Source organism: Bradyrhizobium sp. WSM2793, assembly GCF_000379585.1.
Taxonomy (GTDB): domain Bacteria; phylum Pseudomonadota; class Alphaproteobacteria; order Rhizobiales; family Xanthobacteraceae; genus Bradyrhizobium.
Map to the genome: position 1 here is coordinate 57,672 of NZ_KB902792.1, position 52,885 is coordinate 110,556.

Sequence of the window (52,885 nt, forward strand, 5' to 3'; positions counted from 1 at the left end):
CAGCTCACGACAGCCACCAAGATCGCCATCGACAATGGCGCGACCGTTACCCAGACCGAGGATTATGAACTGGCGATGCGGGTTTTGCGCGGCGGCGAGGGTGCCGACCTGCTCTTGGTCGACGTCGGGCTCGACATCCGCGACCTCGCAATGCGGCTGGAAGCCGAGCACATTTACGTGCCGATCGTCGCCTGCGGCATCACCAACGACGCCCGCGCCGCGGCCGCGGCGATCCGTGCCGGCGCCAAGGAATATATCCCGCTGCCGCCGGAACCGGAACTGATCGCAGCGATTTTCGTAACGGTGGCCGACGAGGCCCGCGACTTTGTCTACCGGGACGACGAGATGGCGCGGCGGATCATGCTCGCCCAGCAGATCGCCGCCTCCAGTGATGCGAGTGAAACTATCCTATCCTAATGCTTCCGGGCCTTCATGCGATGGAAGGCACCGGTGACGCCATGACCATGGTCGGTTTACCGCACCGTTGGTACCCGGGGGATAGCGCCGGTCGCAATGTGTTTCACATCGTTCCGTCCGCGGGCGGAGCTTGACCGGATGCGTGCGTCCAAACAGCGCCGATGCCTATGGACACGGCTTTTTCCGTCGCAAGCGGCTATGGCTCGCTCGATATCGTCGGCAATCGGGGAATCCCGGAACCGACGCCAATCGCCAATTGGCGAAGAGCGTCCTAGTCAGCGCTGAACTACGCCAACCTCGTCGTTGGTCGGTGGCGGCTACGCCCTCATCTGGTTGCGCTGAGCCGCATCTATGCTGCGCCTCGCGTCCTGCGAGGCCCCGCGCTCGGCTACAGCGTCGCGCATCGCGTCTTCGGGTTCGTGCGGTGATCGGCAGCCTTATCGCACCATGGAGGGCAATCGGCGGAAGGCCTTGAGCGGCAGATCGGCGAGCGCCATCTGGCCGCAAGCCGCTCGACCGGACCGTAAGAGGCGATGCCGGCGAGCTGATCGCCCGACCGCTCGGGCGTCGCCTTGGCCATCAGATCCCTGAGGTCAGCAAAGCCGAAGACCGTCCCTCCGATGGTTGTCCTGTAGGGCATGATCGGTGGTTATCCCCGGATCAAGGCGAGCGCTTCGGCATGAAGCCGCGGCGTTGCGGTTGCCAAGATGCGCCCTTCCGAGTGAATCGAGAGCGGGCATCCCTCCCAATCGGTGATGCAGCCGCCGGCGCCCTGCACGATTGGCACCAGCGCCATGTAGTCATATGGCTGAAGCCCCGTTTCGAGAACGATGTCGCAGTGTCCCGACGCAAGCAGGCCATAGATGTAGCAATCGCCGCCGAAACGGCGCATCCCCGCAGCTCGCGACAGCCGCTCGAATGGCTCCATCTCGCCTTTGCGGAACATGTCAGGCGATGTGGTGTAGAAGCGCGCGTCGGCGACGCTCTCGCATGCGCTGGTCCGTGCCAATCCATCGCCGAACCGCGCTACGCCGGGCTTCGCTATCCACCGCTCGCCCGTAAAGGGGACGTCGATCAGGCCGCAGAACGGTTGCTGCTGATAGGTCAACGCGATCAGCGTGCCGAACAAGGGAAAGCCGCTGATGAAGCTCTTGGTGCCGTCGATCGGGTCGACGATCCAGGTGAAAGCGCCACCTGGCTTGTTTCCGATCTCCTCGCCGATGATGCCATGCTCCGGAAAGCGCGCTTCGATCCTTTCCCTGAGACGCAGCTCGACGGCTCGATCGGCAATCGTCACCGGGCTGGCATCGGATTTGGCGGCGACGTCCAGCGGAGTGCGGAAATAAGACAGCACGATGGGCCTGACCGAACCTGCGAGTTCAGCGGCGAATGACAGATAGACGTCGGCATCGTCTGCCGTGACGGCATGCTGGGCCATTTCGAGCGTTCGGCGCGCTGCTCGAGGGCCGTTTCGGGATTGCCGAGCACTTTCGGTGAAGGTGCCGATGGTAGCCATTGTCTCGTTCCCATTGTTCTCTCGGGCCGCGCCGATCACGTCCAAGATGGCGGTCGTGAGACCGGAGACGGTCGCGTCAATGCGGGATTCGCGCGTCGCGCGGCTTCCTCAATACTTCCAGTCCCGCTCATCAACGGTTACGAAGAGATCGTCCGCTGGGAAGAAGCAAAAGAACACCGCTTAGCACGAGATCTCTTCATTTCGCGCCTGCGGTTGCGGTCCAGCCACGGCGTCCCAGTCCGGAACGCGCCAATATTGGCTCAAGCAATCCGCTTAGGCGGCTCCATGCTCCCGCCCCAAACGTCCTGCGTCTGCCACCAGGATTTCAAGAGTCGCTTCGCGACAGCGGTAGGATCATCGTCGTTGCCAAGGGCGGCCTGATACGCAACGCCACTATCTTTGAACTTGTTAAGCAGTACGTATCCATCCTCGACCTTGTATTGTCCTTCCGCTATCTCGCCGGTATCGCCCTTCGCGCCCGACGGGGACCGAACGATAACACTAAGGCTGCGATAGTCATGCGGCATTTGGACACCCTAGATATGTGATTTATCGATTAACGCGTTGCCGATCAACGTCGCGCGCGAGGTGGCATACGTGTTCGTCAAACGCTACGACATTGCCCCTCCACCTGATCGAGCATGACAGGTGAAGGAAACTGCCCAGGCATCTTTCGGGCAGCGCCTGACTAACCCCGTCCCCTGACCAAAAGCTGACGGCCGCGATCAATTGCTCGAATTCGGGAACTTGCGGGGCGCGATGCACCCCAGTCAACTTAGAACAGCGATGCTACAAGCCTCAAACTTGTCAGAGTTTTCCAGCCGCGCAGGCAGCCTTCGTCTTTGTCAAGGTCTTCACCAATCGTGGCGCCTTGATGAACCTTGCCGCCATCAGGCCACGTCAGTAACTGCCGGTTCAAGGCTCAAGGGCTGACCGTCAAAAACAAAGGCAACTTCGTCATCTTCGATTCGCTTTGACGATCTCAGCGTCGGAGGTTGATTGGGTAGTCGGCCCCTTCCACTTCATTCGGCCGTGAATACGCCAACCCAATTACATTCTTGAAGCGCACTATATCGGCGCTGCATCGAACTGGCGCCGAACATGAGGCTTGCCTTGTGGCCGCCAACCAGTGCTCCTTCCCCCCACCGTGCAGAAAGACAGCGGATGACAATCGCTTTGAGCTGATTATCGCCGTGATTGCAATGCTAAGGTGCGCTTGGTATTTGCCCAGGACCGATATGGTCAGTGTATTCGCAATACTGTCATGTTAGGCATTTTCCTCGGAGTCGCCGCTGGCAATGCGACTTTGGATTTGTGAATAGCTATGTTTCGCTCGCATGCAAACGCTTACCACATCATTCGATACTGGCCCTTGGTTCGAGCGAGCTTTGATCAAATGTGCTCATCGCGAGATGGTCCGCCCTCACAACGCGGACTGGAGCGCCGGAGACTGCTAGTCTGGCAATCGCGTTCCACCCAACGGCCAAGGCGAAGGAATGAAAGTCAATCATATCGTGCTTAGGAACCGGTCTAGACCATGGAGCAAGGAAGAGGACAAGCGCCTGCTCGAACTTACGTCAAACAACGAAATACCGAAGCGCATTTCTATCCTACTCGAGAGAAGCGAACTCGCTGTCGTTCAGCGGATGAGAAAATTGCGCGTCTGGCGTCCAAACTCCGGACCTCCTGAGAAGCCAGACAAGCGATAAGCGAAGGCGCCGGGCGCGATCACCACCGTGCCGGAGGAGGCGCCGACCCCGGAGCACATCGCCGTAAAGCCGGGACAGAAACTCCGCTTCCGGCCCCGCCCACGTACCAGAGCCCCGCCTATGACCGATAAGCCAGAGAGAGAAATAACGCACGAACGGGCCGCGCTGCGCGGCGATGAACGCGCCAAGGCCTGCCCGTTCTGCGGCGAGATGCCCGAGGTCGAGCTAGGCCTGACGGCAAGGATCGCCTGCATCGAGGTCGATTGCCTTAATCCTATCGTTCATTCGGCGACGCTCGCAGACGCGCTGGCCTTCTGGAACGAGCGCCGGGCGTTAAGCTTGACCGGCGAGCACGGCTCGAGGAGAGCGACTTCCTCGAGAGCTAAGATTGGCAGATGGCTCTCGATTGTCGCGGGCCGTAATCTCCGCCACGCAGAGACCGGGGATGATCATCCCATGACCAAAACCTTCGTTGAATTTATTGGCGGCCCCGCACATGGAGCCAGGATGACGCGTCCGCGCGTTGCGACGGTAAACGTTCCTACTCCGAGTCTCGGCAGGTTCGCCTACACGATCCGACGTTGCCGCGACGATGACGGCAATCTCGTCGAAATCCTGGCGCCTGCCGGTCGCGAAGTCGATCCCGCCTTTCTTGCCAAGCGAGGACTCCGGAATTGATGGCGGAGGGGCCAAGATCTCCGATATGCTGGTCGCCAGGGACTTTATGGAGAATGTAGCGATGACGAAGGAACCTGACGACGTCCGCGTGTCGAGGAGATCGAAATCGACGAGGCGGCTGCGATCATAGTTGGGCAGATCGATGACGAGATCACCGTCGCTATTGCGAGCGTTGTCGGCGTTCATTTCCGGGTAACGGCGGATCAGGCGCTCAAACTCTTTCGCGCCTTGGCTGTGGCCGCGGAGAATGTGGCTAAATTCCTGGCATCCATCGAGACGTACCGGCGGAGAGGACATCAAGAGATGCAGGCGGATTTTTCCAGCCGGAGTCGAGCGATTCGCCCGTTGGACAACGGCACAAAGAGAGGCTTGGGCGCGAGAGGCGAAGCTCCAGCAGAACGGCCTGTTCACTCGCGTGTCAATCAAATCGCGCACCAGCGACAGCACTTCCGATCCTGAGTCTTCGGTGTCGGTGATTTGTTCGATAACAGCGTCGGTCACATTGAGGAGCGCGCGTCGAGCCGCTTCCCTGTCCTCGTTTCGCTGTCTGAAGTACGCGTCTATCAGGGGCCCAAGTCACCGTACTCCTTCAGGCCACGAAAGGCAGCGCTTGCGGCTTTTAATTCTATTCGCGCGGCGTCATCTACACATGCATGCGAGAGCTTCAAACACACGTTTTTCGATGCGCTCGTCTTCGACCTCGTGATTCTTTTGGCGGACCACCCAACGATCCGCTCGCGCTCGGGGAAGCATGGATCGAGTAAGCGCCAATTGCAGCCGTCATCAGAAGGAGCAATCCGAAATCGACCATCAGCCCACCGGGGATTTTGATGTTTGCAAGCACTTGCTGTCGCTTTCTAAAGATCTCAATTTGGCGAGCTTGAGGTCTTTCTCAATCAGATTGAGGCCGGTTCCAGCTTAGCCCTGGCTGAAGCGTCGCTATCTTTTTGTATGGTCGCTCGTATCTGGCGATGGTTCCGCTCCAGCGTGGCGATGGCGTGATCAATCGTGAATTTGGCATTCGCTTGAACGGTTTCAAGCCGTTGATCTGCACGTCGACCGGGATCGCGTGCCATCGGTAACGGCACTATCAGCGTGTCACACCTACGGCATCCAAAGTTCCGCGCGTGCAACTATGCGAATGGATCCCCGATATGAATCGAAACGCTTAACGAGTGACCCACATTGCCCTGTATTGAAGTCTAAATCGGTGGCACAGACAGTCGCACCAGCCCTCCGGCGCCATTCACATGATCACGACAGGACTGAGATGAAACTGTCGAAGAGCTCAAGCTAAATGATCTCGAAGTATCTCCGACGTTCAAAGTCGGTGACCCGATGTTGAACGGCTTCCCATTCCCAACGGCGGGAGCAAGAAAAGGCTTCAACAAACCTTTCTCCGAAAACATCATTGGCCGCTCGAGACTGTGCAAACCGAGATGTTGCCTCTGATAGGCTTTGAGGCAATCTCGCAGACGGAGGGCACATCTCCACGCCTGCATCACCGACGATCGAAGCCGGTAGTGCCACATCTGTTTCGACGCCCAGTATTCCGGAACCAATGGCACATGCGAGCGCGAGATATGGGTTCACGTCTGCGCCAGCCAGCCTATACTCCAGGCGATGGGCAGACGGATCTCCCGGAATGGCCCGAACCGCGCAGGAGCGGTTGTCAACTCCCCAGCTTGGACAGATTGGTGCCCAGCAGCCAGGGACCAATCTCTTGTAGCTATTGAAGTTCGGCGCAGCGAGCACACAGAACTCATTCATGTATTCTAGTTGTCCGGCGATGAATTGCCTCATAAGCTTCGAAACGTTACCGAACGCATCGCTGTCGTAAAACGCATTCTGACCATCCGAGGACATCGAGATGTGAATATGGCCGGACTGGCCGGGCCATTTCTCGGAAACCTTGGCCATGAATGTAGCCATCATGCCTCGCGTTTGCGCCCACGCTTTTATCATCGACTTGAATATGGTTGCTCGATCGGCAGCTTCCAGCGCATCACAATGACGAAGTGACGCTTCGACCACGCCAGGCCCCGTTTCAAAGTGCAGTCCGCTGAGAGGTATTCTCGCCTTCTCACAAAGCGCCAAGATCTCATCGAACAGCTCATGTTGCGCGACAGAGCGCGCAATCGAGTAGCCGAACGGGCCCCGTGTTACAGGAGACCATTCGCCGAACGGCTTGTCTTCAATTGTGTCGGCATTCTCCTTGAACAGCATAAATTCAAACTCGAACCCGGCAGTGCAGCCATAGCCGTGGTCGGCAGCCCTTCTCAGCACCTTACGCAGAATACCGCGCGGGCAGATGTTCTCATGTGCGCCCGTGAACTCGGCGAGGTAGAGATATTGATCGCCGACATAAGACACCGAACGGCCGGTGCCTGACAGGATACGCAGATCAGCATCTCCGAATGCTGATAGTGGCTTTTGCGTGAAACTGGCCGGAATGATCTGATCCGAACAATCCCACGCCAGCACCGCTTCAGAGAACTTGATAACTTTATCTCCATCCGAGAGATCTTCACCTAAGACGTGTTTGCCTCGCAGCACGCCATCGAAGTCGCTTACGCCGATCATCGCCGCGCGGGCTGGATTCGCCTTTGTCAACCTGACATCAGTTGGCATTAGTCGCGATCCTGCGTCACTAAACCGAACACCTGGTCCATCCGCATTGCTCGCAACTTGCAATAGTCATTCTCAAGCTGATTCAAGTCGCTATTCACGAGATAAACGATGCCTGGTGTCGACGCCAAGTCGATCGTCGGAACCAGCTCTTGACCAATCGGAACGAATGCAATGGCATCCGCGAAGCTCGGGAGCTTGCGGATTATTTCGAGTCCCGGGTAACCGGCAACGACACCGCCGATATCGGAGATCAGCGAGACGCATAGTGCGTGAGCCTGCCGCTTGTAGGGCCCGCGCAGCCTCATGTACTCACCAAAGCCCTTGGGATCTGCGTAGCGCCAGGCCGTCAGCGTCAGATGGTTGTGCCCCAACGCCATGGTTCGTGCTTTTGCCGACATGGTCCCTTGAAGCCTCGCTCCGAAGTCCACCAGAACCGGCCCCCGATGATCGACAATGATCTCAGCATGAGCCGGTCCGTCGACGATCTGAAGCGCCTGCAGCGCACGCACCAAGTAGTCTGACAGCTCCTGAACGATTGGTTCGCTGCCCCCCAACAATCTCTCAAGTGAGCAGACCGATGATGCCCCCTCAATAGGAACGGTGTCATAGGTCCATGCCTCCGTAACGAAGGCTTCCCCGTCGATCGAGACGGCATTTACGGTGTATTGCTGGCCGTTTATTTTTTCCTGCCCAAGGGCAAAACGATTCAGCGCTCCGACACGGTTCGTCTTCCCGACAATTGCGCTTAGAGCCCGCTGAATATCAGCATCTGTCGAGCAAAAGAATACATCCTCGGTACCCGTACTGTTCAGAGGCTTGATCACGATCTGATCGAACTTCGCGTCACGCTTCCAGCTTGCGAACTCTACAGCACTGTCGGACACGACTTGTCTGATCGATCGCACGCCTGCAGAGGTCAGCGCGCAAGACAACCGCGCTTTGTCACGCCGAGCAGCCGATAGCGCGGTTCCATTTGAAGGTAAGCCCAGCCGCTCCGACAAAGAATCGGCGAGCTCAACTCCGGTCTCGCAGCCCGCGATAACGAACTCCAATTCCCTGCCATGGAGAGCCTGAAGATGATATTCAACGATCTCGTCATACCCCATGCACTCGCTGGGGCGAATGACTTCATCATACAGATCCGCATTGAAATGCGATTGGAATATGGGTGGAATCTGTGCAGCCGACATCACATGCACCGTTCCAATTCCATAACGCTTGAATTCTTCCGGTAGGTATCGGCCGGTAGAGTATGCGTCTACGATTACACAATTCCGTTTTTTCATGCGGATCTCCGATACTGCAAGTAGATGTTGCTGACAGCGACAGCCGTAATGAGAACATTTCCAACGAACGTATGTGACGAAGGCACGATGCGAGAATCGAAGTACTGAAACAGGAAGGTGATGATAGGGGCGGTGGACAGGACCATGTTGACAGTGAAGGGCTCTACGCGGCGAATGCCCTGCTGGATCAAGAGCAAAGGAACAAGGATCGTCGACAGCCCAATTGTTGCGATCGCAAACCAATGCTGCGAGATTTCGGGCACGATAGATGAATGGTCGACCAGTCCCAGCAGCAAGAGAATCGTTCCATAAAAGCGATGCGCAAGCACTTGGCGGCCAGAAAACCCACGGTCGAACAGCAGTTTGACAAGTATATTTGTAAGGGCCAGCGATAGGCCGGCCACGATCGCCAAGACGATGCCAAAGGACGATCGAGCCCCCCACTCCACGCCCGCGTTGCCGCTGGCCGAGATCCAAATCATGTAACTCCCGATCATCGCGATCGTAACGCTCACGACGATATCGGATGCTGGAGGGGTACCCTGGCGCCTGATCAGTGCGTTTAACCACACTGTTGCTGTGGGGCCCAACGCCACCATGAAGGCGACGACGATCGCAGGTTCAGCGTATTTCAGTCCGATAAATAGGCCGATCCAGCTGATCGCTGTCACAACATTGAGCGCGACGAAGACCAGGAGCGACCATTTCGCCACCCTTGCCTCGCCTCCCTCGTGGCGAGCCAGGAGATTGAACGTCAGACAAACCACAGCGAAGGACAGCAGGAGCGCGACGAACACATCTGCTTGCTGAAAATACGATGCCGCGTAAACCTCGCCTGCCGCGCTCACGACGACATAAAGCGCCACAAAGAACACTCCTAGAGCGAAGCTATTCGTCAATCGCTGCCCGCGCGGCCGCGCACGGCCCGCGGAGGACCAGGCGCGTGCATCGGCTCCGAGGGGCTCTCCTTTCGACCTGCACGGACCATGTTTGGTTTGAAATGTCACAATCCGCCTCTAGTGCTTCTTAGCTCTGCAGTACCCAACACACGCCTCACCAAATGTTTTGAACAGTTGCTTGCTGAGGAGATCGGTTGAGACGTGCCATTCGGGGTGCCATTGCACGCCGATTTGCAGTGTCGGCGCGCCAATGACCGAAGCCGCCTCGACCAGGCCGTCAGGCGCCCACGCCTCCCGCCTCAGCGCCGGGGCAAGCGCCTCGATGCCTTGATTGTGCAGCGAGTTGACTTGCGCTTCAATCGTCCGCGCGATTGGGAAGAGCGCGCCATCGGAACATATCCTGACGCTGTGCGCGGCGTCATACTGACGGTCTCTTGGACGATCTGGCTTCTCGGCATGCATCGCGCCACTTTCCGGCCTCCACTCCGCAAGCGATGGGCGGAGTGTACCGCCGAAATAGACGTTGAGTTCCTGAAGCCCACGGCAAATGCCGAGAATAGGCATTCCGAGCGCGATGGCGCTCTCTATGGTTACGGCAGAGAGCCTGTCGCGCGGACGATCAAGGATCCCAACCTCAACGTCCTGCCGATCAACCTCCGTCAAGGACGACGGCGCTCTCAGGACGGAGGGGTCGATGTTCGATTCATCACCAGTCAACACCAGGCCGTCGAGCCGGCCTATGATCGCCGGGGCGACCTCCTCCCTCGCATCTTCCGCGTCGACCGTCGGCAATATCACGCACGCCACTCCCGCATGACGATGGAGTGCCTGCACGTACTTGCGCCGCAACCAGTCGCGATGCACACCATCCACCAATAGACGGTTCGAAGTGACGCCGACCACGGCTCGGGCGCGCTCTGGCCGTAGCAACGTCACGCCACCTGCCCTCGCGTGCGAACTTCGGCAACGGACTGCTCGTACAACCGTCGATTTCGCTCTTTCAACTGAGTTATGACGCTAGGTTGACCTTGGGGTCCCTTGACAAAGAGCCCGCCCCAGGTCTCGGCAACCTTCGCGTAGTTCGGATCCTGCATTCGGATTTTCTGAGCTTTGCGCAACAGCCAAAACGGGATACCCGGCGAAAGGTGATGCTCGAGGTGGTACTCATCCAGATTCTGTCCGAGGATGGCCCGCTCAAGGAAACTTCCTTTCCGATTCCTGGTGAGATAGACGTTCTGCGTCTCGGTTTCGCACATAGGTGAGTGCTCGGCGAGCTCGATAAACCAGCCGAGGACCTGAAACGTGGTGAGATAGGGCACGATCCAAAATAGGACGACGATATGGAGCAGCCCAAGAGCATATGACCCGGCCAGGATGCTGATCCAGAAGAGATAGAAGCCATACTTGTCGATAAGTATGCCTGAGCGGCTCTGATCCTCGGCGTCTGTGATCGAAAACCGATTGGTCCAAAGATACCTCAGATACGCCACTGTCGCGCCGCCGAAGATCGGCTTCCAGATCATGTTGAAAGCGTACCGCTCCGGAGGCTGCACGTCGTAAACGCCGCTGGCCAGGAAGAACTTGAGGTCGGGATCCTTGTCCGGGTCCCCAAGATAGGGATGATGCAAATAGACGTGCGAAATCCGGTAGGCCCAGTGGCGCTGGAACAAGGGATAGGAAGCGAACAGAATGCCGAGGACGTAGTTCCAGGTCGTGTTCTTCGCGAGCGTGCGGTGAGCCGCATCATGGGCGATGGTTGTCAATCCGCGCTGATAGGCACCAATCAGAAGAACGGCCAGCGGGTAGAGCCACCATGAGACCGACACGGTCGCGAGCGTGCACGCTGCGATGACAGCGTAATCTTTGGCAATATAGGCCGCTCCCGTGATGTTGTCCGGCCTCAGCTCGGAGAGCTGCTTATTGACCTCCCGGCTGAATTGAACGGCCTCATAGCGTGATGACCTCAGTTTCCAAGCGTCTGCCTGATTCATGAGAACCTCTTCCTGATCGCCTTGCTGGTTGTCAGATTGCGGAAAGCGCCTTGTCCAGATCGCGTACGATGTCGCCGACATCTTCGATGCCGACGCAAAGTCGGATCGAGCCGCCATATATGCCGGCGGCTTCGCGCTTTTCCCGCGGGACGGTGGTGTGAGTCGTCGAGACAGGATGAGTCACGAGCGTTCGGGCATCGCCTACATTCGAAACGTGATACATCAAGTCGACGTTCTGGATGAACTTGCGCCCGGCCTGCTCGTCCTCCACTTCGAACATGACCATCGCCCCGTGTCCGTATGCGGTATTGAGTGTCTGTTCGACGGTTTCCCGATCGGCGCCTTCAAAGAGCCCCGGGTAGAAGACACGGCGCACTTTAGGGTGCTCCTTGAGAACGTCGGCCACGATCCTGGCATTCGCGCAGTGCTGCTTCATGCGAAGGGGCAGCGTTTCAAGCCCTTGGATCAGTTGAAAGCTCGCAAACGGGGCGATGGCCGCGCCTGTATCGCGCAACCAGGTCATGCGAGCCTTGAGCAAAAACTCGCTCTTTCCAAGATCGTCGACATCGCGCACCGCGTTATGCCAGACAATTCCGCCATGCGCATCGTCGGGACGGTTGAACAAGGGAAAGCGAGAGGCTTTCCGGTAGCTAAACTCGCCGTTGTCAACGATCAGTCCGCCAAGCGTCGTGCCATGGCCGCATATATATTTCGTTGCGGAGTACGTCGTAATCGCAGCGCCGAGATCTGACGGCCGGCATACCAGTGGCGTCGTCGTATTGTCCACGACCAAAGGCACACCGTACTTTCGGCCGATCTCCGCCAGCTGCTTGACGGGGAGTGGAATCAGACAGGGATTCGAAATCACCTCTCCGAACAGGCATATCGTGCGATCATCAATGGCACGTTCGAACGTCTCGGGCCTTCGAGGATCTGCCGTCCTCACGCTGATCCCAAGACGCTTTAATGTGTTGTGGAGCAGGTTCCAGGTATTGCCATATAGATAGGGAGAGGCGACGACATTGTCCCCCACTTCGCCACTTGACAGGTTGACGATAGCCAGGAACGTCGCCGCTTGACCTGACGCAACGGCGAGCGAGTCGCTGCCCATATCGACGGCGGCGTAGCGCTTTTCCAGCGCGCGGGTCGTCGGATTGATTATCCTCGTGTAGGTGAACCCATCGGCCTTGACGTTGTAGACGTCAGCAATGTGGTTTAGATCGCCATCGAGTTCATAAGCCGTATTCTGGTAAATCGGCACTGCGACGGCTTTCGTCACCGGGTCGCGTCGATAGCCCGCATGCAGAACAGCAGTCTCCGCGGAAAACGGTAGCTGCGGGTCCCCGGCCGCTCGACCCGGCATCTTTACGCGAGCCCCGCATGCCTCATGGCTCGACATCGGCCTTGCTGACCGAGCCTGACCGGACCGGAAATATGTACGAAAAGCGCACCCCAACTGCTCGATCCAGCTGGATTGGATTTCCCCAATGCAACCGACGCGAAAACTCCGCGTCGGAAGATGCAGCTTCGAGTAGACGTAAAGGTTGTGGGCCGCCAAGTGGCGATACAGCCCATCGAATCCTGCCTGGTCCACGATTCCAGACGGCGCACTGAACGCGACGCAGACCGGCGACTGCAAGTCCGGGGACAGCAGCGGAGACACCACTCCTTCGAGTTCTTTGACGAGATCGTCCCTGACCTTCTCGTACCTGCAGCGCCTGGCATCGATGCCCTCCTCGTGCAGAATCTTCAAGGCCTTTGTCGTTGCCTGAACGATGTGGGTGGGAGGGGTCGATCGCCACTCACCCGTGCGCTCGAGCGAGAGCCATTGATCTCTCACGTCGAGCACAAACGACCTCGGTTCTTGAACCGCATTCTCCAGCAGCTCGCGAGACGCGATGACAAACGCCACTCCGGGCGGCCCTTCTATGCACTTGTTGCTCGAGGTGACCAGGACGTCAGGTCCACGCTGGCTCAGATCGATATTAAGGGCGCCGAAAGAACTCATCCCATCGATGATGGTCTTTATGCCACGTCGCCTCGCCTCCTCCACGATCGCGTCCAGCGGATTGACGATTCCGGTTGTCGTCTCACAATGCACGAAACATAGGTGCGTAACGCCAGGATTTCGGCTCAGATGCTCGCCAATTTCTTGAGGATCCAAAGGATCGGTCGCTCGCTTGACAAGCCTCAGTGCTTCGACGCCCCACAGCCGCAAAATTTGTAAAATGCGCTCGCCATAGATGCCGTTTATGCAAACGAGCGGCCTGTGGGCTCGGGACACAAATGAAGAGAGAGCAGCTTCCATTGCAAAGGAGCCGCCTCCCTGAATAGGCACCACCGAATAGTCGTCAGCATTTCCCAGCAAATTGAGCATCAGCCGCCTCATGCAGGCGGTCACTTCCTTGAACTCGCAATCGCGCGATGCGAGATCAAGCTGCATGTGGCTCCTGACCGCCAGCGATAACGACAATGGACCAGGCGTCAGCAAAGAGCGCTGTCTTGTCAAGACCATTCCTCCTCAAGTTGTATTCGTCAATGGATCTGGAGTACGCCCAACCTACCAGGGAGCCCCTGTGGTGAGCGTCGACTTCCTGGGTTCAACAGCTTCGAGTCAAACGCCATGGATCGCCGGCGCGTTTCGGGTCGCTGTCCGAAAACCCTGTCGGAGGGCAACCTCCATATCTCATCCCAGATGCAGAACGAACTTTCACAAAGCTCCTCACTAATACCATTCAGACCTCCCAGAAATTGGCTTTGCCACCGCGCTCTCGAACGCAATTGGCGCCGACGCGCGATCTCATCCAGCCATCACGCATGCGCAGGCTTGAGCGCGGTCGCCTTCTTGCGTCACGAAGCGTCAGGTCGGCCGACCGACTTACGTGTGAACCTGCGCCATTCAGGCAAACCTGACGTTAGGAAAACGATTCAGTCGGATCATCGCGCCCGGATGCAGATCAAGGCATGGCACACTTGATGATCATCGGTGGCAGCGGGAGTCTTATGCGTGGGTTTGACACTTGATGCATTCGCACTCCGTCGCGCGTTGAGGGTTTGGGACGCTGATGACTGTCCTTGTCCATATTGAGATCGTACAACTTGACGTTAGGGGCGTTTCAACCCTCTCGCGCGATTTTCTCGCGTGAACTTTTCATGACCTACTCCCATCTGGCGGCGACAAGCCGACGTAGGCAGCAGAATGCGGAGATTCACAGCGAGATAGAATCATTTGCGAGTTCGACATCAGGACTGTCGGCATTCCGCCTGCGAGCGCGCTACCTGCAGGTAAGTGATGGCCCAATCTTCCCGTTCACGTACGATTGCTCGCCAGCCCCAGATGGAGGTACCGAGCTTCTGCCCCAGCCTGCGAGATCCTCCTGGATGCTTGTGCCTGGAAACTGCACGCCCTCGTCGCACATGACTTCCGGTATCACGTCGTTGCGCTTGAATGGAGCGGCCTTGGCAGGCTGTGGTCGAGTCCGGCTTGAAGGCAATTGAGCGACCTTGGATCGCTGGCCGTTTAGCAACGATCAGTTCGACACTTTTCGGCGAGTCGTCGTGAAGCAGAACACGTCGTTCTGCTTTGCTAGGAATACGTCGAGCCGACTCCAGATGAGTGGCACGTGTTCCTCTCTGAAAGCGATCGCTAGGCTGGCAGCATCTCTCGGTTCTGCGCGCCGCTTCGCGGCGAGAACGTCTCACGGATCAATCATCGCCGTGGTGAGCGTGCCGTGGTTGACAGTTGGTCCAAAGCCTGCGCCCCAAGGCGAGCCGGAGGTCTATCACGCCCCGGCACTCAATGAGCGCAAGTACCTCGGCCGTGAGGCGCTCTGGTTCGACGGATCGCATCTCCGAGCCGTTCTGCTCGCGTCGGCTCCTCTGCAGCGCCTGTTCGTTCATGGGAGCTCGCGTTCGACGCGGTGTACCGCGCGGTCGAACGGTTGACGGTTGAGCAGAGCAGATCATCAAGAGATTGTCCTTCGCTTGCAATGGATGAGCTCCCTTGCCTTTTCGGCCGCCCATCGCCGCCTTCATGGCGATCAAGGACGGCAGGCGGAATGGAGCAGAACCCGAAGCGCGGCGGAGGTCCGTAGCGCAGCGCAGGATGGCTAAGGTTCGCGGCTGCTTTGTCTCGCAATGCGAAGGCGCGCCGCGTCGGCAGCCGTGTCCGCCGACGAGCGGCGGGCCAAAAGGAAGCAGGCTTTCCGAAAGCTGGCACGGCCGCGATACAGGAGCGAGTCGTGACCGACTGCTAAGTTCGGATTGGTCAATATACCGGGCAGCAAGCGCCCGCTCGCTGGATGCGGCCAGGCCCGGAAAACCGAGGCCCCACCCTCATACTGCGCGAAAGATCGAAGCCGGCCGAGACGCTGCCTGGCTCGGCTTTATGGGAGCTCGGCGTGTCGCTGGCCGCACGCGTAGCAAGAAGCGCTAAGCGAAATTTAACCTACTGGGAGTCGGACTTCCTCTCTGGCCTTTGTCATCGCGTCGTAGATTCTGATCTGGAGCATGGGACGGCGCTTCTTGAGCTCCTCCGCTCCTGCCCATGCTCCATCTCTGCTCGCGTACTCGGTCTTGAATTGACCATCCACTTCGAGCACGTAACCGGAAGCGGGCAGTCGAGGAGCGGGTGATACCATTTTGTTCCTTTAGAGCGAAAAGTCCGATCGCAGGCCCGCCTGAGCCGAATCGCCTTGGCCGGGCCAGCAGGATATTGTGCGAATCGATGGTGCGATGCGAGGGACATCTAACCATCAACAATTGAGCGCGCCATCAAGACATCCACTACCGCTTCCGCTGAATGCTCTAGGGTCTGTTCCATAGTCCTGAGATGAATCTCCGGTGTTGTTGGTGCTTCGTAGCACGAATCAATCCCGGTGAAGTCCTTGATCTTGCCGGATTTCACCTTTGAATACAGGCCTTTTGGGTCTCGCCGCGCGCATTCCTCGATCGGCGTATCGACAAAGACTTCTATGAACTCTTCCTTGCCAACCAGGCCGCGCACCCTGTCCCGTTCGGCCCTAGAGGGCGAGATGAACGAGCAGATCACGATCAAGCCGCTGTCCGCCATCAACTTGGCAACTTCACCGACACGCCGAATGTTCTCCACGCGGTCCGCCTCCGAGAAGCCGAGGTCCGCGTTTAATCCGTGCCGGAGGTTGTCGCCATCCAGCAGCATGGTATGCCGCGACATCGCAAACAGCTTTTGATCAACCAGGTTGGCAATCGTCGACTTTCCCGCGCCAGACAGGCCAGTGAACCAGATGACGCAAGGCTTCTGATTCTTGAGCGCGGCGCGCTCCCTCCTGTCCACGGACAGCGCTTGCCTAGCAATATTGGTGTCCCGCCGTAGCGGAAAGGCGATCATGCCGGCCCCGACCGTACGATTCGTGTAACGATCGATGAAGATAAATGATCCGGTCTTTCGATTGAGGTCGTAAGGATCGAATACTGCGGGCATTGCGGTCGCAACATCGCAGAAGGCGATCTCGTTGAGGGAAAGCATCCCGGCGGCCAGATGCTCACAAGTGTTGACGTCGATCCGATGCCTAATTGCGGTAATGCTGCCGGTAATCGTCTGCGATCCAATCCGCAGAACGTAATTGCGTCCGGGGGCGAGCGGCTCCTTGTCCATCCAGATCACATAAGCGGCGAACTGGTCGGCGATCTTCGGTCGGTCGTCCGGTCGCGACAGAATGTCGCCACGGCCGATATCGATTTCATCTTCCAGTGTAATGGTAACCGCATCGCCGGCTTCGGCGCCGACAAGGTCGCCATCGTGGGTCACGATCCGCTTGATGCGCGTGGTCCGTCCCGACGCGGCGACAACGATCTCGTCTCCTGCCGAGATCCTCCCGGAAGCCACCGTCCCGGCATAGCCCCGAAAATCCGGGTTTGGGCGGTTCACCCATTGGACCGGAAAGCGGAAAGCCTGGCCTGCGGTGCCGGACGGGATGTCAATGCTCTCCAAATGCTCGAGCAGGCAGGGACCATGATACCAGTTGGCATGAGCGGAGCGGTCCACGACGTTGTCGCCGTAGCGGGCCGAGATCGGGATCGGAACGATCGAGGTGAAGCCGAGACCGGCGGCAAAGGCCAGATAATCACGGGCGATCCGATCGAAGCACTCCTTGTTGTATGCGACAAGATCGATCTTGTTCACTGCCAGCACGACATGACGAATACCGAGCAGCGAACAGATAAAGGAGTGGCGGCGGGTCTGAACCATCACGCCATTGCGGGCATCGATCAGGATGATGGCGAGCTGGGCATGCGAGGCGCCGGTAGCCATATTTCGGGTATACTGCTCGTGACCGGGAGTGTCGGCCACCATGAAGGAACGCCGCGGCGTCGTGAAGAAGCGGTAGGCGACGTCGATCGTGATGCCCTGCTCCCGTTCGGCCTCCAGCCCGTCCACGAGCAGCGCGAAATCGATGTCATTCCCGGTGCTACCGTGCTTGATGCTGTCGCGTTCCAGCACCGTGAGCTGATCGTGGTAGATCATCTTGCTGTCGTGCAGTAATCGGCCGATCAGCGTTGATTTGCCGTCGTCCACCGAGCCACACGTGATGAATCGCAGCTGATCCTTTGTCCTGGCCGGGACCGCTTCCGTTGTCGGCTTTACAAACATCAAAAGTAGCCTTCCCGCTTCTTCTTCTCCATTGAAGCGGCTTCATCGGTATCAATTAGGCGTCCCTGGCGCTCCGACACAGTCGCAGTCTGCATTTCCGCGACGATGTCTTCGATCGCCATCGCATCGGATTCAATAGCCCCGCTCAAAGGATAACATCCAAGCGTGCGAAAGCGGATCATCCGCATTTCCGGCGTCTCGTCGCAGTTAAGCGGCAATCGCTTGTCGTCGATCATGATCGTCGCACCATTTCGACGCACTGTCGGTCTTTGTTTTGCGAAGTAGAGCGGAACGACCGGAATCTTCTCGAGCATGATGTATTCCCACACATCGAGCTCAGTCCAGTTTGACAGCGCAAACACGCGCATGGTTTCGCCCTGGCGGATTCGTGTGTTGAACAGGCTCCAAAGCTCCGGCCGCTGGTTACGGGGGTCCCATACGTGTCCGGCCGAACGGAAGGAGAGTATCCGTTCTTTTGCGCGGCTCTTTTCCTCATCGCGCCGGGCTCCGCCAAAGGCGGCATCAAATCCGTGGAGGTCGAGCGCCTGCTTCAGCGCGTCTGTCTTCATCACCTGGGTATGGAGCGCGGAGCCGGAATCGATCGGATTGATCCCGCGCGCGATGCCCTCCTTGTTGACATGGACGATCAGGTCGAGGCCGAGCCGCTTGGCTGTCGCGTCTCGGAAGCTGATCATCTCGCGGAACTTCCAGGTCGTGTCGACGTGAAGCAGGGGAAAAGGCAATTTTGCCGGATAGAACGCCTTGATCGCAATGTGCAGCATCACGCTTGAGTCTTTTCCGATCGAGTAAAGCATGACCGGCCTTTTGAACTCGGCGACCACATCACGCATGATTTCAATCGATTCAGCTTCGAGACGGCGCAGATGTTTCGGCAGCATATATCTTCTTTTCGATGCAGGATCTCTGTTCTTCGCCGTTCTATGGCTCCAGCCCAGAGTGGGGAATATCCGCGGCGGAAACGGCCGGCCAAGAGGCAGGCTCGTCCATGTGGTCAAGCCCCATTGGACAGCAGACTTGCAGACGCGGCAGCATATCGCACTCCGCCGCTGGTGCGGCCGGCGCCTGCGTCACACCTGATCGGGAGATCAGCTCGTGCGGGTTAAGGATCTTGGCTAAATCAACCAGCGTGTTTTGATCGCAAGCATTCAGATCGCCCTAGGAGATATTGAGGATTTGCTCAAGCCGCGCGACCTCGCCTCGCAACATCTCGATAGCCGCGTCGCGGTTCTCCGAAACGTTCCAAGCAGTGTGGACCGGCTCTCCAGCGTGAGATGGGCCGGATAATGCTCCCGCCTTGGTACTTCGCAAATCCCACCAGGTTCGGAATATCCGACGATAGAGTTCGGTTACCTCCCCTCCCCTATCCAGCACTCCGGCTTTCTGTGCATGCAGCAGTTCCTGCTCATATCCGAGTTCTAGCAAAAGCTCAGCGCCGACCAAATCAGTCACGGTTTGCATCTCTTCGACGCTCAATTGAGATTGCCATGACTTGACAGAGCTTTCGTCGACGGCGTTTCGTTCCAGGATTTTTCGATCACCAAAGCTGCTGGATCGAAGATAATCTGCTTGTCTCATCCCACCCGATGCGACGGCCGCTGGGTCACAGCCGAGCCCCGTCAACAGACGCCGGATTTCCTCGTCCGGATGCGCCACGAGCAGTTCGTATTGCACGAACTGTGTCTGGGGGCGAGTGCGGTGCGCGGCGAGCTTGGGAAGGCCCAGAACCAAATCGGCGAGTGAAGTTATGATGACGTCGGGCAGACGGAGCATGAGATCGACGAGACTGGATACGCTAACCGAATGCGAGCTTTCTGTCCGCAGTGGGATGCCCCACGTCGATTTCAGTGAAGCGGCGATGGCATAGGGATTGCGCATCAGAAGGATGTGTGCCGCGTCTGGATAGACAGATTCAAGAAACTCAAGCACCGTCCAATAACGTGGTGTCTTGTCTATGATGATGCGCTTGCCCGCTTCTGCCAGATACTGATCGTATGCTGTATCGGCAAAAGCGCGGCTGACGATCGTGCGATCTATCCGCCCCAGGAATTCGGAGGTCGCGGCCTTAATCAGTGAGCTGCCCGCCGGGTGACGCTGATCCAGCCTGCCAAATGCTTCAAGCGCCAACATCAACCAGGGTTCAGGCGGAGCCACGATGTCTGGGTGGTGCTGGAGCAAGTGCGCCAGGAGTGTCGTTCCGGATCGCGGAAGACCGAGGAGAAAGCACACCGCAGGCGAACGGCCAAAACGTCCGCTCATCGTTCAGACCCTCGTGCTTGAAAAGCGAACCTCGTCCCCGCTCGTTCGATCGAGCCAAATAAAGCCAACCGCGAGATATCTTGGGGCCGACTGCTTGCGTACCAAGCGTCAATACGACAAGAATCTTTCCTGCCACTCATGATGTGAGATCCGTTCAGTTTGATCGATTGGGCGGATCACAGAAAGGTTCGACACCGGCAATCGCGCCCCGGTTGCTCGACAGCTGAGCCCAAGTCAAGGGCCAACTCAATCGCACGAAGATTGCCTGCGGATATGGGAAGGTTGGAAAGAACTATACGGAGGTTTACCGGATAACCGTCCGCGGCAGATGGAACGTTGCTACCTATAATCGGCACGTTGCTGTGCGCCATTTAAAACGTAAATGCGACATGCACCTCGCTGATGCTCGGCGTACACCAAAGAAATTCGGCTAAGGCGAGCGGGGCAAAGAAGCAGATCATATCGCGGACATCTCACTTGGCAGGGCGCATCAATCTTGTCAGCGCGTATTGATCCGACGCAACTTTCCCTGAATGCTGCCGTGGCCCGTCAAGACACTGAGCCATAGCTCCGGCCAGCCTGTTTTTCGCAAGCCCGTCCCTCCGAATAGACCAAGTATTTGATTTAGCTGTTCTTGCAGCGTTGTTCCTCCCTATTCGGCGCTAGGCAGGCTTGTCAAGGATGGAACCTGACCTAAGATGCCGCCGGATTTACCTGATCCAGCAAGCGCGCTTGGCCGCATCTCTACTGACGGAGATGAGATTGTCCGGCCGTTCATGTGGGAGACCAGATTGATCAATGCGTGTCTCGAAGAACTTGCCAAATTCTGCCAATGTGCCGGGCATCTGGGCCACGATGGACGATCCTGATGGCGGTAGCCTATTTAGGCAAAGAAAAAGGGTGTACTGCTCAACCTGGTGTCACGATCGATGCACGTCGACCCTTCCTTCGTGAGCACCCACTATAAAGCTGCTAGAGAAAAACGTTTCCTGCGGCGCAAGTCCTCCGCAAGCGATGCCCGGATCGTGCAGATGTCGCTGACGGCCAAAACGCGCAAGCATCTCGCGACTTTGGCGCCACGACAGAAAGCGCGGGATGAGCTCGCTTTTGATGAATTCGATGTTGACCGATCCAGCGAGTTCATTGCCAAGCTTGTTACAGAAGCTCGCTAACCATGTCCAGTCTGCCATCCTTCGAGTATTTCTTGAAGCAGCGCGGTCGCAGGTGGTTGTGGTCCGTTCACAACGCCGAGGGCGCGCAGCTGAATAAGCTGCTGGCCGAACGGATGCTAGATTCGGCCCCAACGGGAGTTCGTCTGAGAGTGATCAGCTTCTCGAAAGCTAACGCGCCTCGGACTGGGCGTTGTGGCCCCATCGCATCCGTGCCGGGACCGAGTGTTTCGGGTTTTATCTTCGAGACAGGGCTATGGCTAAGACTATGTCTTCACTCGCGATCATACATCGCAAGCGGCCGTCGAAACGATCAAAGATGAGGAGGCGTTGGAGCCCGTTCCGCGACATTGAAGGCCATCCAGCACGTGCCTGAAAAACTCTCTCAGCGCGGATCGGCAAAGCTAATGTGCGATACAAAGTTTGTATGGCCATGGATGGCGGCCCGCGAGCCGCCCTCCCGCGCCAGTAGCCAGCGTTGCTCAAAATTACCGCTGGTGTCCGAGTCCGATTCCGAGATTTAAGGCCTTCTGGCGTAGCGCACCGACGCTGCGTTTGGTCATTTTTGCTATTTTTATGACCGGGGTCCGAGACTTCGAATGGACTTTGAGCTCTTTGATATCTGCCTTCGTCCACTCGCGCCGCTTAACGCGTTTCTTGGTTGCTTTTTTCACGATGAATGCTCCTTTTGAGAGGAGCGGCTTGTAACATAGTTTTTTCGGAACGACGACCGTAAAAAAAGAGACAATCATAGGAACTCGCGCCAGGGTATAAGCTCGGTCATGCTTTCGGAAGACAAGGCGTCTGGACTAGTGCAGCTGTGGAATTGTAAACTTCGTACAGACGCCGTGTTGAGAGGCTTCGTTATAATTGAATGCCCCCCAATCGACGCTTTTCTATTGAAGCCAAGCACGTAGACTAACATGTTCTGGGATGAGCAAGCCAATCGCGATGAACTTGAACACCTGCAACTCGGGGAGGTTCGTGATTTGTATTAAGCCTAGAGCGATCAAACACGAGGCACTGTGAGACATCGTGGCGATCTCTTACTATGGTCGCCTTATGACGATGCGCTGCGTTATCTAGACGCCAGATCGGTCTCGTCCGTCGTCCGGGCTCGGCTCAACACTTCGAGGGGCAAAGCGTGGCCGGATGAACAGCTTTCACTTCTTTTAAAGAAGGACAGAGAACGGAAAACGTTGTGGTTTCAGCGTGCGCTATGTTTTCTTAGAGGAGGCGGCCGACGTGAAGAGCACGGGCCACGCTTCAGCTTGATCGCACGCTCTTCGTCCAATTCGCTTTCGGTGTGATGTATCCAATTTCGCGTAGACCGCGGCGGCCCCTTGATGGTCCTCGACTCGAGCGAGCCGGTTGTCGGTGAGGTTCACGCGTGCCGAGGTCACATCCGGAATGCTCGAAGATTGCGCTCGATCTTCCGCATGCCCCCGCGCAATTGATGCCCTCCGCTCCAACCTCAAGATCATCATGCCCAATTTCGAGCATAAGATGTTTGCTGAAAAAGCAGTAGGACAAGCCTTCGAGATGACATGCTGAGGCCATATCGCTGGCTTCATAAGGAAGCCAGACCCCAGGTCAGAACGCCAGAGGCGGTCAGAGCGCTGAAGGACCGGGCAGAGTCCCTCGCCAGGCGACGTCGTCAACCAATACGCAAGTTCTCCGCACGGATTTTGCCTGAACGATCGGCTTCATGTCGTAACTGACCCGGCCGCCTTCCGCGAAACTGGTGTAGCCGACCTTCTCGACCGCGCCGATGTGCACGAAGACATCAGCTCCTCCATCCTCAGGTTGGATGAAGCCATATCCCTTGGTCGCATTGAACCAGTTCACCGTACCCATTGCCGCTGCATGATCTCCGAACTGAACTTGCGCGATCTAATCGGAGTACGTCGCCATGAGCAAGGGATTGGGCGGCAAGCCCTCACGCCAATAGCCCTTTGCGCAGGCTCAATCGCTTGTCTCCCGCTCAACCTGACCTTGCATAGCACCCCGATCTAGCTGTTCGAGCGTCTCAAGAAACTTCCTTCCCTCCTCGGTGATAATCCAGCACCCGGCCTCTCGCTCGATCAGCCTTTGGCCGAAAATATCGAGTTGGGGCGCGCGGCTCGCGATGCGCTTCATACGCGCCGGCCACTCTGAGCCGCTGCTATAATAGATGGCCAAATGCTGTTTAACGACTTCGATGCTCGCCCGTCCGTGCGGCTGGCCGGCAAGTATCTTCAGTATGGACAGCTGAAAACTCACGCGCGCTCGCCATCGACTCAAGGAAAAGCTCCATAATACTTATCCTGAGGGAAGCCGCAGCGCCGTGCGCCGCTTTTCAAAAGAAACCTTGCTCCTTAAGCCTAATGAAGCAGGATCCCCATCTGCCGTCGACGCGGTAAGCAAGTTTCTCGACCGCATCGGCGACATCCTGCCCAGAGTGTTTCGAAGAATGGCTCAGCGTGGATAGCCGCGTTGGCTACGCGTGTGACGAAGTCTCAACCGCCGCCTTCGACCGATTTGAGATCAAACTACGTCGGTGGTAACCGCGCTGTTGCACATCTTGGCGAATGACATCGCTCACTGAACGCACCCCCCGCTTCTTTCGCTTCCAATTGCCGTCCAATCCCGCGGGGATCGCAAAGCCTCGCGGAACGACCAAAAGATCGTGTCTTCCGTTCAAATAAATATCGAACATGACGTCCCTCGTTTGACACGAGCGTAGATCGCCGGTTCATCCATTTGGTGACATCGAAGCAACAGTGGCGTTTAAAGACTGCCGCCCCTTCCTTTTCACCAATGTCGCAAGGAACACAACGGGATAGATGACCCAGACGATGGTGAGCCAGAGATCGGCGTACCACTTCGGCTCGGCGTATTCCTTCGACTGGGTGGCGCCGAACAGATAGCCGGTGCCCGCGACCAAAACAAAAAAATTGACACACACCATAGCCGACGACCACTAACCACGGCGATCGCCGGTCAGTCGCGTGCGGCAAGTCTTCTGCACGACGTAGAACGAGGTCGCGATATGCACGTTGCCGCCGAGCGCAAAGATCATAGCCGACGTATGCAGCGGGCGGAGTCGCCCGAAGCTCGTCCAGGACAAACCGAAATCAGTGCAGGCCAAGCAAGCTGTGACGCGATAGAAGACCGATGGAAAACCCAGCGATGCCACATCGCCAGGCGAATTTGATCGGACCGAGTTGTAGCTCGGCCGACCGTTCATCTGCGCCAGCAGCAGTCGCGCCCGCCGTTCATAGTGGCGATTGAGGATGACGGCGGCGGCGGCCAGACTGGCGGCGAAAGCCAGCAATGCGCAGAAGGTAAACGCCGGATCGTGTCCCACCGCTCCGGCAAAGAAGCAAACGTAGGCAGAAACAACGAATACAGACATCAGGCCTGCTTCACCCATGTCGTGGATCTCGAGGCGGCGATGGGCTTGTCCTGTATTGGCCTTCTTTGAAATGAGGCTTGCTCAGGAGTCAAGATCTTCGGCGAGGAACTGATTGAGCGCGATCGATCGCGAAAGCGCAGCGGGAGGATATCTCACGACCGCGCCGCAGGCCTGTTCGTTTGGGCAGTCTTTGAGCGGATTGCATGGTTCTGCCTCTCGAGGTCGGCGGCGCAGCGGGTCTTGGCCTGACACAGGCCGCACACCCGCTGCCTCGCGCAAAACGCCTCCTTGGCAGCAGCAAGCGCATTCTCGGAAAAACCGGCAAGTGAGAGGCGCTTGCTTAAGGCTTCAGGAGAGCCCGGTCTTTGCGCCATGGTTAGAAAGGCGGATGTGGACAGATTAAGCTCACGTGCGATCGCATCGATGTCCTGCAGGCTCAAGTGAGTCGGTTCGGATTTCCGGGACGGCTCGCGCGTAACCGGCTGAGGAGATTCCTAAACCGACAAGGGCATCGATATGTGCAGATTGGCCAAACATGCATACTTTTCGAAAAAGCCATAGCTGCAGGAGGCAGACTTGTTTTTGACATCAATCAAATAAGACCGATTTGTGGGAACAAATCCTTCGATCCGGATGGCGCGCCGGTACGACGCTTGGCGGAGCGCTGCAGAGCCAGTTGAACGGCAGGCCGGCAAACCGTCCAGCGAGGTCCGCTTAGGTGTCGTGAGACAACATGTCGCCTGCCGAATTGACGACAGCGTCACGAGTTGTTCTCTCGAATCGACGGTCGGCACGACGCTGTCCGGGATCGCGCCTAGATTCTTGGATTGACTCACAGTTCAATTCGCAGACTTCCCTGGCCACACTCAAGCTAACCACCCCATGCCGGCGGCAATGCAGGCGGGGTTCGAAGTTCGATCACATCGGCGAAGACTGTCCAATCGCGGACACTCTTTTGCTTGCAGAAATCGGTCTCCGCCTGCTGTGCAGCAGCACTCAGCGAGGCGGCATCGATCTTGAACGCTGCCTGACAGGCACGATGCTCGTGGCCGGTATCGTCACAAACGGTCTTAATGAACCGAACGTTAAATGAAGGCATGGCACCGTCTTCCTGGGGGTTGCTTATCCGCCATTCTGCCATTCGCGCCACAAGAGTATTTGATCTGCCTCAAGCAGCATCCCCAGGAGGTTGTCCGCTCCTCGGAGATGCGGTCGAGACTTGGGCGGCGCGGCTCGAGCGCTCCTGTTGTCCCGCAGCCCCCGCAATCGCTAGCTGTCCGGCTTGCGGACCGCACTCTGTTTTGAGCCGAGCGACAGCGCCTTCTGGTCTGCTCATGCCTTCGACCAACAAAATTGAGTCGATGATCGAGGAATGTCTTAAATCGACGATTGAGAGCAGAATGCGCCGTCACGCCCGAGATGCGGGCTATTGATCTCTATCGATCCCATACTCAACCGCTGGCAATGGAATCTTGAGAGGCCGCGAACATTGCACGCGATACGTCGTGGTCTCACGAGGCATTGCCGCAAACACCGGGTCGTTGGCCAATCACCGCAAAGCCATTTCTGACGCGCGCCGTCGGCCGGGCGCTATTGACGGCGAGACCTACGCGCACGTGATCCTGGGTCAATGAGGCAAACCGCCCCGATCTCGCTCCTGACGGTCCACCCTGCCACCGCGACAGCAAAGCCGATGATCAGGCTTGTCGCAGTCAGCCAACGTTTCGATAAGCCAAGGTTCAGGACTTCAGCGCCAAAGCCTATGGCTCGATCAGCGCCGGCAAGGCTACCGACAATGCGAGGCGAGCGATCAATTGACCATCTGCTTGCCGGCCGATCACAGCATTGAGGACGAATGCTGTCGTGGCCCATTCGCGTGCGGTGCGCCTCATCAACCCGGCTACACGCTGGCGTGTTGCGGACCAACGCGAGTCCCTGGCGGATCGCCCGAATTGGGACATGTCGTCTGCCAACGCGGGCCTGTCCGGCTCACAGCGGCCGCTCGAGCTCGGCCATGCTGGACGCGCACAGCTCCTTTTGACCTGTATCAATACTGCGGCGGTTGCTTACTGATAGAAGTGGTCTTCCAGTCCAAGGTCAGACACATGGCAGACAGAAAGACTTGGCGCCCCATCATCTTTTCATGTCCAGATACCGGCGACCGAGTTCAAGGACTGCTGCCGGACGCACCCGAGCTGCGTGCCGATGACCTGCACGAGATAACCTGCACCGCTTGCGATGGCGTCCACTTCATCGACCTGCGGACCGGCGCGATGATCGGCGCCGAGCGCAGCTCGGCCCATCCGAATGTCGTCAAGCGAACTCCAGCGTCTTCCCGTTCTCGCCTGGGGATGCCGCCCCGCTCGCAAGGGCGCGGCTGACGTTATCACAACCCAATGCCCCACGCTGACGCCGTGGGACAAGGAGATTTCTCATCAACGGAGGATGTTTCGACATGACAGACTACGGCGCCATTTGTCCCGCCGCGGGCCAGATTGCGGGAGCGGCAGTCCAGTTCAACTTCTGCAGAACAGCGATCAATAGCAACCGCCGAGGGCTTGAGCTGATCCAGATCGATTCGACCGAAGCCCCGGAGTTGTTTCGCAGCGCCAATCCTAATATTTCGGTTGGTGAGCGGATCATGCCCCGGCACGATAGGTTCAACGGCGCCACGGCCGATAAAACCCCGGCCGCGGCTGACGTGATCGAGACCACGCGCCGCCTGGGTAATATTGGGCTGAGCCTGTTCGCGCGTCGGCCAAGCGATCTCGTCCGTACTGTTTAGAAGGTTGCCTGAATTTGTCAGCCGGCAGCGATGAACGCCGTTCAAGATCTAACGGCGACCTGACCTGGGAGCGGCTCGAAACGGCGCCGCCCTTTGATCGGGATCTGGAGATCGCCGTGATCGAGGGTAATACGATTCACCGGGTGGTCTTTCCTTGCCGCCGGATATTCGGCGGCTGGATCAAGGCAAAGACCGGAGAACACGTAGCCGTGCAACCGACGCACTGGCGCATCTGGCCCAGATAGGGCCGGCCGCCTGTTCCAGCCCTTTGTCACGACCAAAGACCATGGCATGGGTGTGGGGCTATCAATCTGCCGGACCATTCGAATCACATTGCGGCCACATCGTCGCGGAAGCGAATCCGGGCGGCGGCACGATCTTTCAGTTCACCGCGCTTGCGGAGCTTAGTGAAGAGACATGATTGGCCGGCGCATTCTTGTGATCGACGATGACGCCGCGATGCGGGACTCGCTCGCGTTTCTGCTTGATGTTAACGGTTTCTACGTAGCAACCTATGAAACGGCGACCGCGTTTCTTAATGACGTCGCGAGCGGTCCGGTTAACTGCATTGTGTCAGACATTCGCATGCCGGGTATGAGCGGCCTCGAACTGGTCCGCAAAGTGAAGGCCGATCGCGTCGACTGCCCCGTCGTCCTGATAACTGGTCATGGCGACGTATCGCTTGCAGTCGAAGCGATGAAAGCGGGTGCGGTCGACTTCATTGAGAAGCCGTTCGAGGAGGAGGTGCTATTGCGTGCGATCAATAGTGCTTTGGAAGCGCGACCAACAAAGCCAACGGATGACGTAGCGAAACTGCAGGCGGAAGCCCGCCTCGCGGACCTCTCGTCGCGCGAGCGTGACGTCCTAGAGGGACTATTAGCCGGCAAGATTAACAAGGTGATCGCCCATGATCTCGGCATCAGTCCCCGGACGGTCGAGGTTTACCGTGCGAACCTCATGGCCAAGACCAATGTCCGCAGCATGTCCGAGTTGATGCGGATCGCCATTACAGCGGGACTCTAGCAGCAGCGCAAATGGCGCGAATGGCTTATTCATGCATTCAGCTTGCGCAGTCCAGACGACGAACGCAGGGGTTTCGGGCGCACCGCACCGATCATGTTTTTGGTGACGACTACCGCTGCAACACACGCGACGCTAATTTCTTGCCTCCGGACCATTGCGAGAGCTGCTGCTTGCCGGATCGATCGTGCTTAAACAAAATCACGACGGCACATGAAGCAGATCAATTGTGTCGGCCCCGGTTTGTGCTCCGATGGACAGCAGGTCTGTCATCCCAGAGAACGGCATAGTTCGGCAATATATTGATCCATCCGCCAACGGAGCTCCCGGTGAGGGCTGCAGTAAACGGTTCGATTTCCTTCGCATTGGGCACGGGTGCGCATCTTTGACACTCTGGCGATCGGTTACGAGGGGACCATCATTCGGTCGTTGCGCTCGGCTGGGCCGCAGTCACTTCGGTCTTCGAAATCAAACGGTCTCGTGCGTTGGAGCGGGCCGAAGCGGCACTGCGGGCACAGAACGCCGGCATACCAGCGCGCTGAGTGCGGTTCCGGCCGAGGCGCGCCGGATCATCTGCGCCAGAGCGCGGATCTACAACCTAACCATCGTCATACAGCCTCAGAGGGGCTACGACAGCTACGATAACTCTATTCCCTTTGCCAGGCCGGCGGCCCTGTTTTGTACCTGCCATACATCTTCAATGGCGCTTTTTGAATCAGACGAATCGGGATTTGCTGGGGCGGCAGCCGCCGTGCGGCCCGCGCGTTGCACGACGCGAGCGCGTTCGCCGGTGCTCCATCGACGAGGTGCGGTCGAGCCCGCCATCATTCGACACTGCTCCGAACGTTGCACATGCGCTAACGGTCGAGATGCCGCAGGAACTGCTCGCAGTCTGTCACCGGCCATCCGGCGATGCCCCGAGCTCAGCGACAAGCCAGGCCAGCCACGATTTCCTGCGGTTTCAAAAATTGCTGGAGCGCCGCAAGGCCGGCGTTGCGCTACGTCAATATGTCACGCGAACCGAGTACTATGATACGGGTGGGTCCCAACTCGGTCCACATGCGCACGTATCGCATGATCATCAAGCACGTCGACCACGTCGGCGAGCGTACATCGATGAGGATGCTGTCAATATCCGCCTCGTCACCTCTGCGGCCGACCGATGCTGACGAGGATCAGAGTCAAGGCGTCCGAGCAAGACCTCCTGCGGCGAGCGGACAGTGGCGGTGGACGACAACTTTCGGTTGGCTGGAGCTCTTCACGGCTGCGGCCGTGCGCTTCCGACTGTTTCCGTGGACGCGGCCGACGAAGCCAGCATTCAGCTTTCTAACCCGATTTGAGCATGTTTGAGCAACCAATGCGCCGCCCGCATTCAAGAGGCGCTCCTCATGGGACTTACGTGTAAATACTTAGGGGCTTCTACCTAGGGAAAACATCCAAATTTCCCAGTTCGTCACGAGCGGCCAATTTGCGTCTCATCGACGTTCGCAAGATAGGGTCCGCCATGCACGCCCAGGCCGCCAGTTTTACCGAGACCAGCCGCCATCCGACCAGCGTCTTGCGTGGGCAACCTCATCGTCGTGGACCGTTTGGCATGATTGCGACACTGATGCGGTTCACTCGCAATAGCGAGATCTACAGCGAAGATGAGGCAGCGGAATACCTGTATCAGGTGGTGTCGGGCGCTGTGCGAACCTATAAGATTTTGGAAGACGGACGCCGTCAGATCGGCGCGTTTTATCTGCCCGGTGACATCTTCGGCTTCGAGGCCGGAGAAAGCCATATCTCTTCGGCCGGAGCGATTTGTGAGACACAGCTGCTGATGGTGAAGCGCACCGCCCTCATTGTTCACGCTAGTCACGAGAGGGAGCTAACACGGCAGCTGTGGGACGCGATGGCGCTCGAGCTCCGCCGCTTTCAGGAACATATGATGCTCCTGATCAGCAGCGCTGAAGACCGGGTCGTCGCCTTTCTGCTCGATATGTCTCGCCGCGCTACGAAGAACGCTGCCATCGAACTGCCCATGTCACGGCAGGATGTCGCCGATTATCTTGGCTTAACGATCGAAACGGTGTCGCGCACCTTTACCCAACTTGAGCAAAATGGCGTAATCGCCCTGCAGACCTCACGCCGAGTCGAGCTGCGTAACGACAGATTGCCCAGGAGCTTTGTGCAACACTTCGGCTAAGTTGATTTACGCCCGCTCAAATTGAAGCGCTCCTTTGCGTCGAACAGCGCGGACATTGCAGCGCAGCGAAGGACACCGAATTCGGCTTGGGCGATCTTGCAAATGGCAGAAACGCTTCCAGCCTACATTGTGCCTCCAGGAGCACCGCAATGATCATCGATCTTTTGCTTCGAGAGCATCGCAACATTGATCTGCTTCTGGTCGCTCTTCAACGCGAATTGGAGATTTTTGGCAATGGGATCCGCCCCGACTATGAGGTCATTCGCGCGATTATCAGCTATTTCGAGGTTTACCCCGAGGTGTACCATCATCCACAGGAAGACTTGATTTTTTCCAAGCTCAAGGCTCGCGATCCGGATGCAGCTGCAATCGTCGGCGATCTCGCGCTTGAACACCAGGAAGTCGTCGACCGTTTGCATCACTTCGCGCAAGCTATAGACGCCATCCTCGCGGATCGTGAACTCCTTCGGCAAGACGTCGGCAATATCATACGCGACTTTGTAGTACGCGAGCGGCACCACATGATGTGGGAAGAACGAGATTTCTTTCCCGCCGCCCTGAAGGCTCTCTCGGCTCAGGATTGGACCGAAATCGCTTCCGCCCTCACCGATCATGGAGATCCGTTGTTCAGCGAGACAGCGGCAGCGACTTCCGATGCGCTAAGAGCGCATATTCTGCAATTGGAGCAAGAAGCTGAAGCCGAACGGAGCTCGGTCGCGTTTTCGTCCGCCAAGGCCGGCAACCCGTGACACGGCGCCGAAAACGATGGGCCGTATTGATCGCTGCCGTTTCATAGCAGGAAGTGGACCTCATGCTCATCTTGTAGAAGTGAAATGGGGTGCTCGCGGGCGCGTAGGCTGCCGTGCCGCCAAAATGGCTTCTGCGCAATATGATCGCTTCCTCGACCATCAATGAAAACGGCATGGCCGAGGCCTTCTTGAGCTCTGGTTCCGGCGCGTTCCACAATGTGACCGTCGCAGGCCTGGCAGTTGCGCAGTGATATCGCGCGAAACGGACGCCTCTCATGTCCGCCAACCGATAAGGACGGACGATTGCGGCCAGGCGGGTGCGGCGAAGCACTCCCACTCCTTGAGCCCAGCCCAGCACGCTCTGAATCATCCGACCGCAGCCGGTTCGACTCACTGCACGCCAACTGCGAAGCACTGCCACGCCGGGGTACGTTCAGCAGGAACGACAAGGCGCTGGACGTCAATCGCCACCACAGTTCTGGCGCGATTGGATTACAACGAGCTATGGGGCTCCGCACCGTAAAGGAAGCTCATTTCTGGTGTGTGACCGCTTCATCGCCATCCAACATTCGTGTATGCGGCGTGCAGCATGCCCCTCCATTGCGCCTCGGAGTGGCCATAGCCATCAGCGACACTCCGATAATCGGGTCCAGAAAGCAAGAAAGGCATCCGAATGCGACCGGACCTGGCACAATTCTACGGCCTGGCCCCCTACCGCGCTACACCAGCTATCCGACGTCCTCGCATTTCTCAGCGTCAGTTCGCGAGTTAGACTATCAAGCGTGGCTCAAGTCTTTGGGCGGCCAGCAATCCGCCTCGATCTACGTGCACGTGCCATTTTGTCGAAGCATGTGCTGGTACTGCGGCTGCCACACGTCTGTTACGAAACGCGACGAGCCGATCGCGATCTATGCGGCTGGACTGCGGACTGAAGCCTACCTCGTTGCAGAGGTAGCCGGGCAACGACAACCGATCTCTCATATCCACTTCGGGGGTGGTATCACCACGGTCATGACGCCTGAAACGTTTGCTGATCTGGTCGGTTCGTTACGTTATTCGTTCGCCGTCCTACCTGATGCAGAGATCGCTGTGGAGATCGATCCACGCATGTTGAGCGAGCCGATGGCCGAGACGCTTGGCTATTGCGGGGTCAACCGGGCGAGTCTTGGCGTCCAGAGCTTCGATCCAGTTGTTCAGCGGGCTATCAATCATCTGCAGAGCTTCGGTCAGACCGCGACTTCGGTCGATCGGTTACGCCGCGCCGGCGTCGGCAGGATCAATTTCGACCTATTCTATGGCCTGCCCCAGCAGACAGTCGCTTCGTGCCTGGACACCGTCGCCAAATGCCTCGAGTTGCATCCGGATCGGATTTCGGCCTTCGGCTACGCGCATATTCCTGCATTCAAGAAGCATCAACGCAAGATCGATGAATTCAATCTGCCCGACAGTGTCGAGCGCTACCTCCAATTCGAAACGATCGCGGAAGCTTTAATTGATGCTGGATACGCACGCGTCGGCATCGATCACTTTGCCCTGCCGCACGAAAGTCTTGCCCGGGCGAAGCAGGAAGGCAGGCTGAAGCGCAACTTCCAGGGCTATACTGACGATTGCGTGACGCCCTCATTGGTCTCGGCGCCAGCGCCATCGGGCGCATGCAGCAAGGGTTCGTCGTGAACGCCGTCTCGACCAAGGACTACCTTGCTCGCATCGGGCGGTCTGAACCGGCTGCGCCGAGCAGGACCACACTCACGGCTGAGGAGCACCCTGTCGGCACACGCCACCTTAAGTTCGTGACATACTCTGCGTGGCCCGCTCATAGATCTCAAACAGAGGCCCAAGCCGAAACCCGCCTATCGGGTGGAACCGGTCGACCAAGGATGCCTTAAGCAGGGTCCAAATCAATAGTAACCGCTCATGCACTGGCTACGCTTGGGAGATTCTTGGAGCCGGTTTTTTTTGGTATCGTCGCGCTGATCGAGCATAAGTTTTCCAGGCTGGAAAGCGCACCGAGCTTGCGGTTGGTGCCCTGCGGCGACCGCCCGGCATCACTGCCCCTCGTTGCTGTCGGCAACCGCTGCCAACGTGCACATGAGCGACAACCGTTGGTGTAGATTTCTAATCTCAAGCTATATCGGTCGCATACCACGGCATAATTGAGCTACGCTGAGCTTGTGCTTCAACTGGGCTCAGATCTTCGGCGAATGTCCTCGCCGTGATCGAACCGGCGGCTGTCCTCCCTCCGCCGATGGAAGTCCGCGCGATGCGTCAGCGTCGCTCCTCCCAGACTTTACTTCCGCCCGGCCCGCTAAGCGGGGCCGGGCATCTTTTTGTGTTCCCAAGGCTCCCTCGATCGTCGAGAACCCAAATGAGCACAAGCGGATCAGCTTTGTCGAGAAAAGACCCAAACCCGGGATTAACGGCCTCGCGGATCGGATGCAGCGCGCAGTTCGCGGGCGGCAGCGACCATGTTCGCTAGCGCCGGCCGAACCTCCTCCCATTTGCGCGTCTTCAGGCCGCAGTCCGGATTGACCCAGAGCTGCGAATCCTGCAGCCGTGTCCGAGCCAATGCCATCAGCTCCTTTATTTCGCCCGTCTCCGGAACGCGTGGAGAGTGGATGTCGTACACGCCCGGCCCGATCTGATTTGGATATTTGTAGTTCCTGAACACGTCGAGTAGTTCCATTTTCGAGCGCGACGTCTCGATCGAGATGACATCCGCATCCATTGCAGCAATCGCACCGATGATGTCGTTGAACTCCGAGTAGCACATATGCGTATGAATTTGCGTTTGATCGGCGACGCCCGATGAGCAGATGCGGAAGCAATCTACGGCCCAGTCGAGATAAGCCGTCCACTCCGATCGGCGCAACGGCAATCCTTCGCGGAGTGCAGCTTCGTCGATCTGGATCATGGTCGCACCAGCATTTTCGAGATCACGGACTTCGTCTCGGATCGCGAGCGCAATCTGGCGGCAGACCTCGCTTCTGGGAATATCATCGCGAACAAAGGACCAGTTCAAGATCGTCACCGGTCCGGTCAACATCGCCTTCATCAGCTTGCTCGTTAGTGATTGCGCGTAGCGCCACCAGTCTACGGTGATAGGCTTCGACCGCAAGACATCGCCAAATAGGATCGGTGGCCTGACGCAGCGCGAGCCGTAGGATTGCACCCATCCGTTCCTGGTAAATGCGAAGCCGGCGAGTTGCTCGCCGAAGTACTGCACCATGTCATTGCGCTCGAACTCGCCGTGCACGAGGACGTCAAGACCGATGTTCTCCTGCCAACGTACGGCGCGCGCAGTCTCCTCCTTGAGGAACCTGTCGTATTGCGCGTCGCTCATCGCGCCTCGCGCATGCGCCGCACGGGCATTCCGGACCTCTGGGGTCTGCGGAAACGATCCGATCGTCGTGGTAGGAAAAGCCGGTAGTCCGAAACGATTGCTTTGGATCTCGGCACGACGGGCAAATGGGCTGGCGCGCCGGCGCATGCTATGGTCGATCGCTCTCATCCGGGCAGCGACATTGGCATCGCGGATTTTCGGCGAAGTCAGGCGGACAGTCGCAGCACATTCCGACTCGGCAAGAGCTAGCGCAACATTCTGGTCGCCTGCGAGTGCCCGCGCCAGGATCGCAAGCTCGCGCATCTTCTGGACCGAGAAAGCAAGCCAGCTCTTGACGTCGGAAGCGAGCCCGGTCTCGAGTTCAACATCGACCGGCACATGAAGCAGCGAGCAGGATGGGGCGATCTGTACACGATCCTTGCCAAGCTTCGCAATCGCGGGTTCGAGCCGCTGGCGCAGCGAGGACAAATTCGACCGCCATACATTCCGGCCGTCGATCACGCCGAGCGAGATGACGAGATCACTTCGGCGGCCAGCAATGATCTGGTCCAATAACTGTGGCGCTCGAACCAGATCGAGGTGAAGTCCGGCAACTGGCAGCCTCAAGGCGGTGTCCAGGTTGTCGCCGAGGTTGCCAAAATAGCTGGCAACCATGATCTTGATGGCCGGCCCCTCCTTGGCGAGCCGGTCATAGGCATGGAGCAGAGATTTTCGCGCCCCCTCATCCACATCAAGAACCAGGCAGGGCTCATCGAACTGAACCCAATTTGCCCCACGTTTGGCCAATTCCTGCAGAACCTCGATATAGGCCGGTATCAGTTCATCCAGTAGTGAGAGTGGCTGGAACGCAGGATCGGCACTCTTGCCGAGCTTTAGGAATGTGACCGGCCCGATCAGGACAGGGCGGGTCTGAAAGCCAAGGGCCTTGGCTTCCTCATACTCCTCGATCGGCTTGCGAGAGCATAGCCTGAAAGTCTGTCCCCTGTGAAACTCGGGGACCATGTAGTGGTAGTTGGTGTCGAACCACTTGGTCATCTCCTGCGCGGAAGCGCCAAATCCGCGCGGTCCATGACCGCAACTCGCATCCTGGTCGTCGCATTGTGAACCGCGGGCCATGGCGAAGTACGTCTTGAGCGAAACGGATTCGGCTTTCGAGGCGTAGATCTCCGGGATGGCGCCAACCATGACACTTGTGTCGAGCACCTGGTCATACAGCGAGAAATCATTCGATGGAATGACCGTGACGCCGATAGATTTCTGACGAGCCCAGTTCGCGGCACGCAGGCCAGCTGCGTCCTCGAGCAACTGCTGTTCGCCGCTTTTTCCGGCCCAGTAGCTTTCTAGAGCGAGTTTGAGCTCGCGCCTGGGACCGATGCGTGGCGTTCCGAGCGTGGCAACCGGAAGGGAGAGAAGAGACATAGCGTAAACCCCATGTTGGGGGCAAAGGCCATGGCGGACGCAGCAGGGGAAGTCGCGCGGTGCGACGGCTGCTTGGCGCACCACCGGGACACCCCGCCCGTGGACGATATATTGTCGGGGCAGGTCTCCTGGCTCGCGGGTCATCGCTGCTGTCCGGCCTTCCCGAAGCCGCGCAGGCTTCAGTGACATCGTTGGACAGCGGCTCGCCGCTCACAGTTGCGGGGGCAGCGCCGGCATTTTCACCGGCTTCCCTCTTAGCTCCGGATCAAATGCAAACCGGAGAACCTCGACGACTTCGATTATCGGCAAGAGAACTCTTCCGTCAACCTCTCAGATTATGTCGCAAGCTAATGCTGCGAACATCTGCTACGCGAATGACCGAGTCTCTCTATCGCTGACCACGATTTAGAAGCGCTCTCCAATCAGCGATATCAGAATGACCTCGTAGCTACCTGCGCGTGGGGCCGCACGCCAGATCGGTGGAAAGGACAAATGCGGCTTGCGCGGCCGGGACTGCTGCCTCGAGCAGAACGCATTTGATGCGAGTCCCGGCTTCCCAGCGGTTCTTCGAGCACGTCCGCCATCCCAGCCGCCTTCTCGACCAACAGGATCCGTGTTGATTAGGCCCAAGACACCTGGCGAAAGCCAGCAACATACGCGGCGAACACGTTGATTTGCGTGCCAGCAAGACTCCAAATGCTCAACGGTGAAGATTGGCTTGGCGTCCTTGGCCATCTTGTGCAAAGCGCAGCTGACGGAGGCTGCCCTCGACTTCCGGAGCGCCGCATATCGCGAAAAGAGCGCCAACCGCGCCGCGGCCCCTTGGCCACAAGTGCCCAAAGGCATGGCAGAGATCGAAGGCCCACATTCCGGCAACGATAAACCAAACGGTTCAATGGCGGCAAACGTGCTCCCCATTCTCATCAGGACACTGAGGCGTTCCCCTGCGCCGTCGAATATCCGGTGCGTGACGAGGATAGATAAGCCGCGATGGATAGGCTGAATGGAACGATCGAAACGTCGCAAGTCGGAAAGTCGACAAAGAGGACATAAAACCGGTGCGAATTGCCGTCTATTACCTGGCACGAAGAATGCAAGTCCTCGGCATGCCCAGTCTCCTCCTGCTGGGCATGTCCAGCACAGCAAATTGGGGCTGTCGCTGGCGACTGAAGTTAGCGGCGCGTGACATAGAGGGGAGCGCCTGCTCGCGCGGGACACCATCGGTCGCCCCGTCGCGTAGCCGCTAACTTCTTGCGCTCGCGCATAACAAGTTGAAGGTTGCCCGCTTTGAAAGACGTGTTGATGAAAAACCAGATGGGCGGACGGTTATGAAGAGAATGTCTGGAAGACGCGCGCTATGGTTTTGTCTCGGTGGACCGCTGATCTGCCTGGCCGCGCTGGCTGCCATGAGCAACAGTGTTCGCGCCAACGACAGCCCCCTTGTCGACATAGTCAAGTCAACGTGGCGAGCGCAAGATGGTGAGACGATAGAACAAATTCTCTCCAACGTCTCGAAGGTGGCACACTTCGTCCCTCGAACGTGGGGCGTCGCTGAACTTGACCGAAATGAATATGTTTTCGTTTCGTGGACCAGGCACCGGGACAATAAATCAGACGAACAGTACGTTATCACCTGGAAGATCGCGCTCGACGGGACGATTGAACTTGCGTCGACCTATGCAAAGCCGATGGAATTGGGCTGGCGCGCCCTGGCGCTCTCGTTGATCGCCAGTGAAGTCGCGGATGGCGAAAGGGACGCAAATCTTCGCTTTCTGCATGACCCGACCAACTTCAACTTTGTGACGACCGCGCAGGGCCAGCTCGGCGATCTTCTGCGGCAGGGCCGCTGCAACATCGTTGAACCTGTCGGAGTGAACTACTTGCCGAAGCAGAATGACAAGCCAACCGAGAAGGGTGATCTGTGGCGCGTTCTGCTTTTGGTGAACTGTAATATCGCAGGGCCCCGCTATTTTACCCATAACGGGGTCATCACTTTCGAGAAGAGCGAAGGACAAGATTGGGAGCCGCAATCTTCTTTTGCCAAGCGTATCGCGGCCTTTCCTCCTGGCTCCTGGTTCGCTCGCATGGAGCCAAAGGAACGGGACGAGTTAGAGGGGAGCGAAAGGCCTCGGTAAATGGTCCCGCAGAGCAAGATCGCACCGCAGCTCCTTTAGCGCCGAACGCCTCAGAGCAACTGCAAGACATATCAGCCCTAAAGTCGCAGTGTTTACGCCTTCGCAACAGTCGCGAGCCTTTCCCGCAGGCTTCAGCCCGTCATCGAAAACCTCGGGCAGCACGATTAGCTCGCATGGGAAAACGCTTCTTGAGTTCTGCTCCACCTGCCCTAGCGTCGTCTCTGGTTGGGAATTCGGCTCTGAGTCGGCCATCCACTTCAAGCGCGTAAGAAGAGACCGGCAGTTCACGGGTGGCTGCAACCATTTCATTCCCATTGTGCAGCGAGTGGTTGAGAATGATGCGTAGCTTGAGTCGGCCAAACCGCACCAGAGCTTTTCGTGACAGGAATTTACGGCGAAATGTCATCGCTCTCGTCGAGACCGCCGGCAGCCTTCTGTCTGCCGATGGAAGTTGGCACGAAGCATAGCAGGGTCGCTCGTCCACGCCTGACTTCTACTCCACCGCCAAAAATTCACAGGCGCTTTTTGTTCAAGCGCGGCAGAAACAGCGTTCCGAGCTTCGGCTTTCTCCTGCATCGCGAGTTCGGCGCTGAGCGATGGGGATCTCCTCCTCAGGTCGAGAGGGTGCAGTGCGCGCCCAGTGAGAGAGACCGGCGACGCTCGAAGGATACCGCGACACGCGCACCAGAAGAAATCTCTTGAACCTCACGCAGCGTCAGGTCGTAGGTTCGAAATCTCGACCAAGCTTTCATAAAGCACACGTCGAACGATGCCGGCCGAATAACGGACATGATGCGTCCAGCGGTCGAATGTGGCGGCACCGGCTCGTGCGTGAACATGGATCAAGAGCGAAAGGTTATTGTCGGGATGAAACACCGCGTAATGATGGTCGCATTGCTCGCTCTCATCACATCTCCGGTCTGCGCGGGAAAACTCAGCGGTGCTCCGCGCATCGTCGACGGCAATACGATCGAGATCGAGCAAACCAAGATTCGGCTCTCAGGGATCGAAGCTCCTGAGACTGATCAGATTTGCCTCGACGCCCACGGCAGGAAATGGGCTTGCGGCGTAGCTGCTCGCGACGAGCTTATCAAGCATTCGAACGGACGAACGTGGGATTGTCATACCACAGGAGTTGATGAGTACAGGAGATCACTCGGCAGTTGCTTTATCGAAGGCGAAGATGTGAACGCCTGGATGGTACGCTCGGGCTGGGCACTATCGTCGGGTCCATCTAACCGATAGCTATGCTATCTATGAGTTGGTGGCGAGCACAGGCTATGCGGGGCTGTGGTCGGGGGCGTTCATCGCGCCTTGGGACTGGCGTCGCCGCAACAAGAGGACGATCATCGTCGGCGCGAGTTCGATTCCGATCGACGCTCAGGAACTCCTGCTCGGATCCGCTCTGCTATCGGACCCGCCCTCGCCCGAGTGTCTGATAAAAGGCACCGTGGACCTCAACGGCGAGCGCATTTATCACCTGCCCGGGCAACTCAGTTACGGACAAATCGACATGACGAAGAAGCCCGGTGAACGCTGGTTCTGCAGCGAGGCGGAAGCCGAAGCCACCGGGTGGCGTAAAGCCGCGCGATGAGGTCAGACGCATGCATGCAGGCCGTTCTCCGAATATGTCCTATCTCACCAAGATCGCGGCTTCGCGCCGCTCGCTGTTGCTGTTCGCTGTTTCGGCGGTTTGCCTACGGCTTGGCAACAACATTGTCGATGCGAAGCAAGCAAAAGCGCCGCCCAAGCCACATAACCTGCTCTCGCCGGATGCTGCCCTGAAGCGGCTGATGGAAGGGAACGATCGCTATGTCCAGGGCGCATCACGAGGCGACGATTTCAAGCGCGAGCGCCCGGTTTTGGTCGATGGGCAGAACCCATATGCGGCGGTTCTGAGCTGCGCCGATTCTCGCGTGGCGCCTGAACTTGTCTTTGGCACCGGACTTGGTGATCTGTTTGTCTGCCGCCTCGCCGGCAACTTCGCCAACGATGACACGCTCGCCAGTATGGAATATGCGGTCGCCGTGCTGAACACGCCGCTGATCCTGGTACTTGGCCACGATCATTGCGGCGCGATAGACGCCGCGATCAAGTCGCTCCAGGACGATAAGCCGCCGCCGGGCCACATTTCATCCCTCGTCGCTGCGCTTGCGCCTGCGGTACAAGCATCTCGCCAGCAAACCGGTGACACATTCGCCGAAGCAACCCGACAAAATGTAATCGATAATGTCAACAAACTCAAATCGGCGGGGCCGATTCTGAACGCGGCAGTTGAGCAGAACAGACTGAAGGTCGTCGGGGGCCTGTATCGGCTCGCCACGGGCAGGGTCGATTTGGTGAGCTGACGCTGGCACCTTCGCGCGGCCGGCCAGTCGTTTGCCGCCTGATACAGGGCTTCGATCGAGTTCCGCACAATTCGCTCGTCCACCGGCTGCATCAAATGCACCGAATACAATCCGCTCCACAATTGTCATAGCTTCGGGAAGACCTTTGGTATGCGCGGCTTCTTAATTCTCCTCGTATTCTACGTACTCATGTTGGCAACGCGCGGCCAGCACCAAGAAACACTCATACCGCGGCCGACAGCATTCATGCCTCCACGTTGATGCGCTAGGCCAACAGAGGTGATTCAAGCGCCAGATTGCGGTGTGAGGTATACTGGGTGTGAGCTCTCGGCCTCCAGAACACGCGACAATTCCGGCGGACTCTCACCCGCGATCCGGCAAGCCACCTATGGTCCTGCTTACGATCATCAGCTCAGCCAGGGCCGAAGATCACATAGAGCAGGATTACGACTACCATGATGGCCCAGCCTGCGGATGTAAAGAATAATGCTACTCGCGTCGGCATCGGACGGTCTCTCCTGCATCAGCCATTTGGGAAACCGCCAGTGTCGGAAAAGCAGCCTCGTTGCATCTGTCTTGGTCTTGGGCCTGTACCCTGGATCAGCATAAACCGACACTTGTCCGGCGTCCGACAGTTGCGACCGGTTCGAGTGGAAAACAATCCTTTGTGCCCTCGCCGCAGTTCGTCAGGCCTGGCGGTCAACTATCGATGAACGCCCTGACATGCCATCCAAAGAGCGTTCCTGGCTCTGCGCAGGCGAGACTTTGCATTGGATTTCCGAAGTTCGCATCGAAAAGGAGCATCTTCGCGCGCCGGCGCGCACCTTTGAAGATCGTTTTGCCGATGCGGACATCCGCCTCATGATCGCGGCTCGCGCCGTCATCGCACGTCGCCCCAAGTCTCTTCGACCAACGCATCAATCATATCGGATACATCAACTTGCCCGACGTTAAGCGTCAGCGAGATCCGCAACCTTGCCGTTCCCACAGGCACTGTTGGCGGCCGTATCCCACGGATATCAAAGCCGCGCGCCTGTAGTGCAGAGGCGAGCCGCATCGCGCGGGCGTTGTCGCCCACGACGTAAGGAATGATCTGGGAGTTCGAACGGCTCGGCCGCCCGCACAAAACGAGCTGACGATGTGTAAAGTCGACCAGATCGATCAGGCGTTGCTGCCGCTCAGGCTCCTCCTGCAGGATCAAGAGTGCTTCTCGCACCGCGACAGCCATAAGGGGTGATGGCGCGGTGGCGAAAATGAATGGACGGCACCGATTGACCATGAAGTCGCACAATACGCCGGAAGCAGTGACAAGCGCGCCCGCCGCGCCCAGCGCTTTCCCGCAGGTGTGGACCACCACCAGATCTTCGCGCCCCTCATAGGAAGCGGTGAGCCCCCGTCCCTGCTCGCCGTAAACGCCTGTGGCATGAGCCTCGTCCACGACCAGGAACGCCTCGTAGCGCTCGGCGATTGCGACCAGATCTTTAAGCGGCGCGAGATCACCATCCATACTGTAGAGGCTCTCCACCACGATCCAGATGCGCCCCATTCCGCCCTTGGCGCGCCAGTCGCTAACCGTATCTTCAACCGACTGTAGATCATTATGGGCACTTATCCGAAACTCGGCTCGGCCCGCTCGCGCGGCTTCATGAATGCTGGCGTGCACGAGCGAATCGAGAACGAGCAGATCGCCCCGCTGCGGCAGCGTTGTCAGAACAGCGAAATTTGCGATATAACCGCCGCCAAAGAACAGCGCTGTCTCCGATCTGAAGAACTGCGCCGCCTCGGCTTCGAGAGCTTCGTGCTCCTCGCAATTACCGCGCAGCAGCCGTGAGCCACCAGCTCCGATCGGCGTGCCGGCCTCAAGCGCGGTGAGCAGAGCCTTTTTCATACGCGGCGCGCTCGCCAAGGCCAGATAATCGTTCGAAGCAAAATCAGTCCCTGCGCGCGGCTTTAGGCCACGCAGTCGATCGTCTCCTCTCAAGGCTTCAAGGGCCGCGGCATAGCTGTTAAGCTTGCCTATATGGGTTGGGTACATTGCTCAATCCGCCCAATGCCATCACTCCTGAAACGACTGTGATGGCGACAAAAAGAAGATGAAGGATCCACCGTGCATCAAGCCGGTCGGACGCAACTGTCTCCCATGAACCAGCACGATGCGCGGCCTGCACGTTTTTCCCTCCTCGAAGGACGCTTAACTGCAGCCAGTCGCGCGCCCATTAATCGCCACCATGATTGGCGACTGGAGTGCTTCGATTACGTAGCTGATCGCGCTTCGGTTTCGATTTTGGCAGGTCACAGTGTGTCTGTTGATCAACTATCCCGCGCCCGCGACAGCGCGCGATCGAGCCTTCGTCGCACAAAAACGGCACATGCTTGACGCCATTCCATAGGATAGACGCTTAGGCAGAATCAGCATACCGAGGCCACCCTCGACACCCTCGCCCGTGCCGGTGATGCCGCCGCTGCACACCTTGATGCCAGCGCCACGCGGAGACCGCCTAAGGGCCTTTCCAAAGCCCCGCCAAAAGAAGGAACCGTTACGGTGCGGACGATTCCTCCCCCGCATGGTTATTTGGCAGATTGCGCTTCGGCATGCGCGCGCAACCTTCGTACTGACCGGACAAATGCACACTCTCTCAGCGAGAGTGATCTGATCGTATCATAAGCGTACGGTGCGTACCGAACCGAGTGTGAGAAGATTTCCAGCTTCGGCGTGCCAACCACCGGCCGCCCGGCCGCGCGTCACGGCAACCACACCAGCATTGCGATGCGGTCAATCTCACGAGTTTTCTGACAGGTGATGGAGAAACAGAGACCGGGACCCGGTCTCCAGGTGGCGAATGGGTGGCAGGTTAGCAGATTTGCGACACAAGCTTCGCATCCGTGCTTCGTTACATCGTCTCTTCGCCGCCAAGGATGCGGCTCACATCGATGAGATCGTCAAAGATGTGGCTGCGTGCATCGTCCGTTTGGGACAATATTTTCGCTATTTGCACGGGCACACTTGATCAGGTCGTGTTGCGCTTAGCAGCCGGCAGACGCGCGGGAGTTCAGTCGCTCTACCGGGTGGCTGTTGGCCCAAACCGCGACAATTGCTGGGCTTGCTGGTATTAGGCGCCAACGTTAGGTTTGCGGGACCGTCCCGGGCAAAGGAGCGGCGACATGTGCGGATACGTCGCGCGCGCGAACGTCGATCGCGATCTCGGCGTCCTCTACAGTAGTGGTCTCAGAAGGACCCGCAGGCCATTTTGACGCTGTTGCTGGGCGAGTTGGACAAGCTCAGCCATGATCCGAAGCATCGGACCCAAATGCAGGCGCCAGCGGCCGGAAAAGCCGCCGTCGCGTTTTTGAACACCTGCCGTCTGACGTAGCAAACCGAGCCCGACTGGTCCGCGGTCGAGGTCAACTTCAGTCGTTCTCCTACCGCCGTGTCCGATTGATGACGCCTTGTGCCTGGAACCAGACACGGAGGCGCGAGCATCCTTCTCCGCGCGGCACGGGCCACGTGATCTCGCTCGATTCAGACAAGGGCGGCAGATCACTTTGATGGCACGTCGATTGCTGGGGAGATGGAAACGGAGCCGCAGCCTTGGGCAACCTCGCCGTCGCAACTCAGGAATTCACAACGTGGCTCGAGCCGGCCCGGGCCCAAGTGTGACAAACCGTCGGTTGGAGAAGACATGAGAAGACCTGCGGTGCCCTCGACCATCGGAGACATAGTGCAGCAGAGGCGGATCGATCTCGCCGCCGCATATCGGCTGCTTTGCCGGTTCAACCACAATGAGAACATCAACGGCCATATCTCGGTCAGCCTTCCCGGCCCTCACGACCTTTTTTTAAGCCAGTCCGTTCGGGACGCAGTTTGGAGTCGCAACCGCCTGCAATCTCATCACAGTCGATATCAACTGCGACAGTCTCGACGATCCCCTCCGGCTGGGCATCAATCCGGCCGGCTTCGCCATGCGCGCGCAGTCCATATCAATGACGCGCGGCTCGATCGACTCAAGACAGTGAGGACAGTTTATGAACGCTCCACCAGAGAAGATCACACCAGAAACCGACGCTACGGCTGCGACCTGGGATAATCTGTCGCCGCTACTGGTCGATATCCGGGCGCGTCGAAACGAGTTCGCTCGCGCGCAGAAGATTCCAGACGAGATCATCGAGGGCTTCAAGCGCGTTGGCGTCTATCGGGCGATGGCCGCCAGACGATTCGGCGGCGAGGAGCGAACGCCGGCCGATTTTTGTCGCCTGATCGAGCGCATTTCCGAAGCCGATGGCTCCGCCGGTTGGGTCGCCAGCTTCGGCGATGGAGCTCGCTACCTCGCTGCTCTTCCGGACGACACGCTTCGCAAGGTATACGCGAATGGACCTGACGTGGTGTTGGCAGGTGCGCTTTTCCCGCTCCAGCCCGCCAGGCGAAGCACCGACGGGTTTGTCGTGAACGGCGTGTGGCCATTCGCCAGCGGCTCACCGGGCGCGGATCTGATAGGCGTTGGCATCACTGTGGAAGACGATCCGACCGGTGGTCTTGCGCGTGTAGCCGTGATGCCGGCCGAGAAGGTGACAATCCGCCCCAATTGGGACGTCATCGGCCTGCAAGGCACCGGCAGCCACGACGTCGTTGTCAACGACGTCATTGTGCCAGAGGAATGGACCTTGATCCGCGGCGGTCCGCCGACACTCGACGGGCCGGTTTATCGTTATCCATCCGTGGCTTTCGCTGCGCAGGCGCATGCGATTGTCGGCATCGGTATTGCGCGCTCCGCGCTAGACGAGGTGATCGCCATGGCCGGAAGCCGCGCCTCGATCACTGGAGCGCCCGTGATGGCAGAGCGCGGTTATATCCAGCTGGAGATGGCCAGAGCCGAGGCCATGCTGCGTTCCGCCCGTTCCTTCTTCTATGAGGCCACCGAGGAGCTGTGGAAGGAAGCGCTCAAGGGTGCGGTAAACCTGAGCACGGCGACGCTGATGCGGCTCGCCGCGACGAACGCCGCGCGGCAGAGCGCTGAGGTCTGCCAGATTGCGAGCGGTCTCGCTGGAACTGCGTCGCTCTATACCACGAGCAATTTAGCGCGCGCCATGTGCGACAGCTTCGTGGTTGCCCAGCACGCAGCTTTAAACGAGGGAACGCTCCAGAGCGCCGGCGGCCTCCTGCTCGGAAGTGCAGCACAGCCGGGCTTTCCATGAAGTAGTTCATCCACGAGCAATTCTGCACGCCCGCAGCAACGGATTGCCGGAACTGCGTATGATGCGGTCTGCCGCTGGAGGACCTTACCCCAACACTTTCAAAGAATCATAATCACCGCAGATAGGCACTAGTCAGCTTCTCGACAGCCAACCTTCCTAGCATTCGAAACTGGTCTCTAGATGCCGATGCCGCCTATGACCGGGACTGGTGACGAGCCTGGGGTACCCGCTCGACGGATCGGCAAGAGACTTTGTTCGAATAAGAGCAAGGAGAGCAATTATGGATTCCAATCGGATAAACGGTGCCGGCTCGCCAGAGTCCCCAACGGGGTACGTCCGCACACAGGACAACCATAATCTATTTAGGCAGGCTGTGAGTGAAGCCAGGCCATCGTCTGCTGCGCCTGCATCGGCAAAGGCTCCGATTTGGCGTTCGAGCGATCCATACGGGACCTTCTCACGCGATGGCTACTCTTGGAACAACGACGTATGGGGTGCGGGCGCTGGGCCTCAAACGATTTCGGTGCATGCAGTCAACCAGTGGGGCGTGTGGTCGAACCAGCCTAATACTGCAGGCATCAAGAGTTACCCGCACGAGGCCTTCAATATCGGAAAGCCGCTGAGTTCAATTAACACTCTGCGCTCGAACTTCAATCAGGATGGTCCGACTAGCGGCGCCTGGGACGTCGCCTACGATATCTGGGACAGCTCAAACCAGCATGAGATAATGCTCTGGACCAATTACACCGGAAATCCGGACGGCAGCGGCAACGTCAAACCAATTTCTTATCATTATCGGCAGGATCCTTCCGGGGCGGCGATCCCGGTCTACACCAACGTCGACGTGGGCGGGGCGACTTGGAACGTTTTTGAAGGCTTCAATGGTCACAAGGTCATCTCACTCCTGCGCACTTCGAAGACGAACAGCGGGACAGTGGACATCAAGAGTATCCTGCAGTGGATCAAGTCAAAGGGCTACTTCGGCGACATAAACGTCGGTAGCGTCCAATACGGCGTCGAGATCACCTCGTCCCCAGGGGGAATGAACTTCAATTTCAACGACTGGACCGTGACCTCAAGGTGAAGATCGCGGGCGAAGATGTGATCTGCGCTTTGCCATTGAGCGGCGCCAACTGACGACCTCGGCTTGCCGTCTGCGACTAATGAGCCGGCGTTAATGTGCAGTCGCTTGGCAAGCTGTCAGAGTTCAAAATGTCCGCTCTCATTGTCTATCGGAGAGCGGCATCTCCCTCAACATGGCCCGCAAGTTCGCAGCGAAAGGTTCTGAGTTAGCACTCCGTTCCTTAATCGCGGGCACGATGTCAACCCCACCAGACGGGGTCGCTCCCCCTAGCCTCCCGGGGGCTGCGCGCTGAGGATTACAATGCTTTTGTCTACCGTCGCTTATCTGTCGACTGATTATTCGATATAAGCCCGAGCGCTTCACCCGCATGCGACTTTCGCTCCTCGGTATTTTCCGCGACATTGCGCAAGACGAGCTCAGAAAGCTGCACAACCAGTTGTTTGAGTCTCGCTATTTCTTGCCTGCACCGCGCCAATTCGCGCTCTTCATCTGTCATTCTCGATACTTTACAGCGGTTCCCGGCCGCATAACTCATGTTGAACCTCTATCCGACCAGGTAAGCGCGAACGACGGCTCGAGTATAATCTTGCTCAGCATTGTACCGGCAGACCGGTCTTTTTGCGCCAGTAAACATCGTACGCAGCGATCCACGATCTCGCCGCATCCGCTTAGTGTGCCATCCCGGCTACAGATCTGAGCGTATCGTACAAAAACTCGCTCACCAGACGAATAGATCGAGTTTGTCCTCCTCGGGCCGGCTCTCGCGCAAGGAGCCACATTGGAGCTCAATTGCCTCCCTGATTTGCTCTAAATATTTGAGCGTGGGCACAGCGTATCAAAAACACAACCTTGCTGAGGTATGATCCAAAGCTTCGGTGTAGTGGCCTGTGTGGAGGACGTGGACGGCACCTCCACCCCGATCTTGGCCCTGCTCGTCGAGGCGGATTCGGCGTCCGCAAAGAACGCCAGCACGCTCCGGAACATCTGCCTCGTCAGGCAATGAGGAGCTCTCGACCACAGGAGAGCGACTTTCCATGTTGGCCAATACCGTTGGGCATCTCGCTGTGATGGGACCATCCGAATAAGCACGTTCCACAAGCAACATTGTAAAAGATTCTCAGACGGGGCTCGCACCAATCCTGTCCACTCTTGGCCAGAATGACCATCTTGACTTTGAGATCGTCGACGCTGGCCATCCCAGTCGGATAGCCAACAAGAAGCTTCAAAATGATGACCTGAAGATTCGCGGTCGCAACAAACCACGTGATCCTCTGGAAAACACGAACACGTACGACATCACACAACAAATATGACGTGCAATGTGCCTTGAGCGCTCACGTGTATAAGCCCATCCAAAAATGGAATGCGACATGCACGTCGAGTGCTGGCGGATCACTTAGCTGTCTGCGAGAGGTCGGCGGCTTGAATTTTATGCAGATCAGCTCAAAAGGGCTTGAATCGCACGTAGCGTCACGTTGTACCATTTTGAAGTAGCTGACGAGGATGTCCGGCAAGCCGGACCGGCCCACTGTTTGCTGACATCGATGAGACGATGATACCAATGCGGTCGATGTGTGTACAGCAGAGGGCGACGTCCGGCCTGCGGGATCGCGCGAACGGGCTCCGAGTGCTCGCATGCGAACAACAAGGTACTTCTTCCCGGCCCCAGGGGATGCTGGGTTTTGTTTGGGCCGGAACGTTGAAGCCGTGCGAACAGCCCGCGGATCATCTCTCGGCGCCGCTCTTTTAATCAGCATGACTTTGACGATCCTCACGACAACGGAGAACACCTCCTTCCAGGTTTGTGCGAGCCAATGTTGAGCCGCATTCCGACAACATCGTTTTGATAAGAAGGGAATGACGCCACATTTCTCCGATCATTGATCAATCGTAATTAGAATTTGCGGTGAACTTTTTGCCGCAATAACCGTCGGCAGTTCTCCCTCTGTCGATGACTGACTTCCGCCCGGCCATCGAAATGAGGCCGGGCTTTTTTTGCCAGCAATGAACGACAGTTTGGGTGTTCTGACCCCGTGTCTGACGAAGGGTTAGGGAGACAGAGACAAACGTAAACGATCGATTGGGAGGATAGTTCGTCACATGCTGAAATCGATCGATCCGATCCTGCCCCCCGACCTGCTCTGGCTGCTCGCCTCCATGGGCCCTACTCGCATTGCCGCGACGGCTCTCCTCGCATCGCCTGATCCAGCTGCGGGGCATGAGCCATTCGGCCGCTCATCAGTCCCGGCAAGCTCTCGCGGCCGGATTTCTATCGCGCGGCGGCTTCGGGCTTCGGCGTCGTGCAGGTGGGGATAGCAGGGATATGGCTGCTTTCTGATAAGGCGTGATCAGCTAAAAGAAAAATTCTGCGCAGATTGCGCAGAACTCTGCACCCAAATTTGAATGGCCTCCGCGCAACCGACCGACTATTGTCGATCCATGTCTCGCCTTGTGTGTTTAACCGCTACTATCATCATGTCGCTGCTGCCGGTCGTCGCGAACGCTGCGCCAATTCAAAAGCGGCTCAAGCCGGTCTGGCAAGGCTTCGGCTTCCTGCCCGGCTACCAGCAGCCGCTGAGCAACAGCATTCCGCTCTACAAGCAGAAGGACGCGATGCGTCGGCTCTCGCGCGCCGACCGGCGCCACTGGTATATTGACCCGGTTCCTCAGTACTACGGTTGGGATGGCGAGTGGCACTATTTCGGCCACCCCGGCTTCGGCGGCGGCCGCTACAACGGCGGCAGTTTCGGGCCGTGCTGGACGCGGACGCCGATCGGACCCATCTGGAATTGCGGGTGATCGGGCGGCGCGGCTAGGGGAAACTCCCAACGACCTCGATACGGCGACGAGTGCGGCATTGAAGGCATCGAGGTCTTCGGCCGGAATCCAGTACTCCAGATGTGAGCGACTGCCAGCCTCTTGCACGTCGTACTTCGCGGGGAAGTCACGCGACCTCAAAGCGCGTCCGAAGGCCGAGGCTCGCTGGGAGATTTCAGTCGTGCGCGCGTGGGGTCTGTAATGGCAGCCGGAAATCGGACTGCCCATTCGGCTACCGATATCCCCTCGCCTTAATGATCACCAGTTGTGCAGCTTTGGGCGGCACAAACGCGCTGGTCAGGTCTTCCAGCAATGAATGAGGCGCTCGATATGAGTAGCCACTACAAGCGCTTATTTTTGAGCAATACATCACCCTCCACTGCGCGGGGATAGTGGGCCGCCACTTCGAATGATGGTAACAGGTCAAGAATGGCTTGAAGGGACAACTGACCTTCGTAGAGCTCGCGGTCGCTATATTCCGTATAGATGAAGCGCGTGTTGCTCAAGGTCTGCATGCCGCCGGCGATAACATCAGCTTCGGCTCCCTGAACATCCATCCAGATGAAATCGACCGTGTTCAGCTTGGCTTCGCTGCACCAGTCGTCCAGTCGCCGCGTTTCGACCGAGACTGGGCGATCGAACCGAACCCAATCATACTCAGTAAGATGATTCTTCGGGCGGCGAATTGAGCCGGAGAGGTCCCATTCCTTCGCATCACCATCTGCATTGCTTGGATGGAAGTCGATCATCCCGTTTCGATCACTGATCGCGATTTCAAGCAGCTTCACCTTATTGAGGGATGGGCCCAGCTTCTTCTTGAAGCGCGCGATCGCTCTGGGGTCCGGCTCAAAGCAGTAGAGCTGAGCTTGCGGGCACAGGTTGAGAAACTGTTGCGTATCGGTCCCATCATTGCAGCCGATATCCAGGATGACGGGATTCGGCTTCTGAAGAAGTGAGAGGATGTGCTGGTGTACTTCTACAGACGACACAGGTGCTTTTTCCATTGGGCGCTGAGATCGGGTGAATTTCGACTTCGAAGCCGCAATCACACGCCAGACGCGCCGGTACAACGTATATCAAGGTATACAATTCATGTGTCCGTCAGTCCCCTTGATCCATGACGGCTATTTTGATGATCGACATCAAAAGGGAAACCTGTCGGACCGACAGGTGCAGCGACTGGCCCCGTAATGCGAATTGCAACCGAGCGTCGGCAGACGCGCCCTCTGTGAGCCAGATCGTCGTCTTCGGTTCTTTTTCGGGTGGCCGAAAGATCCGCTTCGCTCGAATTTCATCTGTCGTCGATTCTCCCTGGAGCGTGCCGGGCAGAGTGATCTCTCGTGCGCAGCAATAGCCAATCACCTCGATCACAGATGCGCGAAATGGCTCTACCGGTTGACGGTCGCCATCACAGATTCGCTGACGCAAGAAGAGCGTACGCCGTCAAAGCACCGACGCACGCGTTTGCGCGCAAGCAAGCCTCAGCAGCGATCGTCGCTGATCTCTTCGATCACCATCGGTCTACGACGACGGGATAACTTCAACAGGTTTTGAGCGACCGTGCCACGGCTGGACATCGACAATTCGATACAATTCGATGATGGCCTCTCTTGCCGCCGCTTCTTACAGGAAACATAGCCTGAGTTTTCGAGATAGTTGGTATATTGTTATTATGCGTGACTACGTCAGATTTCATCGAGCGCCGCTCTTCGATGAGTCTTATGCACCGCACGCTTCGCCGGGCTCAACTGCTAGATGCTGCCGTCAGACGAAGCAATCATGTGCAGCCCGGCCGCCGTCGTCGAAACACCGGACGCTGCGATCGGTGTAACGGCCGCCCGTGCAATGTTGAGGAAACCTGGGCTCAATCCTGTGTTTCGACGACCCAATGTCATTTTCGCAACAGCTTGGCGGGCTGTGTACCTGAGTTCGTTTGCTTCCGGACAAAGGCACGCGCAGGCCAGGCAATGATTCAGCAGAACTGCAGGCGTGTATCGTTCAACTCATTTTGGCCTGTCTCTTGCTATCATTGGCTGGTCACAATGTGACTTCTCCAACTTGTTCAAACGCTCAGGAGTCCTGTATGAATTTCCGTCCGCTTCACGACCGCGTCGTGGTCAAGCGCATCGACGCCGATGAGAAGACCGCTGGTGGCATCATCATTCCGGACACAGCCAAGGAAAAGCCCTCGCAGGGCGAAGTCATTGCAGTTGGCCCGGGCGGCCGCGATGAGACCGGCAAGCTGATTCCGATCGACATCGAGGTCGGCGACCGCGTGCTGTTCGGCAAGTGGTCCGGCACCGAGGTCAAGATCGACGGGCAGGACCTGTTGATCATGAAGGAGAGCGACATCATGGGCGTTCTCACCGATGTGTTTTCCAAGAAAAAAGCCGCCTAACCCAGCACTCGCACAGCTCACCCCCTGACGAGCGCCCACCGGGCGCGCTGAAGGATGAGAAAATAAGAACTGAGGGAATTCTTTATGTCAGCCAAAGAAGTCAAATTCGGAGTAGACGCGCGGGACCGCATGCTGCGCGGTGTCGACATCCTCGCCAATGCAGTGCAGGTCACGCTCGGGCCGAAGGGCCGCAACGTGGTGCTCGACAAGTCGTTCGGCGCGCCTCGCATTACCAAGGACGGCGTTGCCGTCGCCAAGGACATCGAACTCGAAGACAAGTTCGAGAACATGGGCGCCCAGATGGTGCGCGAAGTGGCTTCGAAGGCGGCGGATGCTGCCGGCGACGGCACCACCACCGCGACCGTCCTGGCCGCCGCGATCGTCCGTGAAGGCGCCAAATCGGTGGCCGCCGGTATGAACCCGATGGACCTGAAGCGCGGTATCGACCTCGCGGTCGAAGCCGTCGTCGCGGATCTCCAAAAGAACTCGAAGAAGGTCACCTCGAACGACGAGATCGCCCAGGTCGGCACCATCTCTGCCAACGGCGACGCCGAGATAGGCAAGTTCCTCGCCGACGCCGTGAAGAAGGTCGGCAACGAAGGCGTGATCACGGTCGAGGAGGCCAAGTCGCTCGAGACCGAGCTCGACGTCGTCGAGGGCATGCAGTTCGACCGCGGCTACATCTCCCCCTACTTCGTCACTAACGCCGACAAGATGCGCGTTGAGATGGACGACGCCTACATCCTCATCAACGAGAAGAAGCTCTCCTCGCTGAACGAGCTGCTGCCGCTGCTCGAGGCCGTGGTGCAGA

The 52,885-nt window shown here is 57.9% G+C and carries 35 protein-coding genes, 5 pseudogenes and 1 riboswitch (1 of these 41 running past the window's edge); of the genes and pseudogenes, 18 read left to right on the forward strand and 22 right to left on the reverse strand.

Annotation, left to right across the window (positions count from 1 at the left end; genetic code table 11):
- A pseudogene (locus tag A3AS_RS0125365) lies at nucleotides 1-408 on the forward strand (sigma-54-dependent Fis family transcriptional regulator); its annotated part reaches 33 nt to the left of the window's first position; the annotation flags it as partial.
- Nucleotides 409-881: 473 nt separating this feature from the next.
- On the opposite strand, the pseudogene eutB reads toward A3AS_RS0125365, so the two are convergent.
- The 12 genes and pseudogenes from eutB to A3AS_RS45525 all read right to left on the reverse strand — a co-directional run.
- Nucleotides 882-1,057, reverse strand: a pseudogene (gene eutB, locus A3AS_RS47580) (ethanolamine ammonia-lyase subunit EutB); the annotation flags it as partial.
- A 9-nt stretch (nucleotides 1,058-1,066) separates the two neighbouring features.
- Nucleotides 1,067-1,855 (reverse strand): histidinol-phosphatase, encoded by a 789-nt coding sequence (gene hisN / locus A3AS_RS0125375; protein WP_018320361.1) that lies wholly within the window; start codon nucleotides 1,853-1,855, stop codon nucleotides 1,067-1,069.
- Nucleotides 1,856-3,975: 2,120 nt separating this feature from the next.
- Complete coding sequence (locus A3AS_RS47585; RefSeq protein ID WP_157644383.1) at nucleotides 3,976-4,821, reverse strand: hypothetical protein; 846 nt, start codon at nucleotides 4,819-4,821, stop codon at nucleotides 3,976-3,978.
- A 792-nt stretch (nucleotides 4,822-5,613) separates the two neighbouring features.
- Nucleotides 5,614-6,951, reverse strand: a complete 1,338-nt coding sequence (locus A3AS_RS0125405) for a glutamine synthetase (protein WP_018320367.1) — start codon at nucleotides 6,949-6,951, stop codon at nucleotides 5,614-5,616.
- Nucleotides 6,951-8,237: a hypothetical protein gene (locus A3AS_RS0125410; RefSeq protein WP_018320368.1), complete on the reverse strand. Its 1,287-nt coding sequence runs from the start codon at nucleotides 8,235-8,237 to the stop codon at nucleotides 6,951-6,953. Before A3AS_RS0125410 ends, A3AS_RS0125405 begins: the two co-directional genes overlap by 1 nt.
- On the reverse strand, nucleotides 8,234-9,103 hold the full coding sequence (locus tag A3AS_RS0125415) for a DMT family transporter (RefSeq protein ID WP_245283277.1): 870 nt from the start codon (nucleotides 9,101-9,103) through the stop codon (nucleotides 8,234-8,236). Before A3AS_RS0125415 ends, A3AS_RS0125410 begins: the two co-directional genes overlap by 4 nt.
- 150 nt (nucleotides 9,104-9,253) lie before the next feature.
- A complete protein-coding gene (locus A3AS_RS0125420; RefSeq protein WP_245283278.1) occupies nucleotides 9,254-10,039 on the reverse strand; it encodes a gamma-glutamyl-gamma-aminobutyrate hydrolase family protein in 786 nt (261 codons plus the stop codon).
- A 29-nt stretch (nucleotides 10,040-10,068) separates the two neighbouring features.
- A complete protein-coding gene (gene rtxC / locus A3AS_RS0125425) occupies nucleotides 10,069-11,127 on the reverse strand; it encodes a dhydrorhizobitoxine desaturase (RefSeq protein WP_026202344.1) in 1,059 nt (352 codons plus the stop codon).
- Between the two features lie 31 nt (nucleotides 11,128-11,158).
- Nucleotides 11,159-13,570 carry a 2-aminoethylphosphonate--pyruvate transaminase gene (locus tag A3AS_RS45515; RefSeq protein ID WP_018320372.1) on the reverse strand — a complete coding sequence of 804 codons (2,412 nt, stop codon included), beginning with the start codon at nucleotides 13,568-13,570 and terminating at the stop codon, nucleotides 11,159-11,161.
- 2,304 nt (nucleotides 13,571-15,874) lie between these two features.
- Complete coding sequence (gene cysN, locus A3AS_RS0125440; RefSeq protein WP_018320374.1) at nucleotides 15,875-17,758, reverse strand: sulfate adenylyltransferase subunit CysN; 1,884 nt, start codon at nucleotides 17,756-17,758, stop codon at nucleotides 15,875-15,877.
- On the reverse strand, nucleotides 17,758-18,714 hold the full coding sequence (cysD, locus tag A3AS_RS0125445; RefSeq protein WP_256375102.1) for a sulfate adenylyltransferase subunit CysD: 957 nt from the start codon (nucleotides 18,712-18,714) through the stop codon (nucleotides 17,758-17,760). Before cysD ends, cysN begins: the two co-directional genes overlap by 1 nt.
- A gap of 220 nt (nucleotides 18,715-18,934) precedes the next feature.
- Nucleotides 18,935-20,035, reverse strand: a complete 1,101-nt coding sequence (locus A3AS_RS45525) for a sulfotransferase (RefSeq protein ID WP_084674909.1) — start codon at nucleotides 20,033-20,035, stop codon at nucleotides 18,935-18,937.
- A gap of 929 nt (nucleotides 20,036-20,964) precedes the next feature.
- On the opposite strand from A3AS_RS45525, the gene A3AS_RS47590 reads away from it, so the two are divergent.
- Nucleotides 20,965-21,207 (forward strand): hypothetical protein, encoded by a 243-nt coding sequence (locus A3AS_RS47590; protein WP_157644384.1) that lies wholly within the window; start codon nucleotides 20,965-20,967, stop codon nucleotides 21,205-21,207.
- A gap of 485 nt (nucleotides 21,208-21,692) precedes the next feature.
- On the opposite strand, the gene A3AS_RS45530 is transcribed toward A3AS_RS47590, so the two are convergent.
- The 6 genes and pseudogenes from A3AS_RS45530 to A3AS_RS47595 form a co-directional block, all read right to left on the reverse strand.
- A complete protein-coding gene (locus A3AS_RS45530; RefSeq protein ID WP_084674911.1) occupies nucleotides 21,693-21,878 on the reverse strand; it encodes a hypothetical protein in 186 nt (61 codons plus the stop codon).
- A 983-nt stretch (nucleotides 21,879-22,861) separates the two neighbouring features.
- Nucleotides 22,862-23,061, reverse strand: a pseudogene (locus A3AS_RS49225) (cold-shock protein).
- A gap of 108 nt (nucleotides 23,062-23,169) precedes the next feature.
- Entirely contained in the window at nucleotides 23,170-23,466 is a 297-nt protein-coding gene (locus A3AS_RS43820; protein ID WP_245283279.1) for a hypothetical protein, read from the reverse strand.
- 523 nt (nucleotides 23,467-23,989) lie between these two features.
- Nucleotides 23,990-24,619 (reverse strand): annotated as a pseudogene (locus A3AS_RS0125485) (cbb3-type cytochrome c oxidase subunit I); the annotation flags it as partial.
- Between the two features lie 853 nt (nucleotides 24,620-25,472).
- Nucleotides 25,473-25,700: a hypothetical protein gene (locus A3AS_RS45540; RefSeq protein WP_084674912.1), complete on the reverse strand. Its 228-nt coding sequence runs from the start codon at nucleotides 25,698-25,700 to the stop codon at nucleotides 25,473-25,475.
- Between the two features lie 1,042 nt (nucleotides 25,701-26,742).
- Complete coding sequence (locus tag A3AS_RS47595; protein WP_018320380.1) at nucleotides 26,743-26,904, reverse strand: hypothetical protein; 162 nt, start codon at nucleotides 26,902-26,904, stop codon at nucleotides 26,743-26,745.
- Nucleotides 26,905-27,056: 152 nt separating this feature from the next.
- Between A3AS_RS47595 and A3AS_RS0125500 the strand changes: the two genes are divergently transcribed.
- The 7 genes and pseudogenes from A3AS_RS0125500 to A3AS_RS0125530 all read left to right on the forward strand — a co-directional run bounded on the left by A3AS_RS0125500 (nucleotide 27,057) and on the right by A3AS_RS0125530 (nucleotide 33,017).
- Nucleotides 27,057-27,386: a hypothetical protein gene (locus A3AS_RS0125500; protein WP_018320381.1), complete on the forward strand. Its 330-nt coding sequence runs from the start codon at nucleotides 27,057-27,059 to the stop codon at nucleotides 27,384-27,386.
- A gap of 14 nt (nucleotides 27,387-27,400) precedes the next feature.
- A complete protein-coding gene (locus tag A3AS_RS47600) occupies nucleotides 27,401-27,631 on the forward strand; it encodes a hypothetical protein (RefSeq protein WP_085964152.1) in 231 nt (76 codons plus the stop codon).
- Nucleotides 27,624-27,807 (forward strand): annotated as a pseudogene (locus A3AS_RS49230) (ATP-binding protein); the annotation flags it as partial. The gene A3AS_RS47600 and the pseudogene A3AS_RS49230, both read left to right, overlap by 8 nt.
- Nucleotides 27,804-28,409, forward strand: a complete 606-nt coding sequence (gene fixJ, locus A3AS_RS0125510) for a response regulator FixJ (RefSeq protein WP_018320383.1) — start codon at nucleotides 27,804-27,806, stop codon at nucleotides 28,407-28,409. The pseudogene A3AS_RS49230 and the gene fixJ, both read left to right, overlap by 4 nt.
- Before the next feature lie 1,465 nt (nucleotides 28,410-29,874).
- Complete coding sequence (locus tag A3AS_RS0125515; protein ID WP_018320384.1) at nucleotides 29,875-30,594, forward strand: helix-turn-helix domain-containing protein; 720 nt, start codon at nucleotides 29,875-29,877, stop codon at nucleotides 30,592-30,594.
- Between the two features lie 149 nt (nucleotides 30,595-30,743).
- The gene (locus tag A3AS_RS45560) at nucleotides 30,744-31,343 is read left to right on the forward strand and encodes a hemerythrin domain-containing protein (RefSeq protein WP_018320385.1); all 600 of its coding nucleotides are present in this window, start codon (nucleotides 30,744-30,746) and stop codon (nucleotides 31,341-31,343) included.
- Nucleotides 31,344-32,138: 795 nt separating this feature from the next.
- Nucleotides 32,139-33,017, forward strand: coding sequence for a radical SAM protein (locus A3AS_RS0125530; protein ID WP_371260711.1), 879 nt, complete (start codon nucleotides 32,139-32,141; stop codon nucleotides 33,015-33,017).
- 739 nt (nucleotides 33,018-33,756) lie between these two features.
- Here A3AS_RS0125530 and metE read toward each other — a convergent pair.
- Entirely contained in the window at nucleotides 33,757-36,102 is a 2,346-nt protein-coding gene (gene metE, locus A3AS_RS0125535) for a 5-methyltetrahydropteroyltriglutamate--homocysteine S-methyltransferase (protein WP_018320387.1), read from the reverse strand.
- Between the two features lie 100 nt (nucleotides 36,103-36,202).
- A riboswitch (cobalamin riboswitch) is annotated at nucleotides 36,203-36,406 on the reverse strand.
- A gap of 967 nt (nucleotides 36,407-37,373) precedes the next feature.
- On the opposite strand from metE, the gene A3AS_RS0125540 reads away from it, so the two are divergent.
- The 4 genes from A3AS_RS0125540 to A3AS_RS0125550 all read left to right on the forward strand — a co-directional run bounded on the left by A3AS_RS0125540 (nucleotide 37,374) and on the right by A3AS_RS0125550 (nucleotide 40,585).
- Complete coding sequence (locus tag A3AS_RS0125540) at nucleotides 37,374-38,237, forward strand: nodulate formation efficiency C protein (protein WP_245283280.1); 864 nt, start codon at nucleotides 37,374-37,376, stop codon at nucleotides 38,235-38,237.
- Nucleotides 38,238-39,026: 789 nt separating this feature from the next.
- Complete coding sequence (locus A3AS_RS49235; protein ID WP_245283281.1) at nucleotides 39,027-39,482, forward strand: thermonuclease family protein; 456 nt, start codon at nucleotides 39,027-39,029, stop codon at nucleotides 39,480-39,482.
- A gap of 19 nt (nucleotides 39,483-39,501) precedes the next feature.
- Nucleotides 39,502-39,831, forward strand: coding sequence for a hypothetical protein (locus tag A3AS_RS49240; protein ID WP_245283282.1), 330 nt, complete (start codon nucleotides 39,502-39,504; stop codon nucleotides 39,829-39,831).
- Nucleotides 39,832-39,865: 34 nt separating this feature from the next.
- Nucleotides 39,866-40,585 carry a carbonic anhydrase gene (locus tag A3AS_RS0125550; RefSeq protein ID WP_245283283.1) on the forward strand — a complete coding sequence of 240 codons (720 nt, stop codon included), beginning with the start codon at nucleotides 39,866-39,868 and terminating at the stop codon, nucleotides 40,583-40,585.
- Nucleotides 40,586-41,465: 880 nt separating this feature from the next.
- Here A3AS_RS0125550 and A3AS_RS0125555 read toward each other — a convergent pair.
- Nucleotides 41,466-42,620 carry an 8-amino-7-oxononanoate synthase gene (locus A3AS_RS0125555; protein WP_018320391.1) on the reverse strand — a complete coding sequence of 385 codons (1,155 nt, stop codon included), beginning with the start codon at nucleotides 42,618-42,620 and terminating at the stop codon, nucleotides 41,466-41,468.
- Nucleotides 42,621-44,608: 1,988 nt separating this feature from the next.
- Between A3AS_RS0125555 and A3AS_RS0125570 the strand changes: the two genes are divergently transcribed.
- From A3AS_RS0125570 to A3AS_RS0125590, 3 genes are all read left to right on the forward strand, one after another.
- Complete coding sequence (locus tag A3AS_RS0125570) at nucleotides 44,609-45,775, forward strand: acyl-CoA dehydrogenase family protein (protein WP_018320393.1); 1,167 nt, start codon at nucleotides 44,609-44,611, stop codon at nucleotides 45,773-45,775.
- A gap of 280 nt (nucleotides 45,776-46,055) precedes the next feature.
- Nucleotides 46,056-46,859: a glycosyl hydrolase gene (locus A3AS_RS0125575; protein ID WP_026202352.1), complete on the forward strand. Its 804-nt coding sequence runs from the start codon at nucleotides 46,056-46,058 to the stop codon at nucleotides 46,857-46,859.
- Nucleotides 46,860-49,298: 2,439 nt separating this feature from the next.
- Nucleotides 49,299-49,658 (forward strand): hypothetical protein, encoded by a 360-nt coding sequence (locus tag A3AS_RS0125590; RefSeq protein WP_049814983.1) that lies wholly within the window; start codon nucleotides 49,299-49,301, stop codon nucleotides 49,656-49,658.
- Nucleotides 49,659-50,017: 359 nt separating this feature from the next.
- Here A3AS_RS0125590 and A3AS_RS0125595 read toward each other — a convergent pair whose 3' ends face one another.
- Both A3AS_RS0125595 and A3AS_RS0125600 read right to left on the reverse strand, forming a co-directional pair.
- The gene (locus A3AS_RS0125595) at nucleotides 50,018-50,665 is read right to left on the reverse strand and encodes an FkbM family methyltransferase (RefSeq protein ID WP_026202354.1); all 648 of its coding nucleotides are present in this window, start codon (nucleotides 50,663-50,665) and stop codon (nucleotides 50,018-50,020) included.
- A gap of 112 nt (nucleotides 50,666-50,777) precedes the next feature.
- Nucleotides 50,778-51,047, reverse strand: coding sequence for a hypothetical protein (locus A3AS_RS0125600; protein ID WP_018320398.1), 270 nt, complete (start codon nucleotides 51,045-51,047; stop codon nucleotides 50,778-50,780).
- A 712-nt stretch (nucleotides 51,048-51,759) separates the two neighbouring features.
- Between A3AS_RS0125600 and A3AS_RS0125605 the strand changes: the two genes are divergently transcribed.
- Complete coding sequence (locus tag A3AS_RS0125605; protein WP_018320399.1) at nucleotides 51,760-52,074, forward strand: co-chaperone GroES; 315 nt, start codon at nucleotides 51,760-51,762, stop codon at nucleotides 52,072-52,074.
- Nucleotides 52,075-52,158: 84 nt separating this feature from the next.
- Nucleotides 52,159-52,885 (forward strand): chaperonin GroEL (groEL, locus tag A3AS_RS0125610; protein WP_026202355.1); only part of this gene is annotated, 727 nt, incomplete at its 3' end.

What these genes read in the sequence shown, in the direction of transcription:
- A3AS_RS0125575 (WP_026202352.1), top strand. Translation starts at nt 46,056, where the DNA reads ATGGATTCCAATCGGATAAACGGTGCCGGCTCGCCAGAGTCCCCAACG.
- A3AS_RS0125405 (WP_018320367.1), bottom strand. Translation starts at nt 6,951, where the DNA reads ATGCCAACTGATGTCAGGTTGACAAAGGCGAATCCAGCCCGCGCGGCG.
- rtxC (WP_026202344.1), bottom strand. Translation starts at nt 11,127, where the DNA reads ATGAATCAGGCAGACGCTTGGAAACTGAGGTCATCACGCTATGAGGCC.
- fixJ (WP_018320383.1), top strand. Translation starts at nt 27,804, where the DNA reads ATGATTGGCCGGCGCATTCTTGTGATCGACGATGACGCCGCGATGCGG.
- A3AS_RS0125550 (WP_245283283.1), top strand. Translation starts at nt 39,866, where the DNA reads ATGTCCTATCTCACCAAGATCGCGGCTTCGCGCCGCTCGCTGTTGCTG.
- A3AS_RS0125605 (WP_018320399.1), top strand. Translation starts at nt 51,760, where the DNA reads ATGAATTTCCGTCCGCTTCACGACCGCGTCGTGGTCAAGCGCATCGAC.
- A3AS_RS45515 (WP_018320372.1), bottom strand. Translation starts at nt 13,570, where the DNA reads ATGCAGCTTGATCTCGCATCGCGCGATTGCGAGTTCAAGGAAGTGACC.
- A3AS_RS45560 (WP_018320385.1), top strand. Translation starts at nt 30,744, where the DNA reads ATGATCATCGATCTTTTGCTTCGAGAGCATCGCAACATTGATCTGCTT.
- A3AS_RS45525 (WP_084674909.1), bottom strand. Translation starts at nt 20,035, where the DNA reads ATGAGCGGACGTTTTGGCCGTTCGCCTGCGGTGTGCTTTCTCCTCGGT.
- A3AS_RS47590 (WP_157644384.1), top strand. Translation starts at nt 20,965, where the DNA reads ATGCACGTCGACCCTTCCTTCGTGAGCACCCACTATAAAGCTGCTAGA.
- A3AS_RS0125500 (WP_018320381.1), top strand. Translation starts at nt 27,057, where the DNA reads ATGACAGACTACGGCGCCATTTGTCCCGCCGCGGGCCAGATTGCGGGA.
- metE (WP_018320387.1), bottom strand. Translation starts at nt 36,102, where the DNA reads ATGTCTCTTCTCTCCCTTCCGGTTGCCACGCTCGGAACGCCACGCATC.
- cysN (WP_018320374.1), bottom strand. Translation starts at nt 17,758, where the DNA reads ATGTTTGTAAAGCCGACAACGGAAGCGGTCCCGGCCAGGACAAAGGAT.
- A3AS_RS0125410 (WP_018320368.1), bottom strand. Translation starts at nt 8,237, where the DNA reads ATGAAAAAACGGAATTGTGTAATCGTAGACGCATACTCTACCGGCCGA.
- A3AS_RS0125555 (WP_018320391.1), bottom strand. Translation starts at nt 42,620, where the DNA reads ATGTACCCAACCCATATAGGCAAGCTTAACAGCTATGCCGCGGCCCTT.
- A3AS_RS0125570 (WP_018320393.1), top strand. Translation starts at nt 44,609, where the DNA reads ATGAACGCTCCACCAGAGAAGATCACACCAGAAACCGACGCTACGGCT.
- hisN (WP_018320361.1), bottom strand. Translation starts at nt 1,855, where the DNA reads ATGGCCCAGCATGCCGTCACGGCAGACGATGCCGACGTCTATCTGTCA.
- A3AS_RS49235 (WP_245283281.1), top strand. Translation starts at nt 39,027, where the DNA reads ATGATGCGTCCAGCGGTCGAATGTGGCGGCACCGGCTCGTGCGTGAAC.
- A3AS_RS0125590 (WP_049814983.1), top strand. Translation starts at nt 49,299, where the DNA reads ATGTCTCGCCTTGTGTGTTTAACCGCTACTATCATCATGTCGCTGCTG.
- A3AS_RS45540 (WP_084674912.1), bottom strand. Translation starts at nt 25,700, where the DNA reads ATGCCTTCATTTAACGTTCGGTTCATTAAGACCGTTTGTGACGATACC.
- A3AS_RS47595 (WP_018320380.1), bottom strand. Translation starts at nt 26,904, where the DNA reads ATGGGCCGAGCTGCGCTCGGCGCCGATCATCGCGCCGGTCCGCAGGTC.